Origin of the sequence: Parabacteroides sp. AF18-52 (assembly GCF_003479145.1) — a bacterium.
GTDB lineage: Bacteria > Bacteroidota > Bacteroidia > Bacteroidales > Tannerellaceae > Parabacteroides > Parabacteroides faecis.
The window spans coordinates 1-57671 of record NZ_QUGR01000018.1; the positions used below are offsets into that span (position 1 = coordinate 1).

Here is a 57671-nt window from a genome sequence, read left to right on the forward strand (position 1 = left end):
TCGATTCTGACATAAGTTTACCGTGGTGTTTTGTCAACTTATTTCAGGACAGGACAATGGCGGGAAATCAGTGGTTGATAATTGTCGGCCGATGGGTTCACGGTTATCAACCGTATGGCCGATAAATATCAACCGAACGGCCGACAATTATCAGCCACAAAACAGATGTTGAATAGGGGTCTTTAAAGCATTGATTAACAGGATGTATGCTAAATGCTTACTTGAAAACAAATATAGTATAGCTTTTAGTAAGTTCAACTGTTTTTTATCAATTTATAAGAAAAAAAATTAATGGATGCAGTAAATCCGTTTGTAATCAGTTTATTTGTTAAGTAGTTTACCGCAATTCTTCAGGATTAGTAAAAATTACAAAGTTAATATAGATTAAAAATCAGTACCTTGCGATACAAGGTATTTTATATAAATATACATTTGTTCCGTCAGAGAATAAAAAAGTTCCTTAAATGTGTAACATTTTTAGCAATGTGTACGTCTAATAATGAAAAGAAATGACAAATATGATGATTCAGCTGAAAGGAATTAACAAAACGTATTTCAACGGTGCTCCGCTGCACGTCTTGAAAGGTATAGACCTGGAGATAGAAAAGGGGGAGATGGTTTCGATCATGGGAGCTTCCGGATCGGGAAAATCGACACTGTTGAATATACTGGGAATATTAGATACTTACGATACGGGTACCTATCATTTGAATGGACAATTGATTCAGAATCTGAGCGAAACGCGTGCAGCTGAACTTCGTAACCAGATGATCGGCTTCATTTTCCAGTCGTTTAACCTGATCTCTTTTAAAAATGCGATGGAGAATGTGGCGCTCCCTCTCTATTATCAGGGAATGAACCGTAAGAAAAGAAATGCCATGGCGATGGAGTACCTGGATATGGTCGGCTTAAGAGATTGGGCGGAGCATATGCCGAACGAAATGTCCGGCGGACAGAAACAGCGTGTCGCTATTGCCCGTGCCCTCATTGCTAAACCACAAGTGATTCTGGCAGACGAACCAACCGGTGCACTCGATAGTGTGACAACGGTTGAGGTAATGGAACTTCTTCGCAACGTGAATAAAGAAGGTATGACTATGGTGATCGTCACCCACGAACAATCCGTAGCTGACGCTACAGAAAAGATCATTCGTGTAAAGGATGGTTTGATAGAAAACATAGAAAAAGGAAAAGGGTATGTTCGACTTTGATAATTTCCGGGAGATATGGAGTACGATCAAAAAGAACAAACTCCGTACGTTCCTCACCGGTTTTTCCGTGGCGTGGGGGATCTTTATGCTGATCGTCCTGCTGGGAGCGGGCAACGGGCTGAAGAACGGTATCATGCACAACTTCGACCGTTGGGCGGGCAACCGTGTGGAGACATGGCCACGTTATGCCAGCAAGCCGTATAAGGGCATGCAGACGAACCGGCGTATTCAATATAAGGATGATGACCTGATCGGTCTGAAACAACAGAATCCGGAAGTGAACCTGATATCGGGTGTTCTTTACCAGAGTGATACGCTTTCATACAAAGAAGAGTATAATTCTTATTCTTTGCAGGGAGTACATCCCGATAAGGCGATAATCGACAAGATCAAGATGACAGTCGGCAACGGGCGTTTTATCAATGAAGTGGATATACTTCAGAAAAGAAAGGTGATCGTTATAAGTCCCCGTATAAAAGAAGTGCTTTTCCGCTCGGAGGATCCGTTAGGAAAATATGTGAATGCCGGTGATGTACCTTATCAGGTGATCGGTGTTTATACGGATGAGGACAATAATAATAATGCTCCGGCTTATATCCCTTTCTCTACGGCACAACAATTGTACCGTTCTGGTTACGGGTTGGATAATATTATCTTCTCCCTGGATGGTATCAATACGAAAGAGGAATACGAGGCTTTCGAGAAACGTTTCCGCCAGCAAATGGGAAGACGGCACATGTTTGATCCGGAAGACTTGCGGGCGATCGGTATGTGGAGCACGATTGAAGATTTTGCCATGTTTAACGGGATGCTGAATGGTATCGCCCTGTTTATCTGGATAATCGGTATCGGAACACTGGCTGCTGGTATTGTGGGTGTTAGTAATATTATGCTGATCACAGTCCGTGAACGAACCCGCGAGTTCGGTATTCGTAAAGCGATTGGAGCCACCCCTTTTTCTATCCTGAAACTGATCATCGTAGAATCTATCCTGATAACGGCCGTGTTCGGCTATCTCGGTATGATTGCCGGGGTGGGGCTGACAGAAGGTATTAATGCTATTATGGAAAGTGCAAAGATGGGACAAGCTTCTTCCGACGATGATATGAGTACTTTCCTGAATCCTACGGTCGACTTGACCGTAGCCTTGATGTCGACGTTGCTTATTGTCGGTGCAGGCGTGTTGGCGGGTTATTTCCCCGCCCGGAAAGCAGTGAAAATTACGGCTATCGAAGCCATGAGAAACGAATAAAAACAGATAGATATGTTCGATATAGACCGTTGGGTAGAGATATGGGTGACTATCACCCGCAACAAGACCAGAAGCCTGCTGACCGGATTCGGGGTGTTTTGGGGAATCCTGATGCTTGTTATCCTGTTGGGATCGGGTACCGGTTTCAAGAACGGAGTATGGAAGAATGTGAATGGTTTTGCCACCAATTCAGCCTTTTTCTTTTCCGAACGTACGGGCGAGCCTTACAAAGGCTACAAGAAAGGACGTTACTGGCAGATGCGTAACCGTGATCTGGAAACGATCCGTAATCGGGTGAAAGGTGTTCGTTATTTGTCGCCGATGGCGATGTCGTGGGGTGGACAAAATAATGTGGTGAGAGGACAGAAAGCCGGTACTTATAATGTACGCGGTGTACATTCCGAATATTTCAATATAGAAACACAGCACGTATTGGAAGGACGTTTACTGAATGAGGTAGACGTAAAGGACAAACGCAAGGTCTGTCTGATCGGTAGTATCGTGCGTGAAGTATTGTTCACCCCTGGTGAAGATCCGATTGGAGAGTATATCCGGGTAAACGGTATTTACTATCAGGTGGTGGGAGTTGTTAAACCTAAACCACGTGTGCAGATCGGAGGACGTACGGAGGAAAGTATCATGTTACCGTTCACAACCTTACAGCAGGTTGCAAACCAGGGGGATAAATTCTGGTTCCTTTGTGCAACGGCCGACGATGGTTATCCTTGCGATAAGATGGTGGAAGATATAACAGCCGTACTGAAATCGCAAAATGAAATATCGCCTACCGACCCGCAGGCTGTCAGCAGTTTTACGATTGCTAAGCAGTTCGACAGTTTTGAAACGCTTTTTACCGGAATTAATATTCTGGTATGGCTGGTGGGAATGGGTACTTTGCTGGCGGGGATTATCGGCGTTAGTAATATTATGATGGTGACGGTCAAGGAGCGTACCCGTGAGATTGGGGTACGCCGTGCTATCGGGGCAAAGCCGTTCGATATCATTTCCCAGATCATGAGCGAGAGTTTGCTGCTTACGGCTCTGGCTGGCTTGATAGGGTTGAGTTGCGGGGTTTTCCTGTTGGATATAGCCAATAATTTGCTGGAAAGCAGTGGCAGTGCTTCTGATAACGGCACCTTCTTCAGTAATCCGGAAATACATATCGGAGCTGCAGCTGCAGCAACCGTCGTTTTACTTATCAGTGGATTGATGGCGGGATTGATTCCGGCTTGGCGTGCCATGCAGATCAAGGCTATTGATGCAATCAGAGAAGAATAACAGTATATCATTTGTCAATTAAAATAAACTATATAATCATGAAGAATCGTATCGTAAAGAAAGTCCTGCGAATCATCTTTTTAGTATTGGTGGGAGCCGCGGTGGTCGGCACTTTCTACTTTTTGTGGAAAAAGGCACAGCCAGTCATCACTATGTATGAAGTGGTAACCCCAAAACGTGACTCGGTGGAAACAAAGACTGTGGCGACCGGAAAGGTGGAACCCCGCGATGAAGTACTCATCAAGCCCCAGATGTCGGGTATCATTTCCGAAGTACTGAAGGAAGCCGGACAGATGGTAAAGGAGGGTGAGATCATAGCAAAGATCAAGGTGATTCCGGAAATGGTCCAGTTGAACAGTGCCGAATCGCGTGTCCGTGTAGCAAAGATCAGTCTGGAACAGATAGAAGCGACTTATAAACGTGATAAGGAATTGCATGACCAGGGTGTGATCTCCAAAGAAGATTATGAAACATCTTTGGCTAATTACAAGAAAGCACAGGAAGAAGCAGAGAATGCACAGGATGCATTGGAAATCATTCGTGAAGGAATTTCCCGAAAGTCAGCTTCCTCCAGTACGACACAGGTTCGCTCAACGATTACCGGTATGATTCTGGACGTTCCTATCAAAGTCGGCAACTCTGTGATCCAGTCGAACACATTCAACGACGGTACGACGATTGCTTCCGTAGCCGATATGAACAATATGATCTTCCGGGGAAAAGTGGATGAAACCGAAGTGGGGCGTATCCATGAAGGGATGCCGATCAAATTGACGGTCGGTGCGTTGGATAGCCGTACGTTCGATGCCATGCTGGAATATGTGGCTCCGAAAGGAGTGGAAGAAAATGGTGCCGTCCTGTTCGAGATCAAAGCGGCTGTGCAGATGCCGGAAGATGCCTTTATCCGTGCCGGTTACAGTGCGAATGCCGAGATCGTTCTGAAACGTGCGTCTGATGTCCTGACAATTCCTGAAAGCTGTGTCGAGTTCAGCGGCGATTCTACTTTCGTGCAGATCGTAAAACAGGAAAAGCCGGAACAGTTGTTTGAGAAACGTCCTGTCACTGTCGGTTTATCTGATGGTATCAAGATTGAGGTGAAAGAAGGTTTGACGGAAAATGACAAGATCCGCGGAGGAATTGTCGATGCAAATAAGAAATAGAAATAAAACGAGTAAACTATGAAGCAAATAATACTATCCGTAGTATGGGCATCATCTCTTCTCTGTGCTTCGGCAGGAGCACAGGAAGCACCCAGGCAATGGTCGCTGGAGGAATGTATCCGTTACGCTATTGAAAATAATATCGACCTGAAGCAGAAAGAACTGGAGCGGCAGAATCAGGAAGTAACACTGCACACCAGCAAGTATAGCTGGTTACCCAATCTGAATGCCAGTATCAATGAGAATTTCGGTTTTGGCCGTTCGGAATCGAAAGATGGTCTGATCGTCGATCGTAACTCGGCAAATACTTCTGCTTCTATCCAGTTGAGTATGCCAGTGTTCGACGGTTTCAAAATACCCAACGATATTGCAGCCCGCAAGCTGGATCTGAAAGCGTCTGTCGAAACGTTGAATAAGGCAAAGGAAGATCTTTCCATAAATGTGGCTTCTTATTTTCTGCAGGTACTTTATAATAAGGAAATGTTGAAGATCGCCGAATTGCAGGTGGCACTCAGTTCGGAGCAGGTAACGAAGACCGAGGCTCTTTATAATGCCGGTAAAGTGCCTGTATCCCAATTGTATGATATGAAAGCACAATTGGCTAAAGACGAAGTGACATTGACCGAATCGAAAAATAACGTGAAACTCGCATTGCTTGACCTGACGCAAAGTCTGGAACTGGAACGTGATGGTGAAAACTTCGATGTACAGGAGCCGGAAACCGGTGATGCGGTGGCTCAATATATGAGTAGTATCATTCCTCCTGATCAGGTGTACGACTATGCCGTAGGTGTCAAACCGCAGGTCAAGGAACAGGAATACCTGCTCGAAAGTCAGAAGAAAATGTTGAAGGTGGCTCAGGCCGGTTATTATCCCAAACTGAATTTCAGTGCCGGTTACAGCAACGGTTATTATCATAACTTCGGTGATGGGGAGTACAATAACGCTCCGTTCAGCGATCAGTTGAAGAATAACGGACAGAAATCGATCGGTTTCAGTTTGAGTATTCCGATCTTTAACCGTTTTCAGGTTCGTAACAGTGTCCGTTCTGCCCGCCTCGCTATCCATAATCGTGAGTTGCTGATGGAGAATTCCAAAAAGATACTTTACAAAGAGATCCAGCAGGCTTATTACAATGCCACGGCTGCCCAGGAAAAGTATGTGTCGTCTGACAAGTCGGTCGATGCCAGTAAAATAGCATTCTCTTATGCGGAAGAACGTTATGGTGCAGGAAAAAGTACTGTTTTTGAATACGGCGAAGCAAAAACCAAGTATGCACAGAGTTTGGCCGAACAGACACAGGCGAAATACAACTTTATATTCCGTGCCAAGATTCTGGATTTCTATCACGGAATACCGATTACTTTATAATATTCTTTACACAAGGATATAGATCCTTTTTACAACATAATTGATAGACACACCAAGAGGAAGGGAGGTTTTCGTGAGAAAGCTTCCCTTTGTTATTAATTTAGTGAATTCAGTTCAAAATGAGTGAATAAATATTATATTTGCTGCGTAAGAAAGTGATCGAAATACTTGAAAGGACTTAGTTCTAGAAGAACTAAGTCCTTTTCCATTCTCTTATCTTATATAAATCAATATCCCTCTATTTTTTATACAAAAAGTAACAGAAGTATTCCTGCTTGGAACTTCCTGATATTTATGTGAATAATACAATAACTATTCCTCAGTTCTTCTAGAACTAATATCGTTAATATAATTACTGGATGAATAGTCATGAATACAAACCATATAAATGAAGAGATCATAAAACAGATCAGAAATGGTTCTGAAAAGGCTTTTTCTGAGTTATATTGCTACTATTATAGTTACCTGAATGCAATTGCCCTATATTACTTACTGGACAAAGATCTTTGTTCTGAAATTGTAGATGATGTATTTATAAATGTCTGGTTTAAAAGGGATACCTTAGCGTATCCAATTCATTATTATTTAGTTCGTTCCGTACAGAATGGATGTCTTAATCACATTCGTTCACAGAGAAGCCAGCAGAATATGCTGGATATTCACAAAGATCAGTTACTGGCTCATCAGGAATCTTATATTCAATCGACTCCCGCCCCTTTACAGTACGTGGAAATGCGACAGACCGAAGAGGAGATCCGTTTGGCTGTGAACCAATTACCTTTAAAATGCCGGAAAGTTTTTGAAGAATATTTTTATGCCGGAAAGGCTGCTGATGTAATTGCAGAGGATATGGGACTGACTGTTAGTACAGTACGTGTTCAGCTCAAAAATGCAACCGACCGTTTGAAGCAAGCCCTTAAACATCTTCTTCTCTTTTTTATTTACTAAATATTTATTTCACCAATCTTGAAAAAAAGATGATTTCATCTAAATGTTTTTCGATTGGGATGTGTATTAATTATAAACAGACAGAAAATATACGCAGTATGCAAGATAAAAATATACTATTTGAGGAATTAATGGATAAATATATTTCGGGCTCGATAACAGACGGAGAAAAGATCTCTTTGTTTGCTTTAATAGAAGAGTCGGATTTATATCGGAAACAATACCATGAGATGGTCAAGCTGTATGCTTTGCTCCATATTCCTGCTTTTGAATCCCGGAAAGAGACCGGATATGTCCATCTGAAAGAAAGATTGCATTTGACAACCTTGGGAATATCCCGGCGTAGGTGGTTCGTTTATGCCCGGAATATTGCTGCTGTCCTTTTATTAATGGTAACTGTATCTGTCGGTTCGATTTTTACATATAATGAGTTGGATAAATCGGGTGACCAGTTATATAATGAGACAACGGTCCCTTTGGGTTCACAAACAAAAGTTCTTTTACCGGATGGTTCCACAGTAGTCCTAAACTCCGGTTCCGTGTTAAAGTATCCGTTATCTTATGGAAAAAAAGAACGAAATGTATATCTAGTGGGAGAAGGATATTTTGAGGTGGCAAAAGATAAAGAAAAAGCATTTCAGGTATATGCCGGGGATATGACGGTGAAAGTTACAGGTACGGAATTTAATCTCCGTTACTATCTGGAAGACCAATCGACAGAAGTATCTCTGATCGATGGAGGAGTCGATGTCTTTGCCAATAATAAGTATGTTCGTTTGAAACCGGATGAGAAAGCTATTTACAACCGCAATACCGGAGACTTGTACAGCGAGACCGCCGATTCCTATAAATCAGCATTGTGGACGACGGGCAGATTGAGTTTTGTGAATGCATCTTTCCTGGATATATTGAAGGATATAGAACGGAAATACAATATAAAGATCCATGTGGATAGCCAAAAAGTGACGAATGAATATTTTTCAGGAAGTATCGATCTGAATATGTCGCTTCAGGAGGTGTTTAATTTTATAGATGTGGACAAGAAGTATCGTTTTGAACAGAGTGGAGGTGTCATCACATTAAGAGATAAATAAAACTACGAGTGAAATAGAATGTTTAACTTAAAAAAGAGAACTTATGGAAAGAACCGGATAAAAAAAGAATCGGAGATGGTTGGCACTTCTCTCCGATTCATTAGATGATTTTTTGAATTAATTAGTTGTTAACTAACAAAATCGTTACAAAAGTATGAAAATAAAGTATTTTTCAATCAAACAATTGGGCTTATTTTTGGCGATGAGTGTAATCTCTGCTTCTGTGTATGCTAATGCGGCAATGCAAAGTATAAAAATTACAGTACATCATCAAAATGTACCTATCAGTAAAGTTCTTGATGATATAGAACGACAAACGGGATATTCTATCCTGGTCCGTAACAATGATATAAATATTAAACAAAAAGTTACGGTTAATGCAACAGATAAAACCTTAAATCAGGTACTGGCCTCCGTTTTTGAAGGCATGGAGGTGAAATATGATATTGAAAATAAAACAATATCTATTTATAAACCGAAAGAAACCACTTTTATTACAACGGCGGTCGATCAGGATAAAAAGATCGTTACCGGTACTATTTATGATCCGAATGGCGAACCGGTGATCGGCGCTAATATTTTAGAGAAAGGTACCAGGGATAATGGTACGATTTCGGATATCTACGGTAAATTTTCTTTAAATGTGGATGATAATGCGACGTTATTAATATCGTATGTAGGTTTTAAGAATCTGGAAGTACCGGTAAAGGGGAAAAAAGCATTCAATATTACGTTAGCTAGTGATACGGAGTTGTTGGATGAAGTGATAGTTGTCGGTTACATGACTCAGAAAAAAGGACTGGTGACAGGTGCGGTATCTTCCATGAAGGTGGATGAGAATGTGAAAGCGCTTCCTACTACTTCTGCCGGAAATATTTTGGTCGGTAAATTAGCAGGTGTGAATGTGAGTACGCCGAGTGCTCTTCCTGGTGCTGCACCTAGTATCTCCATTCGTACAGGTGCTTCCTGGAACGCAGAGAATGTTACTTATGTGATCGATGGTGTTGTTCGTGGTGGTGGTGATTTTAATAATTTGAGCCCGAATGAAATCGAGGATGTCTCTGTATTAAAGGATGCTGCCTCTGCTGCTATTTATGGTTCCCGTTCTGCCGGTGGTGTAATAATTGTTACGACTAAAAAAGGTAATCGGGGAAAACCGACGTTTAATTATTCGTATGGATTTAGTACGGATTCCCGTACAAAGAATTCAGAGTTGACAAGTGCTGTTCAGGCTGGTGAAATGTACACCCGCATCAATGGTTCTGCCGATCCTGCTGGCTGGGCCTGGTCGCAGGATGAAATTGATCATTTTAAAACGATAAATGGTGGTTGGGGGTATGACCAGTTGGAAACAGTATGGAGGAATCCGACAACTCAAACACATAACCTGAGTGTAAATGGCGGTAGTGATCGGGTTCGCTATTTCGGGGCTGCTTCTTATGTGAAACAAGAGGGCTTTTTGAAGCCGTTGACGTATGATAAATATAACATTCGTATGAATGTAACAGCCGATATTACAAAAGACTTAGAGGTCTTTGCCGGTTTGGCTATTTACAATAACTTCACAGGAAACGCTGTTTTCGAAGATGCTGGATCCAATTATAGTAAACTGAGAGTCTGGCAACCGGACCAACCTGTTTATACGGATAACGGACAATATATCGATTATGGCTGGATTGCCAATATGGGAGCTGCTGTCGATGGTAGGGGTGGTTATAACAAATCACAGATGTTGAAACCTCAAGCTGTTATCAGTGCTACTTATAAGATGCCATTCTTGAAAGGTTTAAGCGCAAAAGTTTCTTATAGCAGAAGTTGGACGAACGATGTCAACAAGAAATTTTATATCAACTATGATTTGGTGACCATGAAAAAAAGTGGTACGAATAATCGCATTATGTCGACAAATGATAATGATATCATAAGTACAAGAAAGTCGACATGGGTCGGTAAGGATTATATTGAGCGTAAATCCAGTTGGAGTGATGACAAACAGTTTAACTTCCAGTTGAATTATGAAAATGTATTTAAAGGCGTACATCGTGTATCGGCAGCATTCGTAACGGAATGGTACGAAGGTGGTGGTGCTGGTGTTACAGGCGGACGTGAAACTTTTCCGGTATATACAACCGACCAGTTCTGGGCTGCAAGTAGTGCCCGTGCGGATACTTGGGGAAATGGTGATACCGACTGGATCAGTGGTCGTATGTCTTATATCGGCCAGTTCAGTTATTCGTATGCCGATAAGTATTTGGCAACTTTCTCTTTCCGTGAAGACGGTTCTATGAATTTTGCTCCGGAGCAGCGTTGGGGATTCTTCCCGGCAGGGTCTCTCGGTTGGGTTATTTCAGAAGAAGGCTTCTTTAATAGAAGTGCCATTCAGTTCTTGAAATTACGTGGTTCTGTCGGTTTGACTGGTAACGATTCCGTTGGTGGATGGCAGTGGCAAGAGTCTTATAGCTCAGGTAATTCTGCTTATTTTGGTAAAAGCCCTGTGAAATCGGTTGGTATAACTTATGGTAGTGTGGTCAACCCGAATCTGACTTGGGAAAAATCATTGAGTTATAATGTCGGAGTGGATATGAACTTCCTGAACCATTGGAATATGTCTGCTGATTACTGGTACCGTAATTCTTATGATATTTTGGGTAGCCGTACTAATACATTGCCGTCGACATTTAGTTTGTCCATGCCGGCAGAAAATTATGGAGAGGTTCATGCACAAGGTATCGATTTCCAATTGGGTTATCGCGGACAAAGTAGAGATTTCTCTTATTTCGCAAACTTGACGATGTCGTATGGTTGGAACAAAGTAATTAAAAAAGACCATGCGGAAAATGCGCAATGGATCGATATCGCAGAAGGTAAATCAACTTCTTATATAACAGGTTGGGAATTTGATAAGATCATCCGTACTCAGGAAGAACTGGATGCGTTTAAGGCAGCTAATCCGAATTACAAACATAACGGTTTATCTCCGGAATTGGGTATGATGGTATTTAAGGATTTCAGTGGGCCTGACGGAACTCCCGACGGTGTAATAAACGATTGGGACCGGGTAATATTAAAAGACAGTAACTTCCCTGTTATTTATGGTTTGAATCTGGGTGGCGGCTGGAAAGGTTTAAATATCGATATGATGTTCTCCGGAAGATTGGGCGAAAAGAAATGGATGTCTGATTTGGCTGGTGGCGTAGAATGGAACCGTATGTGGAACCAATGGTATTATGATAGCTGGACACCGGAAACTCCAAATGCTACATTGCCGAAACGTATCGGTAACAACAACTCGAAAACATATCAGACAAATTCCAGCTACTGGTTGAAAGATGCTAGTTTTATGCGTCTGAAATATTTGACGGTAAGCTATGATTTGCCTAAGGGACAATTCTATAATAAGATCTTTGATAATGTCCGTTTGTTTGTTACCGGAACAAATTTATTCGTATTAAGTAGCTTTAATAAGAATTATTATGATCCGGAAATTGGAAATGGAAATGCTTTCCCGATTTTGCGGTCATGGAACTTTGGCGTCGATGTGAAATTCTAACTAAAAAGCTTTGTTAAGTATGAAACGAAAAAATATTATATGCAGTTTAGCCCTTGCTATCCTATGCGGTTGTAGTTTGGACTATGAAAATTCCGGAACGATCACTCCGGATAATGTCTGGAAAGATAAAACAATGATCAGTTCATTCCTGACCGATATTTACGGCAGAATGTTGCCGGGATGGCCTGTTAGTGCCAACAATACGGATGAGGGGATGAATGGTCCTACTAGCATGAGTGAATATGTCAGAGGACAGATCACGATTGATAATTGCGGACAAAAGTTGGATTATGGAAATATAGATCGTATTAACTTCTTCTTGGATCAGTTGGAAACAGTGACTGTTTTAACAGATGAAGAAAAGAAACCGTTAAGAGGTCAGGCTCTTTTCTGGAGGGCATGGGATTATTGGGGAAAAATATTTTCAGTAGGTGGTGTTCCATTGATTCTTCATTTTCAAGATGTGACAGATGTTCCCTCTTTGTTTGTCACCCGAAACAGTACCTCCGAATGCGTGGAACAGATCGTGAAAGATTTGGATGAAGCAATCGCCTCTCTCCCTGATACGTGGGAAGGAAAAGATTATGGACGTATCGACAAAGGCTGCGCCATGGCTTTTAAAGGTCGTATGTTGTTACAATATGCCAGTCCGTTGTTTAATCCGAACAGCGATCAGTCCCGTTGGGAGACAGCCTATAGTGCAAATAAAGCGGCTGTAGACTTTTTACAAAGTGTAGGTAAAGGTTTATATGAAGGCGATTTTGCAGATATTTGGTATGATGAACAGAATCGTGAGGTAGTTATGGTGAACCAGTACATTTATCCGGATCATAAGCTGGATCAAAAAAGTATTCGTCCTGAACCATTGACAAAAGACGGTGCAAATAATAACCAGGCTATATTTCCGCTTCTAATGGCATTTCCGAAAGGGGATGGTTCCAAATTGGAATTGGATGTGAATCGTTTGGCTAATGATCCAACTTACAATGAGCAGTTTATGACCGACTTCTATATGAATCGTGATCCTCGTTTTTATGCGACAATATTCTGTCCGGGAACGGAATATCCATGTAGTGATGTATTGACTGACGATATGAAGTATTGGAATGCATGGAAACTAATGGCAGATGAAGGATCGTCGACGGGTTATAAATATGTGACTTTGATACAAGATCAGTTGAATAAAGGTATTGGTGGTAATTCTTCCGGTTACTATCAGAAAAAAGGTTTGGATCCGGATTTGACGCAAGCTACCGTATATGATGCAGATATCGACTGGATCGAAATTCGTTTTGCAGAGGTTTTGATGAACTATGGTGAGTGTGCGAACGAATTGGGTAAGAGTGGTGAAGCATTGCAGGTATTGTATGATATTCGTAAACGTGCAGGTATTGAATCGAGTACGGGTAACTACGGAGTTACTGCAACATCTCAAAGCGACATTCGTGAAGCCTACATTAATGAACGTTTTATAGAATTTGCCTATGAAGGTAAACGTTGGGCTGATTTGCGCCGTTGGAAACGGTATGATATTCTGAACAACCTTAAATATCGCGCCAGCTTATATCCGGTGATAAAAGATCAGAGTAATATAGCCGGTTTCGACTGGACGAAGGAAATGTATGATCCGGAAGTCCGTAAATTGTTCCGTTTCGAATATGTAGAATGTGTTGATATGGATAAACAATACATGTTCAACCTGGATTTGAATCATTGGTTCTATTCTATTCATAAGGAAGTCATCGACCGTAACTCCAAGATTGAGCAAAATGCAGAATGGGGTGGTACTTTTGATCCGTTGAAATAATAAACATAATTGATTGATTAAATCTTTGTAGGATTAAGGGAGTGTCGGAAGACACTCCTTTTTTTATGTATCGATGAAAGCTTACAAACAATAATAATCCACAGAATAGGCAATTTTTTTGCTATTTAGGATGGGGATGATTGCTTGTATATTTGCACTATTTTACCTGTTTTTTGTTTTTTAACTCTATTTGACTAAATGTTTTAGGTACAAGAAGTGTATTTTATATAAATGAACAGTGAAAGTTAATTTAATTCTAATCGGAAAAATATAAATGTCTATGAATTTGAAAAGGATGACAATGGTGGCTGCGTTGATAACTCTATGTCTGTTTGCAGAGGCTAAAGTAAAACCAGTTGTACATTATAATTTCGGAAAGTCCGGCAATGTCACGTATGCTGTGGCACCGGAGAAATTGACACCGGTAACCGGAAAAGGAGAACTGTTTGCGATAGGGCGGCCTGTTTTCTATGCCGATGCTCCCGGTGACAAGAAGATGAAGGGCGAAGGGGGAATTTTATTTAATGGAAACGGCGATGGATATAAACTGGAAGGGGCGTTCGGTTCTCCGGCAGAAAATCAGGTATTGGAAATATGGGTAAAACCCCGGTTGGATACTCAACAGGGCGAGAAGGAAAAAGACCAGGCACAGGTATTGCTTTCCAATGGAACTGCCAAGGAAGGATATGTATTTGTTCATAGGAGAGGACACTGGTATTTGATTTCCGGTGGTTCGGGACGTGTTGAAATCGGAGAGGTTTTACCTAACGCCTGGACACATCTGGCGATGGTGATGGAAGAGGGGAAAGGAACCGTTTGGATGAACGGGAAAAAGACCGGAACATTCAAACCTACAAAGGCAATAGCACCTCATTTTTCTATTGCTGTTTCGGAAGAGGGAAAAGAGGCTTTTTACGGTGAAATATATGAAGTAAGATACAGCACTTTTGCCACCGGGAAGTTCAATCCGGAATCCGATTTCCTATTGGATTATAAAAAGATAAAAGAGATAAGCAAGCAACGCCTGACCGAACGCCGTGTCTTGGTGCAACAACTGGAACAGGCGAGTGCGGGCAAGAAGATTGTTACGGAACTACCCGATGTTCGTCAGGAAAAGGATTGGTTGATCAATCAGGTAGAAGAGCCGGCCTGTTTGTTCGTGCAGAAATCGGAAGATGGATTGACATCCAAATTTCAGTTGAATAACGGTTTAGTCTCCCGTACTTTTTATGTCGGTGAAAATATAGCCTGCGTCGGGTATAAGAATCATTCGAATGAGGCAGAGTTTTTACGGGCGGTAAAACCGGAAGCACGTGTTTGCATTGATAGTGTATGGTATGAGGTCGGCGGATTGAAAGGACAGCCGGAATTATCTTATTTATTGGATAGCTGGTATGCGGAAATGGAAGCTTCCGATCTGGCATTTACGCTTGAAAAGGTGGAAACCGGTCTTCCGCTGAAACGTTATCCGTGGACTCCGAAATATAATGCCGTTCCCACAGATTGGCCGGCTAAGGGGTTACGTATGGAAATGACTTTCATCCCGACCGAAAGTATGGTGGATGTAAAAGACGTGAAGGTGAAAGTCAACTATGAAATTTACCAGGGACTACCTTTGATTGCCAAATGGATCGAGGTGGTCAATGAGGGGGAAGAAGCTGTTTTGTTGAATGACATGGAATGTGAAGTCTTGGCTGTCAATCAGGATCAGGTGAAACGTATTCATGTGGAAAGTGATTTCTCTTTTGCATTGGTCAATGCCGATATAGAAGGAAGTGCCCTGATGCACTATGCCGGTACTCCCAAGGCATATCATGTGGGAAGTTCTACTACAAAATGGACAGTCGATAAAGACTATAACACCTGGGCCAGTCATAATCAAGCAGAGGATAAGTTCCTGGGATTCCCACATCATAATTTATTACTGAGCAAACTTCCTATGGGGCCTTGTACGAAAGTAAGTAAAGAGGTTCCGTTCAAATCGTATATCACTTTCGAATTGTTGCAGGATAGTGATGATCGTGAGCGGCAATCGCTCGGGCATCGGCGGATGTATAAAAAGCTGGCTCCTCAGACAACCGAGTCTTTGATCTCCGGAGGTATTACTTCACATGATGAAACGAAATTGAAAGGGTTTATCGACCAGATGGCCGAATTGGGACTCGAACAGTTGGACATTATGGCTTGGCCTGGCATCAGTCATGATAATCTGGATTCTGCTTATGTGCAATTATGGCGCAGGGTTGCTTCCTATGCAAAAGAACGTGGTATTGTAATGGGAGGATATGAATTACAGGTGGCGTCTCGCGGACGGGGAGCAGAGGTGGATTGTATTCATCCGGAAACAGGAAAACCGGGTAGCCTTTTCGGCCAGAGTGTTTGTATTGCCAGCAAATGGAAAGATACATATTATTCTAAAATGTGGGAGTTCTTTGATAAGACGGGGTTGATGACTTATAATATGGATGGTCCGTATCATGGAGACCCTTGTGCTTCTACTGTACATCCTTACCATGTCTGTTTGGAAGATTCTCAGTGGCAACAATGGAAAACGCAAGTAGAGGTTATCCATGAACTGCAGCGCAGGGGAATGTATATTCCTATACCGGACTGGTATTTCCTGAACGGACAATGTTCTACAGGGATGGGATACCGGGAAGCTAGTGCGAATCTGACGCCACAACAACAATTGTTATTAGGCCGTCAATATATTTATGACGGGACCTGGCATAAGATCCCGACAATGGGGTGGATGACTTTGCAGTTGGTTGGTTTTTATACGAATGACCCAAGGGTTGGGTTGGAACCTCTTTGTGATAATCTGGATCGTTATGAGTCGCAATTAATGCAGTTTTTGGGAAGCGGTTGCCATCTGACTATTCGTGGAAATCGTTTATATGATACGCCGGAAACCAAACAGATGGTATCCCGTTGTATCGACTGGTTTAAGGAATACCGGGATATATTGACTTCCGATATTATCCACGTCAGCCGTCCGACTGGTCGCGATCTGGATTGCATGATGCACGTAAATCCTTTCATTCAGCATAAAGGTATGGTGGTCGTTTTTAATCCGACAGACCGGGATATAACGAAAGAGATGCGTTTACCCCTTTATTACACCGGTTTGAAGGGAAAAGCAACAGTCACAGCTTCGGATGGAAACAAACAGAGTTTCTCGTTGAACCAACAAAGTGAATTACTATTGCCTGTTTCTATAAAGGCGCAGGGTGTATCCTGGTTCCTGATAGAAGAATAAAGGTATAGGTTCGTTGAATAAATAAGTAGATAAGCGTGAAAAAGTTTATATTATTACTGATTAGTGGAAGCGTTTACGCTCTGTTGGCAACAGGATGCAAGGAGGTTGGAGAATCGAATAACCGCTATGTCAATAAATGGATTGGTACAGCTTCAGAGGGCAGGGTTGCTCCTGTTGCCTCTGTGCCATTCGGAATGATGCAGATAGGTGCGGATACTCGCCCGTATGGAGCCGGATACCATTATCAGGACCCGACAGTTTTAGGATTCAGCCATCTGCATAAAAGTGGAGGTGGATGTGCTGACTTTTTGGATATACTTTTTATGCCGTTACCCTTGAATCACCAGGCAGGAGAGAATGAGTTGTATTCCAAGCAATATCAGGCGGCTTTATCCCATCAAGAGGAAAAAGCGGAGCCGGGGTATTATTCGGTCAATTTGTATGCCGGACAACTGACGGTGGAATTGACAGCTTCCCGTCGATGCGGACTGCAACGATATCGGTATGATACCGGTGGTGAAATACCGGTCGTTGTCGATTTGAAGTATGGTTCGGAAAGTGCTTGTACCATACAGACCGAGCATGATGTGGATACGGTGTATGCCTCTGCGTTCGAGTGGGTCGACTCATGTACGATTCGCGGCTACCGTTTTTCGAACGGTTGGACACCCAGACAGCAAGTCTATTTCTATTCAACGTTTTCATCCCCTATCAAAGCTTGTGCTCTGTATGTCGATGATCAACGCATAAAGGAGGTTTCTTCTGCTGAAGGACGAAATGTAAAGGCGTTACTTACTTTTGAGAACGAGCGTGGCGAGTTGGAAGTCCGGACAGCACTTTCTTCGGTGAGTATGGAAGGGGCTGCAGCCAATCTGCAGTCGGAAATCGAAGGTAAGACATTTGAAGAGGTGAGGCTGTCGGCTTCTGAATCCTGGAGCCGTACGTTGGGGCAGATAAAAATAGAAACCGATGATCCGAAAAAGAAGGAACTCTTTTATACTTCTTTGCACAATGTCATGTTATACCCATTCTTATTATCGGATGTAGATAATCGTTTTAGGGGACCGGATTGGCAGGTACATCAAACCGATGGATTCGATTATTATGGTGGTGTGATCGGCTTTTGGGATACGTTTCGGGCGGCTTGCCCTTTGTTGGCTATGCTTAACCCGGATGTGGCGAAAGATTATGTAAAGACGTTGCTGGAGCATTACAAATATGCCGGTCAATTGCCGATATGGACGTTGTGGGGTATTGAGAATTATCAAATGACAGGGATTCATTCGTTGCCGGTGATAGCTAACGCTTATCTGAATGGTATTCGTGGTTTTGATACCCAGTTGGCGCTGGAGGCAATGGTCGCATCGGCTATGAAAGATACGTGCGGCTATTCCATGGGGTATTTTGTCGGCTTGGAAAATTATAAAAAATATGGTTATGTCCCCTGTGATATGGAGATGGAGTCGGTGGCACGTACTTTGGAGTATGCGTTCGATGATTATGCTTTGGCTCGTTTTGCCGAAGCGATCGGTGCACATAAAGAGGTCGGTTACTTTGCAAATCGCTCGCTTAACTATCGGAATGTAATTGATCCCGGTACATTACTGGCCCGGGGACGGCTGGCGGATGGTGGTTGGCGTACGCCTTTCGATCCGCTGGCTTCTTCTCATCGCAGAGATGATTATTGTGAGGGCAATGGCTGGCAGTGGACTTTTTTTGTGCCTCATGATGTGGAGGGTTTAGCTACTTTGCTGGGAGGTAAAAAGGCATTGGAGGCCCGGCTGGATTCTCTTTTCACCATGTCTTCCGAATTGCGCGGGGAAAATATCTCCGGAGATATTTCCGGATTGATCGGGCAATATGCACATGGCAATGAACCGGGACACCATACCATTTATATGTATAACCGGGTGGGACGTCCCGATAAAACGCAGAAGTATGTCAACCGGGTGTTGACTACCCTGTATGATAATACTCCGGAAGGTATTTGCGGAAATGAAGATACCGGACAAATGAGTGCTTGGTATGTCTTTAGTTCGTTAGGTTTCTATCCGATGGATCCGGCTTCCGGACAATATGAATTGGGAGCTCCTTTATTTGAAAAGGCGACAATCAAGCTGTCTTCGGGAAAAGAGTTTGTTATCAAAGCAACTCGTTTGTCGGAAAAGAATATGTATGTGGACAAGGTCTTTCTGAATGGACAGCGTTTGAACCGAACGTATATCACCTTTGAAGAGGTGTTGCAAGGCGGCGAGCTCCTCTTTGAAATGAAGGAAGAGGGAGAAAAGATCTGATGAAGTATGTGAATAAACACAATAGAAGTATGTATATGAGATTATGTAAATTACCGATGGCACTTCTTTGCCTGTTTTCTTTATCTGTTGGTCAGCTTTGTGCACAAGCAGATAATTATAAGAAACATAAGAATGATGAGGTGGAACAAACCTCGAATCAGGAAATGACCTTTTATCTGGTATTCAAAAGCCATTTCGATATAGGCTATTCTGCCTTGGCACGCGATGTTGTGCATGAATACCGTACTTCCATGATCGATAAAGCAATGGATGTAATGGATAAGAATGCAGATAAGTTGAAAGATACTCAGTTTGCCTGGACCGTTCCCGGTTGGCCTTTGGAACAAATGTTGTGGGACAGACAGTCGCCCGAACGCCGGTTGCGCATTGAACGGGCGTTGAAAAATGGTAACCTGGTGACGCATGCTCTCCCTTTCACTACACATACGGGAACACTTGAAGTGGAAGACCTGGTACGTGGACTGGGATATTCTTCCTCTTTGGCACGCCGATATAACCTGCCGCTTCCTACCGACGGGAAGATGACGGATGTACCCGGACATACCTGGGTACTGCCGACGATCCTGCATCATGCCGGGATTAAGTTCTTCCATTTCGGTTCAAATCCGACTAACCGGGTGGTACAGGTGCCCGAGCTGTTCTGGTGGGAAGGACCGGACGGTTCAAGAGTACTGACGATGTTTTCCGAAGGATACGGCGGCGGTGTATTCCCGCCTGATGGATGGAAGCACAAGGCGTGGCTGACATTCGTACATGCAGGTGACAATGCCGGACCTCCTGCAGCTGAAGAGGTGGAGAAAGTGATTGCGCATATCAGGGAAAAGTATCCGAAGGCTAAAATACATATCGGTAAGATGTCTGATTTCGCGGATGCTATTTTGGCAGAGAATCCGGAACTACCGGTGGTACGCGGAGACATGTCCGATAGTTGGGTACATGGTGTGATGTCAAACCCGCAGGCCACGCAAAAGGCTCGCCGGATACGCCCGTTGATACCGGCTTTGGAAACCTTGCATACACAAGGAAAGGAGTGGGGCATTATTCCGTATGAGATCGATGAGGATCTGGCATTTGTTTACGAGAAGAGTTTGATGTACGGTGAACATACCTGGGGATTGGCGGATCAACATTTCATCCCCGGATTGGTGGGCAAGGAATGGCATAAGAACTATGTTTCAGGGTTGACTCCCAATTATGCCCGCATGGTAGAGTCGTGGGAAGAGCATATCGGTTATATCGAGGATGCGGAAAAGGTGTTGCGTCCGGAACTGGAAAACGAGCTTTATACCCTGGCAGAGAACGTGGCGCAGGATGGCTTTCGTTTCGTGGTATACAATCCGCTGCCTTGGATGCGTGGCGGTATAGTGAATTTTGCTTTGCCGACGCAAGGATCTATCCAGGACGCGTATGTGAAAGAAGTGGATTCCGACCGCATTCATAAGTTGAAAGTATATGGTGCTGATTCGAAACGGTTGGGTACATTCTATGTAGAGGATATTCCGGCCAACGGATATAAAACATTTGTTTTGACTAAAGAAGGACCGGCTGAAGAGAAAACAACATTGAAGGGAAATGAACGTGAGGGTTTTATCGAAAACCAGTGGTATAAAGTAGCATTCGACAAGTCGCGCGGTTGTATAAAGAGTATCTGGGATAAGGTGAATAACCGTGAACTGGTCGATTCGCGTGCCAAAGACGGCTTCGGTTCATACGTTTACGAACGCTATGACAAGAAACAATCGCTGCAATATCTGAAAGAGTATATTTACGACGGTTATAAGAATTCACATTACCGGATCACCGGCAAGAGTTCTTATCTCGACGATCGGACAAAAGGAGTACATGAATCAGTGCGTCGGATGGAGTTGTATGTGGAAGATCATAAATCATCTATTCAGGCGATTCTTGTTCCACCGGCTTCGGTAGGGGAGGAAAAGCATACGGCTGGTCTGAAGGTGACACTTTACGAAGATATGCCTTATATCGATATCAAACTGTCGGTTGTCAACAAACCGGCCACCGAAGAGCCGGAAGCCGGATGGATTGCATTGCCTTTCCGGACAGTGGAACCGGAATACCGTATCGGTCGCCTGGGTTCGGTGATAGATCCGGCCAAAGATCTGATAGAAGGTAGCCAATTCAATTACATTTGGTCGAACTCGGGATTGATGATAAAGGATAAGGAGTATTCGATCGGTATTTGTGCACTGGATGCTCCGGCTTCTCAACTGGGTGATCTAAACTTTATGCACTTTGCGGATAAATATGAAAACCCTCGGTCACATGTCTATTTTAACCTGTTTAACAATCGCTGGAATACCAACTTTACCTCTTTCTGGCATGGCAACCTGACTACGGAAGTTCGTTTATGGGTGAACCAGGCAAGTGCAGACGATGCATCCGGTCTGGTTATTCCCGCTTGGGAAACTCGGCTACCCTTACAAGTAGGTATTGCTACCTGTCCCGGCGGTAAATTACCTGTGGTGAACGAAGGGGTGAAAGTCTCACGCAAAGGGGTACTTGTCACTGCTTACGGTAACAATCCGGATGGCGAAGGCAAACTGTTACGTCTTTGGGAAGAAACCGGAGAAAGTGGTTTCTGTGAAGTCTCTTTGCCAATCCGGAAAGACGGAGTGGCACAACCTGTGAATTTGAGAGGTGTTCCCTGCGGGCAGCCTGTCAAGATACAGGACGGTACGTTTAATATTCAGTTGGATGGATTTACCCCCGCTAGTTATTTAATATATTAATTAAAATAATAATGAAGAAGAATTTTATCTCACTGGCTGCAATAGTCTTGTTGCTGTCAGCTTGCGGAACGGAAGGATCTCGTTCGTTCAAAACAGATCGTTTCGGTATCGATGTAGATAACCGGGGGTATATTACCGGAATGTGGAACTTGACGCGCGAAAGCCGTAATTTCAGTCCGGCAGACCAACCGTCGCCCCTGTTGTCTCTTTATGATGAAGACTTGAAGCGTTATTATTATCCGCAAAAGGCCGTTTATAGGGATGGTAAATATAGGTTAGAGTATGAAAATGGATCGGTAGCTACGGTTTGTTTAGATGAGAAGGACCGGTATTTCAAACTTAAATTAGAGAGCCTGGAGCCTCGTAATGGCATTGACGATGTGCAGTGGGGAAGCTATTACACCAATATCGATAATCTGTTGGGGGAAATCATAGGTGTGGCCCGCGATACCTCGGCGGCTGTGGGGTATGCTATTGGTGCATTGGCCTTGGATGATAATACGATCGGTGGAGAAGCACGTTATACATCCGAGACGGGGCCGTCGGGATATATCGCTCATTCTCCCGACCATGCGAACCATCCGTTGCCATTGACTTTGGTTGAGGGACAGCAGTTCACTATGGGCGGCGATGGTATCAATGATGTGGCATTTTACAACCGCAAGGAGTCATATTATCGGATCCTTTATGGAAATACGGCTTATGTGGATTGTAATGGTCGAATTCATATTCGTTACCATTCCCGTGACCGTCGGAAGGGAAAGATGATTTATTCGCCGGAAGGTAATCCTGTTTTCCAAAATAATGAACCGAACCACATGATGCGTCAGGATGTTCCTGAAGTAGATTTCATCGGTTCATCCATTGCTTTGTGGGGTAGTCCGGATAGTACGGCTTTAATGGAAGTTATAGAGAACATTGTTTTGAATGAAGGGCTGCCTCATCCTATGTTTAATGGCAAGTGGGTAAAGGATCCTAGCAATTTCATGCCGGATGTGCGTACCTATGGTGGTTTACAAGATAGTTTTCCTTCTTATGTGAAGCAGATGGGGCTCAAAGTGATCCATACCTACGATCAGCCTTTCTTGCATGCAGATCGGGGGAATGGAGGATATATAGATGGTCCTAATCATGAGAAGAAACGCTATCATTTTACATCAGGTGATTTGTCAACTCGCGAGTATGCCGACCTCTTGGCGAAGGATGGATTGATTTTAGGGAGAACATCTATCTCCAATTCGATGGCACCAGGGACAAAGGATTGCAGCCCGGTTCCTTCAGATAGTATCTGTATCCTACACCGCCGTTATTTGACGGAAAATTTAAATGAAAAGGATACCTTGATCTATATTGACGATCCTACGCATTTAGAGGAGATTGCTTGTTGGGAAGGGCATAGCAAGGAGTTGAATATGGTGAAGATCGGTAAAGAATTGATCCATTATTTGGGGGTAACCAAAGAAAAACCATACCGTTTGATGAATGTTACACGTGGTTATTGGGATACTGAGGCCGTGACACATGCGAAGGGGGATGCTGTAGATAAACTTCAACCTGCTGTAGGAGGTGGATATACCGGTTTGATTCCCAATTTGGAACTTCAGGACGAGATTGCTCACCATTATGCAGATATTTGCAAAAACTCAGGCTTGGGTATGTTCGACTATGATGGACAAGAATTTTTCTTCCATACCGGTTTCGGTGGATATGGAGTGAAACGTTTCTTTCGGGAGATGTTTGCACAAGCCAAAGCGTATGGCTTACCGGATATTCGTTTTACAGGGGCTACTTTATCAGAAGGTGCTTGGCATTACCAGAGTATTTGGAATGTGGGAGGTGGACTGAATATCTATGATGTGAAGAAGCGGGTTTGGGGATCAACCACAAGCCAAGGAAAGGATCTTCGGGATGTTACATATGCCAATTTCTTCCCATCTTCATTCGGTGCTAATTTCCCGATAACGCAGAACACCACCGTGGAAGATTTCGAGCATATTGAAGCCACTGCTATAGGGTATGGGGTTACTTACAACATGACTTTAGGCCAGAAAGATGTCGAGAGTTGTCCGCAGAAATATGCTATCTTCCATGTGATCCGTACCTGGGAGGAAGCTCGCCGGGCAAATGCTTTCCCAACATATATCCGAAAGATGTTACAGAATCCGGCACTAAGCTGGCGTTTGGAGACAAAGGCTGACAATAGCGGTTGGACTCTTTACCAAATGGAGAATGGGCAGAAAGTCTGTTCTTTTGATTTATGTACCGATAATAAGCAATAATAATCCACAGAATAGGCAGCTATTTGCTATTTTATATGGGAATAGCTGCCTTTATATTTGCGTCATCAAATAGATGTGATACTTATTAATATTTAAACCATGAAAAAGATACTATGCTTCATCTCGATGTTCTGTCTGTGCGTAAATATGTTATCAGCCAAAGAATATCATGTGTCGGTAAAAGGAAGTGATGCCAATAACGGTGATGTTTCATCCCCTTTCAAAACAATTAATTGGGCAGCCCAAAAGGCTTTGCCGGGAGATACGGTTACGGTACATAACGGTACTTATCGTGAATGGGTGAATCCGCTGAGTGGCGGGGAACGAGAGGGAAAACGTATCCTGTATCGGGTGGCTGATGGTGAAAAAGCAGAAATCAAAGGGTCGGAATTGGTAACGGGCTGGAAAAAAGAGAAGAAAGGTAAAGGGGTATGGAAGGTCGTACTACCGAATACATTCTTTGGAAATTATAACCCGTTCAACGACCGTTTGTTCGGTGACTGGCTATGGTCCGAACGGGTTCATCATACGGGAGATGTTTATCTGAACGATGTTTCGCTGTATGAAGAATTCAGCCTGGAGAAGGTGTTTACGCCGGATACACTTCGTACGATCCGTGATCCACAGGGATATACGAATGTATGGTTTGCCGAGGTGGATGCTGATAATACAACCATTTACGCAAACTTTGGCAATGTCGATCCGAATAAGGAAACAGTAGAGGTTTCGGTTCGCCCTACCTGCTTCTATCCGACTCGTGAGGGGTTGGACTACATCACGATTCGTGGTTTCTATGTGAGCCAGGCTGCTACTCAGTGGGCTGCTCCGACGGCTGAACAGGTCGGTATGATCGCTACACATTGGTGTAAGGGCTGGATTATAGAAAATAATGTTATTAAGAATTCCCGTGCCAACGGTATTACTCTGGGTAAAGAACGTGCCAGCGGACATAATCTGGAATGTAACGACAAGCGTTTGGATGGTACGTTACATTATGTGGAAGTTATATTTAACACGCTGCGTCGCGGATGGAGTAAAGAGAACGTCGGTTCCCATATCGTTCGGAATAACATCATTTCCGATTGCGAACAGACCGGTATTTGTGGAAGTATGGGGGCTGCGTTCAGTGAGATCTATGGGAATCATATTTATAATATCTTAGTAAAGCAGCAATTTGGTGGCGCTGAAATGGCCGGTATCAAATTGCATGGTGCGATAGATACTTATATTCACCATAATCGGATTCATAAATCCGGTAATTATGGGATTTGGTTAGACTGGATGGCACAGGGTGCCCGGGTATCATCCAATTTGCTATATGATAATCTGGCGCAGGATTTATTTTTTGAAGTTTCTCACGGTCCTTATATCGTAGATAATAATATCTCACTTTCACCACGCACAATACAGGAGAATACCGATGGAGGCGCATACCTGCATAATATCTTTTCAGGAGATATCAACCGTCTGGACGATCAACGCTACACTCCGTATCACTTGAACCATTCAACAGAAGTGAAAGGTATCCGGACTATTACTGAAGGTGACCATCGTTTCTATAATAATATCTTCATTGGTGGCGATAACAGTAAGTTGAAATATGGAATGGTAGTGTTCGATGTATCTCAACGGCCGATCTATGCAGAGAACAACCTGTTCCTGAACGGATCCCTGCCTATGACGAACAAGACGCAGGATTGGGTGGAAAAGACAGTCGATCCGAAACTTAAGGTGGAAGAAACGGTCGATGGCGAAGTATATCTTGTAAGCGACATTAATCTACAGGAACTAACCTCTTTCAAAGGAAAAGGTATTGATGCCGACCGTCTGGGCATTACCCAACTGACGGGATTCCCGTTTGAGAACTTTGACGGTACTCCTTTCAAACTGGAGAAAGACTTTTTCGGTAAAGAACGTTCTGCATTTCCGGTTGTGGGACCGGTAGAAAGTTTACCTTCTTCCAAACGTATAAAAGTGTGGCCTAATGCCGAATGTGCTCGTTGATCGGGGAGAAGCTTTTCCGGTGAAACAAAATAGAATAACAATTAATATGAAGGCTTATCAGCCGTTGTCATTAATATAGGAAAAATAAAGAAATGAAAAACTCGATTATCTTATGTGCTCTCGGTCTTCTGGCGGGAGGGTATGCAGAAGTGACTGCACAGGCTTCCTGGTTACCTGGCGTGATGAACACGAATAAAAACATTCGTTTGCTGGAGTGTTCCTACAGTGATGCAGAGTTGAAGCATTGTGAAGAAATAGGTTCCGGCTCTGACTGGGAAGTCCGCACGGAACAAGTAGCTGCCAATGGTGGTAAAACATATACTTTTTCTTTTACAGCCAAGCGGGATATAAGCGATGCCGGTGTGGCGGTCGCATTCGACCGGTATGGCTGGACCAGCGACAACTATGTGATGATCCCTTCTTCTGTCTACAATGGTAACAGACAGCGTATTGTAAACCGTTCGTATGCGACAGGCCTCGATAAAACGGATTATAACAGGAAAGATCTGGCTTTGACCTCTAATCCGATTCCTCAGCTTTCTCCGGAGTTCGGGGCTATTTCACGCCTGGAAGTCAATATAAGTAACACGGCAACTCCTGCCATGGCGATGCTGGAACGGGGGAAGAAGTCCGGAACGATTTTATTGACCGATCAGGGTATCGAATGGAACAGGCAGCTATTGGACCATGCCCTGATCGTTGAAGAAACGCCTGATCGCAGTGTTGCCTCTTTTGTCGTCAGTGCTCCGGGGGTAAGGGAGCGTAAACCGGAGTTTATCGGTTTCAGCAAAAGTCCTGACCGGGGTATACAGGTAAAGAAAGGCGACCGGATCGTTATTCGGGTTACCGAGATCACTTTCCCTTGTAAAGATGTTCCCGGATTGCTGACCCGCTTTATGAAAGATCGTAAGCTGCATACAGGAGGAGAAGCCCCCCGTAATCTGATGCCGATGAGCGAGGTCTTGACCCGGATGGTGCGAAATATCGATGACCGTTATTATATAGGTGACCAATGGGAGTATTATTGTCCGGAAAATGCAGACTGGATCTCTTATGGCTGGATCGGCGGTTTAATGAATACCTATCCGATGCTGGCCTTAGGAGATGCGGAACATTTGCGGAAGGTGAAAAACACGTTCGACTTCGGACTGCCCCGTGCCAAAGGGAAAAGTGGTTATTACTATGATGTTCTCGGTTCGGACGGGAAGGTGTTGAACCGTGATGCAGCAAGTCAGAATCCGGGAATCGGCCTGACACGTAAAAACGGGGATGTGCTTTATTGGATGGTCAAGCAATTTATGCTGTTGAAGGAACAGGGAAAAGCCAATGTTATCGACGCCGGATGGGAAACGAATGTGCGTCTGCTGGCGGATGCTTTTGTCAATACCTGGAAAAAACAGGGTACATGGGGTAATTATCTGGATGTGGAAACCGGTAATGTGGCTGTCTATAACACGACGAGCGGCGCTATGGCTGTTGCCGGATTGGCTTTGGCTTCCGGGTATTATAATAATCCGGCTTATCTGGAAGTGGCTTGCGAGGCAGCGGCAGACTATTACGATAATTTTGCTTTAGTCGGCTTTACTTCCGGTGGCTGTGGGGATATCCTGCAAAATGCAGATTCGGAAACGGCAGTTGCTCTCCTCACTTCTTTAATGACTCTTTATGAAATAACCGGAAAAGAACAATATCTGAAACAAGCCGGGGATCTGGCAAACCTGTGCGCCACCTGGACCGTTTCTTTCCCTTACCGTCTGCCGGAAGATACTCCATTAGCGAAACTCGGTGCGAATCTGACCGGTGCCGTTTGGGCAAGCACGCAGAATAAACACGGGGCCCCGGGTTTTTGTACACAGTCAGGAGACGCCTTGTTCAAGTTATACCGTTCTACCGGGGATATGTCTTATGCCGAGTTACTTCGGGACGTGATTCATGCCCATGCGGAAGGCGTACAACCGAATGGTAAGATCACGGAGCGTCTGACTTATTGTGATGCCGACAGCCGTGGTTCGCGCGGAGATGGCGGCAAGACCGGATGGAATGAAACAAACGGAGCGATGATGGCGTTGGAAATCCCCGGTATCTACGTGCGGACGGATATCGGTTCACTCTACGTCTTTGATCATGTGGAAGCTAAAATTGTAAAGCAGAGCAATAAGCAATTGGTTCTGCAAATCACGAATCCGACCGCTTATGATGCTACCGTAACGATCTTTGCAGAGAATGCAGAGGAGTCTGCCCGTCCGTTGGGTGATAACGCTTTCATGCAATGGAAAGATAAAGTGACGGTAAAGGCGGGTAAGTCCGTAAACTATAAACTAAAAACAAATTAATAATAAACTCTTATGACAGAATATAAGAAGATCCTTTCATTGTGTGCCGCCTCTCTGCTTCTTTTCAGTTGCACGACCGGAAAGACCTGGGATTTCAATACCGACTATTTTAGTATCGGTGTGAATGATAAAGGGTATATAACGAGTATGAAGAATACGACCGTATCTCCTAACCGCGAGTTCAGTCCTGCCGATAAACCTTCTCCCTTGATGTCATTGTACGACAGTGAGAAGAAAGTATATTACACGCCCCGGAGTGCTTTTTTCAATGAAACGACCAATTGTTTCACGTTGGAATACCCGAATGGCTCTGTTGCGGAAGTGGCTTTGCAACCCTGCGGTAAATATTTCAAACTGACATTGAATAGCCTGGAGCCGAGAAATGGTATCGATGCAATCCAGTGGGGAACTTACTATACGAATATAACCAATCTGTTAGGTGAAATTATCGGTGTGGCCCGCGATACCAGCGATGTAGTGAATTACAGTATCGGTGTGCTGGCACTCGACGACAATACATTAGGCGGTACACCTGATATCGAAGGCGATGCCGCCCCTTTCCAGTATATCATTCATACGCCCGATAAAGAACGCTACCCGTTACCGGACAGCCTGCATGAAGGACAGGTGTTTACCCTGGGAGGGAATGGTATCAGCGATGTCGCTTTCTATGCCAATAAGGAACCTTATTACCGGATCATGTACGGAAATGCAGCTTTGGTGGATAGCCTCGGACGCATTTATCTCAATTATCAGTCGCGTGATCGGTCGAAACCGCGCCAGGTCTTTTATTCCCTGATCCCGAACATGCCGGCAAACATTCCGAATCATATCGATGTGGAGCCTATACCGGGTGTCGATTTTATCGGCTCTTCCGTAGCTTTGTGGGGGAGTCCGGACAGTACGGCGCTGTTGGATGTGATTCAAAATATTGTCCTCTCGGAGGGATTACCTTATCCGACCGTAAAAGGCAAATGGGTCAAGGATCCGGCAGCCTTTAGTCCGGATGTAATGACCAGCGGTAACCGCTATGATAGCATTATTTCGTATACCGCCCGGTTAGGTTTCCCTGCCATCCATGCCTACGACCAGGGATTTTTACGTCCCGACCGTGCGAACGCGGGATATCTGGACGGAAAGGACCAGGCAAAGAAACCTTTCCGTTTTAGTTCCGGTAATAAATCACATCGTGAATTTGCCGATCTGGCAGCGGAACAAGGGCTGATGTTGGGACGGGTTTGTATAACCAACTCGCTGGCACCCGGCACAATGGATGTCAGTCCTGTACCGAGCGACAGTTTATGTTACCAGCAGAAACGTACCCTGATGAAGAGTATCACGGCGAAAGATACCGTGATAGTGGTGGATGATCCGAAATACCTGGAGGAGATCGCCAGTTGGGAAGGCCATTGCAAGGATTTGAATATAATAAAAATAGGAAAGGAACTGATCCATTATCTGGGGGTATCCGAAACGGCCCCTTATACTTTGCAGAATGTAACCCGGGGATATTGGGGCACGAAGCCTGCTTCCCATGAGGCAAATGAAACGGTTTATAAGTTGCAGGTAACTATCAACTACGGTTATGACGGTTTGATCCCGGACCTGGCCCTTCAGGATAAGATCGCCGAGTATTATGCAGAGGTGGCAGCCTATAGCGGCCTGACACTTTATGACTTCGACGGACAGGAATTTCTTTTCAACAATGGACACGGTTATTATTCTGCCAAACGCTTCTTCCGTAAAATGTTTGAAAGGGCGAAAGAACTGGATGTACCTTATATCCGTTTCTCCGGCGCCACATTGTCGGAAGGCTCCTGGCATTACCAGAGCGTCTGGAATGTAGGTGGCGGACGTAACCTGTATGATATCGATACCCGCGAATGGGGAAGTGCGACCAGTCAGGGAAAAGACTTGCGTGACGTGACCTATTCGAATTATTATCCGGTTTCGTTCGGAGGTAATTTTGCTATAAAAGATACTTCTACTGTGGAGCAATATGAACATGTGCAGGCCATCTCAGTCGGATACGGTGCAACCTATTTCCTGGCGATCAACCAGGAAGATGTGGAAAGCTGTCCGCAGAAGGAGAAGATATTCAAAGCCATCCGAACTTGGGAAGATGCTCGTAGGGCGAATGCTTTCCCCCGGCAGATAAAGAAACTTCTCAGGGATCCGTCCTACGACTGGAGACTGGAGGCCGGTGAAGACGGAAATAGTTGGACGTTGTACCGTCTTGCCAATGGCGATAAGGTAGAATCGTTTGTTTTACGAAGAGCGGAAGGGTATTGAAAATAACACAATAGTATTGAGTGGTATAGCACTATAGTGTGAAGGACGTTGGCATAGTAGTGCTATATACCTTGGCACTATAGTGCTACTTTTAATGATATAGGTTTCCTGATGCCTTAAGGATATCTGTCTATCAGGTGTTTTCCGAGATACAGAAAGTGTATAGGCTTATTGTATGAAGGATGATTATGTATAGATATTGTTTGTTAGACAATAAATGTCGTTGTTTTTGTTGCATATCTACTTGCTAATCTGTATATTTGTCTCCGTAAATACCTGAAAAACTCAATCTTTATATGTGATAAATACAAGAAGTATGAAAAAGTTATTGCTAACCTTACTGGCTGTACCCTTTTTGGTAAGTTGCCAGGATTCCCATCAGATCGAAGCAAAGATAGCCCAGTCTCCGAAAACGTTTTGTAATCCGGTCAATCTGAATTACCGGTTTATGAAAATAGATGGAGGTCAGGGGATTCGGGAAGCTGCCGATCCGGTCGTAGTCTCTTTCAAAGACAACTATTATTTATTTGCTTCCAAGTCGTCAGGCTACTGGTATTCCAATGACTTTACCGATTGGAAGCATGTTTTTATAACCGATTCAGTGCTGCCGATCGAGGACTATGCACCGGGACTTTTTATACATAATGACTACCTGTATTATGTCGGTTCCACTCACGGGAAAGGCATGTTGTACCGTTCATCCGCTCCGGAAAAAGGGGAATGGGAACCGGTGAAAGAGATCTGGTCTTTCTGGGATCCTGCTTTCTATGTGGAAGGGGATAATTTGTATATGTATTATGGCTGCTCACCTGTCGATCCGATTTATATGCAGGTGTTGGATCTGAATACCTTGGAAGCAAAGACAGAAGTAGTCGCTTGCTTTAACAGCAATAAAGAAAATTACGGCTGGGAACGGACGGGCGAACTGAACGAACTTCCCCGTCGTCCTTATATCGAAGGTGCCTGGATGACGGCTCATCAGGGAAAGTATTATTTACAATATGCCGGCCCCGGAACCGAGTGGAAATCGTATGCGGATGGTGTGTATGTCAGTACATCGCCTACCGGTCCGTTTACTTATATGGAAAACAGCCCGGTCTCTTATAAACCGACTGGGTTTATCGGTGGTGCCGGACATGGCTGTATGTTTACGGCTGGTAACGAAAACTATTGGAAGGCTGCGACCAATTCGATCTCTGTCCGCCATATGTTTGAGCGGAGAGTCTCTTTTTATCCTGCCGGATTCGATAAAGACGGCTATCTGCATACAAATACTTATTTGGGCGATTATCCGATGTATCTGCCCGGAGGGAAAGAACAAACAGCCGGAAACTATCAACCCGGTTGGATGCTGCTGTCTTATAAGAAGCCGGTGACTGTTTCTTCTTCGCTGGATGGGTATCCGGCAGGAAACACAGTCGATGAGGATGCCCGTACGGCTTGGGTTGCCGCCTCGAATAAAGAGAACGAATGGCTACAGGTCGACTTGCAACAGCTGGCATCTATCCAGGCGATCCAGGTGAATTTCGACGAATACGGAGCCAACCAGCGGGGCTTTGTCCCCGGCGTTTACCAGAGTTATCTGATCTATGCTTCGGCGAATGGCGAGGATTGGTATCCGGTAGTGGATTACAGTACTAAAAAAACAGATACGCCTCACGACTATATCGAATTTGAGGCTCCGTTCAAAGCCCGGTATATCAAATTGCAAAATAAAGAATATACAGTATCCCAGAACCTGTCCGTCCGCGATTTGAGGATATTCGGTAACGGTCTGGGCAGTAAGCCGCGTGCGATCAATGATTTTACGGTGCAACGCGATCTTGCCGACCCGTGTAAAGTTCGTTTAAGTTGGAATGAAGTGCCGCATACCCAGGGATATATTGTCCGTTATGGCGTGGCGGAAGACAAACTTTATAACAATTTCCAGGTAATGGGAGAGACAACCCTGGAGATCGGAAGTCTTAATAAAGGTGTTACTTATTATTTTACCATAGATACTTATAATGAGAATGGCGTTACTCAAACGTCGCAGATAGAAGTTTGCCAATAATATATAGAATAGAAAACAAAAGATCGAAGAATGAAAAGATTGATTTTTACGGTGATGTTATTGCTCCCTGCCCTTTGGATGGGAGCTCAGTCACAACGGGAGAAAGTGTTGTTGAATCAGGATTGGCTCTTCGCCAAAGGGCATGCGGCTAATCCGGAAAAGGATTTTAATTATGGACAGGCACTGTCGTTTTCAAAGGTGGCATTTTTACAGGAGTCGACCTTATTGAATGCGGACCAGGAGTCGCGTTTGTCTATTCCTCATACGCAGAAGTTCGATGACAGCAAATGGGAGAAGATATCTCTGCCGCATGATTGGGGAATGGCTTTGGATTACAGCAAAGAGCAGTTCAAGGTAAAAGGATACCGTAAACTGGGCGGGCGTTCACCTGAAAATAGTGTGGGCTGGTACCGGAAACGGTTCACTCCTGAATTGGTAAAGGGAGACCGTTATACATTGGAGTTTGAAGGTATATTCCGTGATGCCCAGGTGTGGATGAACGGTATTTATCTGGGACGTGGCGAAAGCGGTTATGTTCCTTTGGTATTCGATGTGACTGAATGTCTGAATTATGAACCGGATGCAGAAAATGTGATATCCGTACGTGTAGATGCTACTCATTCTGAATTATGGTCGTACGAAGGTGCCGGTATTTACCGGAATGTATGGCTCCATCGCACCGCTCCGATCCATATCCCCCAGTGGGGAACTTTTGTGTCGAGCGATGTCAATCTCCAGACGAAGGAGGCACGCGTAAAGGCGCAGGTAGAAGTTTCCAATCAGAGTAGCAATGTGGCCAATGTAATTGTGCAAAACTCCATAATCGACCATCAAGGTCGGGAAATAAACAAGTCGGGCGGCACACTCTCTATCAAACCATTGGAAACCGAACTGTTTGAGATAGAGATGAACGTATCGGAGGCCAGTCTTTGGTCGCTGAAGACGCCGACTCTTTATACGATGCATACGGATATCCTGGTGGATGGAGCAGTCGTAGATAGTTATGATACTTCTTTCGGAATCCGTGATATCCGTTTTGATGCCAACGAAGGTTTCTTCCTCAATGGCGAACGTGTTCAGATCCAGGGCGTATGTTGCCATCAGGACCATGCCGGCGTAGGTATTGCTGTTCCGGACCAGCTGAATGCGTGGCGAATCGCCCGTCTGAAAGAATATGGAGTGAATGCATATCGTGCATCCCATAATCCTCCGACAACGGCTGTATTGAATGCCTGTGATACACTGGGTATGCTGGTTATGGATGAAATGCGTGTATTGAGTTCCAGCGATGAGGGATTGAATCAGATGAAGACCGTGATCCGTCGCGATCGTAACCATCCGTCCGTCATCATTTGGTGTTTAGGAAATGAAGAACCGGCGATACAAGGCTCGGAAAAAGGTCGTATGATCGTTGAGCGCATGAAAGCCGTTCAGCGTAAACTGGATCCTTCCCGTCCGTGCACGGCGGCGATGAACGGTAGTTGGGGGGAAGGCTTCACTTATGCCGTCGACGTACAGGGTTCGAACTATTATAAGATAGGTAATATCGACGCTGTACACGAGAAATTCCCGAACCTGCCCTGTATTTTCACAGAAGAAGCAAGTACGGTTATGACACGTGGCATCTATGAAACGAATGCCGCTAAAGGTTTCCATCAGGCTTACGACCGCGACCATCCGGGATGGGGTGCCCGTGCGCAGGAGTGGATGCGCTATGTGGATGCACGTAAATTTGTTGCCGGAGCCTTCGTCTGGACCGGTTTCGATTATGGTGGCGAGTCGGTAGAACATTACTGGCCGGGCGTAGTGTCTCATTTCGGTATCTTAGACTATTGTGGCTTCCCGAAAGATGCTTTCTGGTATTATAAGGCTTGGTGGACGGAAGAACCGGTGTTGCATATTCTTCCTCATTGGAATGGAATCGGTACCGATTCGGTAAACGTACACCTGTATACCAATATGGATGAAGTCGAACTCTTCATGAATGGTAAGAGTTTGGGTAAAAAGCAGGTTGGCAAATTTGATGTTCCCGAATGGCGTGTTAAATATGCTCCGGGTAAGTTGTTGGCAAAAGGAAAGAAGAACGGAAAGAAATATATAGAGTTGGTAGAAACTACCGGAAAGCCGGCTTCCTTGCAACTGGTCAGTGAAAATGGCTCTGCTATTCAGGGTGACGGCAATGACGTTGCTATCATCACCGTAAAAGTCTTGGATGCCAAAGGGCGTGTGGTACCGACTGCCGAAAACGGAATTCATTTCGATGTCCGTAACGGTAAGATCCTGGGAGTGGGGAACGGTCATCCTTCCAGTCACGAACCGGATGTCTTCCCCGCAGGCAGCGATGTGCACAGGAATGCTTTCGGTGGTTATGCCCAGGTGCTTGTTACCAGTGACCGTTCAGGACAACCTATTGAACTGACAGCCGTATCGGAAGGACTGAAAGAGAGTAAAATCATTGTCGAAGTAACAAAATAAAATAGATAATCTCATGAAAAACAAACTGAAAAGTATCGTTTTACTGGCTGCTCTCTCTCTGAACGGCCTGGTTGCACAAACGTATGATTATCCGTTCCGGAATCCTGACCTTCCGTTGGACGTACGTGTACAGGATATTATTTCCCGCCTTACGCTGGAAGAAAAAGTCCAGTTGATGAAACATGCCGCCCCGGCGGTTCCCCGTTTAGGTATACCTGCTTACAACTGGTGGAACGAAGCGCTGCACGGTGTGGCACGTACGAAGGAAAAGGTGACTGTTTTTCCGCAGGCGATCGGTATGGCTGCTACCTTTGACACGGAGGCTTTGCAACTTATGGGCGATATGACCTCTTCGGAAGGCCGTGCCCTCTTTAACGAAGATTTACGGGAAGGAAAGACCGGTAGTATTTACCGTGGGCTGACCTATTGGACTCCGAATATCAATATCTTCCGTGATCCCCGCTGGGGACGTGGACAGGAGTGTTATGGCGAAGACCCTTATCTGACAGGTAAGATGGGAACGGCCATTGTCCGTGGCTTGGAAGGTAGTGATTCTCATTATCTGAAAGCGGTAGCTTGTGCCAAGCACTATGCCGTACATAGCGGACCGGAAGGTAATCGGCACTATTTTGATGCACGTACCTCTTTGTATGATTTGTGGGATACGTATCTGCCGGCTTTCCGCGAGCTGGTGACGAAAGCGAAAGTACATGGTGTGATGTGCGCTTACAATCGGCTGGAAGGACAACCTTGCTGTGGTCACAATGAATTGTTACAGGATATTCTTCGTAACCAGTGGAAATTTGATGGCTATGTGACCTCCGACTGTTGGGCTGTAAAGGACTTTGCTCATCATCACAAAACGCATAGCAATGATGTAGATGCTGTAGCAGATGCAGTACTGAAAGGTACCGACCTGGAATGTGGTGATTTGTATCAGAAACTTCAGCAAGGCGTCCAGCAGGGTATTATTTCGGAAAAAGATATAAATGTATCTTTGGCTCGTCTCTTCAAAATACAGTTCAAATTAGGTATGTATGACCCGGCTGACCGTGTTCCGTATGCTACGATCGGGCGTGAAGTGATCGAGTGCGATGCGCATAAGGCACATGCTTATAAGATGGCGCAGGAGTCGATGGTCTTATTGAAGAATAATAAGAATATACTTCCCCTGAATGCTTCTAAGATTAAAAGGATTGCTTTAATCGGTCCGAATATGGATAATGGTAGTACATTGTTGGCTAATTATTTTGGTGTGCCCAGCGAAATTATGACCCCGTACAAGAGTTTGAAGAAACGTTTTGGCAATACGATTCAGATCGATACGCTGACAGGTGTCGGTATTGTTCAGAAACTGGAAGGTGCCCCTTCTTTTGCCCAGGTAGCCGCACAGGCTAAGAAAGCAGACATCATTATCTTTGTCGGTGGTATCAGTGCCGATTATGAAGGCGAGGCCGGTGATGCCGGAGCCGCAGGTTACGGCGGTTTTGCCAGCGGTGACCGTACAACGATGAAATTACCACCTGTGCAGACAGAGTTGATGAAAGAACTGAAAAAGACAGGCCGCCCGTTGATCCTGGTCAATATGTCCGGTTCTGTTATGAGCTTCGATTGGGAAAGCCGTAATGCCGACGCCATCCTGCAAGCCTGGTATGGCGGACAAGCTGCGGGCGATGCCATTACCGATGTCCTTTTCGGTGATTATAACCCGGCAGGCCGTATGCCGCTGACTACTTATATGAATGACGAAGATCTTCCTGATTTCGAAGATTATTCGATGGCGAACCGTACCTACCGTTATTTCAAAGGCGATGTCCGTTATCCGTTCGGTTACGGTTTGAGTTATACGACATTTGCTTATCAACCGTTGTCGAATGCTTCTGTTGTGAAGACCGGTGAAAGTATCCAGGTAACAACGACAGTCACAAATACCGGTAAACGGGATGGCGATGAGGTTGTTCAGTTGTATGTCTCTCATCCTCAAAACGAAAATACCCGTGTCCCGTTGCGTGCCTTGAAAGGTTTCAAACGTATTCATCTGAATAAGGGCGAAAGCCAGACTGTCACTTTCACCCTTTCTCCGGAAGAGTTGGCTCTGGTCGACGATAAAGGAAATCTGGTTCAGAAAGAAGGTCCTGTGGAATTATATATCGGCGGAGGTCAACCTTATAAATCGGAAGGAAGTTTCGGCGAGTTGAAGATTGAAGGAGAACCTTATGTCGTATACTAAATATTTTTTATTATTGTGTTTTATTCTATTTGCCTGTTATGTAAAGGCAAATAGAATAGACACCGTTTATGTTTCGGATTTTGGTGTATTACCTAATACTTATGAGAATGTTGTAACGGGTTTACAGGAAGCGATAAGAGCTTGTAAACAGACAGGTGCAAAAGTCTTGTGTTTTCCGAAAGGGCGCTATGATATCTGGCCGGAAGGTGCTGTTCGTGCTGAATATTTTATATCTAATACATCCACAGAAGAAGAGTGTCCTTCAAAAATAAAGACAGTAGGATTATTGTTTAAAGAGATGGAGGATCTTATTGTCGAAGGGAATGGCTCTTTGTTAATGTATCACGGGAAAATGATCACAATGGTACTGGACCATTGTAAAAATATACAGATCCGGAATATAAGTACAAACTTCCAGCGTCCGACTGCATCAGAGATTCGATATACCCGGGTTGCGACCGGAGAAACTGTCGTTACTTTACATCCGGATTCGTGGTATGAAATAGTGGACGGATATATAAATCTGTTTGGTGAAGGATGGAAGTCGAATCGTATTCATTGCAATGAATATGATGCGGAAAAGAAAACTTCCGTTTATACGAATGGTTGGAATGTCTTATCCAAATCAAAAGCAAAAGAACTGTCTCATGGAGTTGTAAGTTTTTCGACTCCTTCTGATTTTCATCCGAAAGAAGGGAATATATTAACTGCTCGCGATGTTATTCGTGACCAGGTCGGAATGTTTATACTGGAGAGTCGCGATATTGTTTTGCAGCATGTGAATATGCATTATATGCATGGTTTAGGTATTGTCAGTCAGTTTGTGAATAATATTACTATGGACCATGTCAATTGTGTTCCGCCGGAAGGTAGTGGCAGGATACTTGCGGCATCTGCCGATATGATGCATTTTTCCGGGTGTAGTGGAATGATAAACATTTCGGATTGCCGTTATGAAGGTGCTCATGATGATCCGATAAATATACATGGTACCAATCTGAGGATCATGGAAAAAATGGATGCTAATACGTTAAGACTTCGTTTTATGCATGGACAGAGTTATGGTTTCGTTGCTTTTCATGAAGGAGATGAAGTCGCTTTTATCAGAGCCAAACGTATGGAACGTTATCAAAGGGCGAAGGTGCAGGAGGTTCGACGGGTATCAGACAGAGAGGTTATAGTGCGTCTGGATAATCCTGTTCCGGCAGATATTGAGTTCGGATTGGATTGTGTTGAGAATATGACTTGTACGCCGGAGGTTGAGATACGTAACAGTTACTTTACCCGTACTTGTACGCGTGGGCTGTTAATTACAACCCCTCGTAAAGCCATTATTGAAAATAACACTTTCGAGAAAACTGGTATGAGTGCGATCCTGATAGAGGGAGATGCTGAAGGCTGGTTCGAATCGGGTCCGGTCTGTGATATTTTGATTCGGAATAATACTTTTATAGATTGTGCTTATCAGGGTGGTCCGGGTAATGCTGTTATTGCATTGAATCCTTCGAATACACAAATAGATCCTGATCGGCCCGTTCATAAAAACGTACGTATAGAAGATAATGAATTTCAGGTGTTTGATTATCCGATTCTTTATGCCAAAAGTACGAAGGAACTGGCGTTTAAGAATAATACGGTTATCCGGACTAAAGATTTGCATCCGCGATCTTCTAATAAACAGGCCTTCTTCCTGAACGGTTGCAGTCAGGTCGTTATCGAAGGAACGAACTGGGAGGGAGATATTCTGTCTTCGGGTTTACATCTGGAAAATATGAAAAAGAAACATGTGAGGTTTTCTAAAGATATAACACTGGACAAATGAGAAAAAATAATAATTTGTTGATGGCATTAGGCTTGTCTGCATTGAGTGTTTTCTTATTCTCGTGCAATGATCTTAGTGATAGTGAACAACAATCGGAGGCAATCATACGGAAACATACCATACGTTTTACCGAGCCTCCGAAACGGATCCCCAACCGTAATTCGGTAGATGCTCCTTTATTGGGGAATGGTTTTACCGGCGTTGCTTTAGCCGGTCCGCCCGAAGCACAAACCTTTTATGTGGCAAGAAATGATTTCTGGCGGTTGAAGTCGGCGTTAGATGAATCATATCCGTTGGTGTTAGGCAAAATTGAGTTGTCGATGCCGGCATTGAAAGGTGCCTCTTATCTGGTGGAGCAACAGTTGTACGATGCAACTACGACTGCCCGGTTTACAAAAGGTGACCTGTCTGTATCTTATAAAACTTATATTTCAGCAGAAGAGGACTTATTGGTTCTTGAACTGGAAATGAATGGTGAAGATAGCGTGGAAGGGTACGTGAATCTATCCTTACCGGGCGAGAAAGAAACAATAAATAATCCACCGTTAGAACGTGTTTTTCCTGATGAACGGGAGGTCGGCGTTACAAAGGAAGGAGTCTTTTATTTGTGGAGAACTTTCGAAGATTCTGTTGACATTCCGACGAAAGCGGCTATGGCTTTACGTATGGGGCAGTCTTCCGATGGTAGTTTTGTGTTGAAGCCAGGTAAACCGGTTCGTCTGGTCTGTGCTTTCTCTAGTAACTTTAAAAGTAATGACTGTGTTGCTGATGTCATTAAACGAGTTGAAGATTGTTCTTTTACCCATTTAAATGAGATTGAAAAGCATCATCAGGAATGGTGGAAAGATTATTGGCAGAAATCCTTTGTCAGTATACCGGATTCGGTAATAGAAAAGCAGTACTATCTGTCTCTCTACGGAATGGCCTCTTGTAGCCGTGATAAGGATTTTCCCCCTTCTATCTTCGGCACCTGGATTACCCGGGAACGTCCTAACTGGAACGGTGACTACCATTTGAATTATAATCATATGGCTCCCTATTACGGTTTGTATTCATCCAACCGTATCGAACAGGCCGATCCGTATTATATGCCGATGCTTGCCCAGATAGCCCGTGGTAATTATTATTCAGAAAAAGTAACAGGTATTTCCGACGGCATCTTATTACCGGTGGGAGCAGGGCCGTTAGGTATCGAAACGACCCGTCGTTCTCCCTTTATGGATACATATTTTAAAGGTTGGATCGATGGAAAGCTGGTGGAGGATGAAGGTTTCTTCATGGGACAGAAGAGCAACTCTTCTTATGCGGTTGTCAATATGTCGATGCAGTTTTACCGGACCTGGGATAAAGAATATACCCGGAAAGTATATCCGTTCGTGAAGGGTGTTGCCGCTTTCTGGGAAAAATATTTGACTCTTGAAGGAGATCGCTATGTCATTTATAATGATGCCATCCACGAAGGCACAGTAGGAACAATGAACCCGATCCTGTCTTTGGGATTGGTTCGGATGGTCATGCAGACAGTATCGGATATGAGTTCTTTTTTAGGTGTCGATGAAGATAAAAGAGAGCAATGGGCATTTATCAAAGATCATATGTCCGATTATCCGCTACAGGAGCGGAACGGAAAAACAGTCTTTCGCTATACGGAGAAAGGTACGGATTGGTGGGGCGATAATACCTTGGGGATACAGCATATTTATCCGGCAGGGCAGATCGGCTTGAATTCAGACCCGCAATTGTTGCAGATTGCATATAATACAGTCGATGAAATGCGACGTTGGTCCGATTTCAACGGAACGAACAGCTTTTTCCCGGCAGCCGTACGGATAGGATATGATCCGGATAGCATCCTGATTCATCTGAATGCCTATTCCCGCCATACGTATCCGAACGGATTCCAGCTGGATAATCCGCACGGCATTGAAAATTGGAGCACTGTCCCCAATACGATCAATGAGATGCTTTGTATGGGACATCAGGATATTGTCCGTGTTTTTCCGGTCTGGCCGCGTGAGAAAGATGCTTCTTTCCATCAGATACGGGTAGAGGGTGCTTTTTTGGTATCCGCAGAATTGAAAAATAAAGAGGTTACTTCCCTTACCATAGTGAGCGAACAAGGACGACCGTTGACTTTATTGAATCCCTGGAAACAAAAGAAAGTCCGGATGGAAGTCCGGAAGTCCGGGCAGCTGCTGGATGAAAAAGAACTGGAAGACGATGTTTTTCATTTGGAAACTTTACCGGGTACAAGTTATTTGTTTGTAGTAAATGATTGATTAATATGCTTTTCATGCTTGCAGGTGTACTGATTTGTTTTAATATCTGTTTTTAGCCAGTCCCTGCAAGCTTTATCTTTTTCGTTATTTCTTATTTATATGTTATTTATTTGCCTATTTTTGCGCGAAAAGGGATACGAGATGATTTAATGAAAAAGCTATACCACCATGATCATCAATGAAAGAACATTCAAAGATGTATATAATGACTATTTTGAAACTATATGCCGCTTCTTGAATTACTATACCCGTGATTATCAGGTAATAGAGGAAGTGGTGCAGGATGTTTTTGTCTGTTTATGGGAGGACTATGAAGGACAAGAAATACAATATATCAAGACTTTTTTATATAACAGTGCCCGTAACCGGATGCTGAACTATTTACGTGATGAAGATAATCATACTGTTTTATTAGAGAAGTGGGCCCGTATTGAATTAGAGAAAAACGAATCGGTCGATTGTGTGGACCGTGAGTTATTTTATCAACTATTACAAGCTGCTGTCGGATCTTTACCTGAAAAGTGCCGGGAGATATTTATCCTGAGCCGTGAAGAACAATTAAGCTATAAAGAAATAGCTGTTGTAAAGGAAATCTCCGTAAAGACTGTCGAGAATCAGATGGGTATTGCATTAAAAAAGATCCGTGAATACATAGCAGCTCATTCTGATGAATCGGTGATGATCATATTACTTTCCCTTTTATCAAAGAATTACTGACATAAGTTTACTTGGTTTTTTGTGAAGCAACGCTTCTTTTGGGTGGTTGGATGGCATATATTTCAATTTATTCATAAAATAATTTATAGGGCTTTGGGGGTTTTAGGGGGATTTATGTGTCAACTAACAAAGAACAAGAAAATGAACGAGCAACAAATACCATATGAACTACTGGCTAAATACTTATCCCGACAGTGTACATTGTCTGAGAGGGAGAAAGTAAATCATTGGCTGAATGAAGATTCCGAACATCGTCTTCTACTGAATAAATTGCAGCAGCAATGGGAAGGTGTACGGGTGAATGCCTCTTCGTATGTGATACCCGACAAAGTCGAAGTTTGGGAGAAGATACAGGATCGTATCCGTCATAAAGTAAAACAGGTCCCGTTGTATTCCCGCTCACTATTGATCCGCATCTCCGGTATTGCAGCTACTATAGCTTTGATTCTTGGATTTTCTTTGTCTTTTTTATTTAATAGTCAAAAAGATTCCTGGCAGGCATCTCAGTTTGAAAATGTAATTATGGCTCCTTCTGGGCAGAAAACCCAACTTGTTCTTCCTGATGGTACACTTGTCTGGTTAAATTCCGGGTCGCGTTTGTCCTATAATTATCAATATAGTACGCATGACCGTATTGTCAATCTGGAAGGAGAAGCCTTCTTTGACGTTAAAAAAGATACTCAATATCCTTTTATAGTCAAGACGGGTACTGTGGATGTAAAAGTGCATGGTACGGCATTCAACGTCAGTGCTTATACAGATGAAGAGGCCATAAAGGTCGCTTTGCTTCGAGGGAAGGTTAGCTTACTGTCGGCCGAAAATCAAAATTTGCTGACCTATTTGTCTCCTGATCAGGAAGCTATAGTTTCTAAAAAGAGTTTGTCCTGCCGGGTTGAATCTTGTGATGCGGAGATCGAAGCGAGCTGGCATCACAATCTTTTAAAGTTTGATGGTGATCCTGTAGAAGAAGTTTGGAAGAAACTGGGACGTTGGTATGGAGTAGATATTACGTTATCGAATGTAGACGTCTCAAAATCTTATTGGTTTACAATTAAGACGGAATCATTAACAGAATTATTAGAGATGATCAATAAAATTTCTCCAATAGAGTATAAACTAGACGGAAAGGAGGTGACGATCAGATATAAATAGGAAAGTCTTTTTAGACGTATTCTGCCTTATGCGTAAAAGGCACAGAGACCCCTAATCTCCATGCCTTTTGAAATATATATGCTTGTGCTTTTATTCTGCCTAAAATTAGACAGAATAACTAATTGATATATAAAGGCAAAGATATAATATATTTTATAATCTTAAAGCTATTACATAATGTTTAAATTAAGAAGGAAGTTAATTCCGCTTTTACTTACGTTATTTATATTTAATTCTACTTATGCCCAAAGTGAAAAAATTGATTTATCAGTAAAAAATGAATCGCTTCGGCAGTTAATTAAACAAATAGAAACAAAAACAGATTACACCTTTATGTTGGATCAGACAGTAGATCAGTCACAAAAGGTTTCTGTGGATGCTCGTCAGGAAAGTCTGGATGCTATTTTGAAAAAAGCTTTTGCGGGAAAACAAATCAGTTATGAAGTGGTTGGAAAACAGATTATTCTGAAAATATCACGTAACAGTCAAAGTAATCAATCGCGAAAAATTAGTGGAACAGTTAAAGATCAGAATGGAGAACCTGTTATCGGGGCGAATGTCTCCGTAAAAGGGACAACTGTTGGAACTATCACTGATATCGATGGTAATTTTATGTTAGAGGCTCCTACTGATGTTGTGATCCAGATTTCTTATATAGGATATGTTACTCAGGAAATTAGTTTAGGAAATAAAGATCGTTTGGATGTTCTGTTGAAAGAAGATTTACAAGCATTGGATGAAATCGTTATTATCGGTTACGGAACTGCTAAAAGAAAAGATTTTACAGGTTCTGTATCTTCTGTCAAGTTGGAAAATTCACCGATATCATTGGCGACAAATACAAATGCTTTGGAGTCTTTGAAAGGAAATGTGACCGGACTTGATATTGGTGCGACAAATTCAGCAGGAGGAACTCCTACTATGCAGATTCGCGGACAAAATTCCATATCCGGCTCAAACGATCCGCTGGTGGTAGTGGATGGTGTTATATTTATGGGAAGTATTAATGATATTAACCCCAATGATATAGCATCTTATGACGTATTGAAAGATGCTACTTCCGCTGCTGCATACGGTTCTCGTTCTGCTAATGGAGTAATTATTATTACAACTAAAAAAGGTAAGCAAGGTAAGCCGGTCATCCATTTTAATGCAAGAGGAAGCATGCAGTCATGGCATCTTAAACCAGAATTGATGAATGGTGAACAATGGCTTGATGCTACGGCCGCTGCGAACGGATATTCTGATTATAGTTTTTTGGTACCTCAGGAAGAAATAAACATGAATTCCGGAAAAGAAATAGATTGGTTGGATGAAATTTCACGAACTGGATGGACCCAGGATTATCAGGCGGCAGTATCCGGAGCCGGTGATAGGATGAACTACTATTTATCAGCTTCCTATACAGAGAGTGGAGGCGTAATAAAAGGTGATGATTATGAACGTGTCTCAATATTGGGAAAAATAGATACTGATATTACAAGTTGGTTGCAGATAGGTCTTGATGCAGCATATACCAGAACTGATTATTCCGGTATTGGAGCTAATATTTGGTCAGCTACGATCTTGTCTCCGTATGCTATGATGTACAGGCCGAATGGTATGCTTGAGGCTATTCCTGACGGTACGCGCGGTAGAGGCAATCCTTTGTGGGGGATCGATGACGAATCCAAGAAAGAAAATGTGGATCTTCGTGATAATCTTCGTGCGAATGCGTATGCAGTGGTCAAATGTCCGTGGATTTCCGGTTTAAGCTACCGTTTCAATTATGCAGGAAATCTTAATTACAGAAAGAACGGTGATTTTACTCATGAGTCATACAATGTTCCGGCCGGGTCGTATGATGATGACTCCCGCTATTCTGTTGCTACTCAAAATAGTTATTTAAGTAGTGCCGGAGGTAGCATTGCAAATGAAAGAACAACCAGTTATGTGATTGACAATATTTTAAATTATAACCAGACATTTGGAAAACATAATATTGATCTGACTGCAGTTGCAACTCGTGACTACCAGAAGTTTGAATCCCAGACTTTATCAGGTAGTGATTTTGCAGCGAACGGGAATACAGCTTTAGGTTTAAATGGTCTCCATTATGCGTCTACTCAAAAAATATCATTAAATAACTGGAAAAGAACGAATATAGGGTATTTTGGACGAGCTTCTTATTCGTTTGGTGACACTTACTACATGACAGCTTCTTATAGAAGAGACGGTTCGTCTGTTTTTGGTGCAAATAATAAATGGGGTAATTTCTGGGCCATAGGTACAGCCTGGCGTATGACCAATGAACCATTTGTAAAAAGTGTAGAATTTCTTGATGACATGAAGCTAAAACTGTCGTGGGGAAAAAACGGGAATCAGGGATTGACACAATATTCAACATTGTCGCAGGTAGTAACGGGTCATTCCGGAGGTATATATTATCCATTTGGTAATTCGGGAAAACCTTCATACGGTATTAACCAGAATACTATAGGTAATTCAAACTTAGGATGGGAAACGACTGAGGCATGGAATATGGGATTTGAATCAACCTGGCTGAATAGTCGTTTATTCGTCGATGTAGATGTGTATTTATCTAAAACATATGATCAGATTTTTTCTCGCTCGATTCCAGTAATGACTGGATTTGGTAGTATGTACTCTTCCATGGGTGAAGTAAAAAACAGGGGAGTAGAAGCTACTGTACGGACTGTCAATATTCAGAATAAGGAATTTAACTGGACTACAGGATTGACATTTTGGCTGAATCGTAATAAGCTGGTTCACTTGTATGGAGAAGACCTTGATGGCGACGGAAAGGAAGATGATGATATCGGAAATAGTCTGTTTATAGGTGAATCGATACATTCTATTTTTGGATATGAACAGGATGGAATTGTCCAGACAAATGATACTGAGTATATGGAAGCCAATGGTGTTTCTGCAGGAACTCCTAAGTATGTGGATAAAAATAATGATGGTGTGATCAATGAAAAAGACCGTTCTGTAATAGGAAATAAGGCACCGAATTTCAAACTGAATTTAAGTAATACGTTACAGTATAAAAACTGGGAGTTGTATGTGATGATTGCCGGAGTGTTCGGAGGTAACGGTTATTATCAGGCAGGAAATACAAATGCTTATATAACCGGAGGTGATAGGCAGTGGTTTGCTTCGAATGGTTTGTATATACCTTATTGGACAGAGGCAAATCCGAGTAATAAATATCCGGCTGCAACTTTCACAGGAGATAGTTATTTTCTTGGTTTGCAAAACCGGGCTTATGTACGTTTACAGGATGTAACGCTTTCGTATACATTCAACCAGCCATGGGTGAAGAATATGGGTATTAATAATTTTAAGTTGTTTATTACCGGGAAAAACCTGGCTACAATTACCGGCTGGGATGGCGGTGATCCGGAAACCGGTAGTACAGCATTAAGTCAGACATATCCGATAATGACGAACGTTTCTTTTGGTTTGAATTTGAGTTTCTAAATTTTACTTTATAAAACAATGGAAAGAACATATATATATAAAACATTATTGTTGTTGATGACGATATTTGCAGTCGTTGGTTGTGATGATAGTAAATTTTTGGAAGAAGATCCCGAAACATTTTACACAATTGACAATGTATTTACAACTTCTGAGCAGGTAGATCAAGTGCTTGCCACTTGTTATATCAAAGTTCACAATATCTATTGTCCTTACAATAACTACGGAGAATTGAATTTGTGGTCATATGGAATGGGAAACGGTACTGATGTTCTTGATGTACCGACTATACGTTATTCTTATCGGTTTAACGATTACAGCATGATTAATTCGGAATATGGAGTATTTAAGGATACATATGCCGCGTTTTATTATCTGATTAATACGGCAAATACAGCCATTTATGCCGCAGATTTAGAGCATATAATGTGGAATTCGGAATCCGACAAAGCTTATATAATTGCTCAGGCCCGATTCTTCCGGGCTTTTGCTTACAGAAATTTGGGAGAACTATTTGGAGGAGTTCCGTTGGTTACAGAAATAACTTCTACTCCTAAATATGATTATAAACGTTCGACACGTATGGAGACCTATCAATATGCTATCGATGAAATGGAAGATATCATAAACGATTTGCCTGTTACAACAGCAGAGGCCGGACGTTTGGTAAGGGCGGCTGTTCAGCATAATCTTTGTCAGTTGTACATTGATAAGGGAGTTTTGCTGGAAGAGGAAGGTGGTGACGCTGCCAGTGCATATAATAAGGCTATTTCGTATGCCAATGATGTTATAGATTCAGGAACCTATAGTCTTATGACGGAACGTTTCGGTGCACGTAAAAACGAAGGACCGGAGTTTTATTATGCCACTTCAGTTACAGAACAAACAGCAGATCGGACTTATTCTTCAGCAGGCTATCCTATAGAAGGAAATGTGTATTGGGACCTTTTCCAGATTGGAAATCAAGATTATCAAAATGGAAATACGGAAGCTATCTGGTGTGCTCAATCTGACTATGAAGTATATAAATCGGACGGTAATCTGGCTTGTTTAGATTACCCGGCTATTTATGGACCGGTTTTCAGAGATCAGGGGGGAGCTCACATTGGTGGTCAGATGGAAGATGTCGGAGGTTTTGGTTGTAGCCAGGTTACTCCAACTCCTTATTCGCGTGATGGAGTTTATGAAGATAAATGGGCTGAAGATATGCGTAATTCAGAGGCTGTTTTACGTCGTGTTTTTTTAGGAAATATAAAAACATCTGAATATTATGGAAAGCAAATACCTTGGGATGTTCTTTACAAAAAAGATGCGAACGGTAAATATGACGATGGCGCTTATACCTTGATATATCCGATATCATGCAAAATAGGCCCTGACTTTTATACATTAGCAGCTGACGGTAGAGTATTGCGTAGTATTTTCCGCGATGATTATTTGATACGTTTACCTGAAACAATATTGTTACGTGCCGAGGCAAAATTGAGAGTAGGAGATAATTCGGGTGCAGCGTCTGATATAAATATGTTGCGTTCGCGGGCAAAATGCAGTTACCTGGTGACAGCCAGTGATGTCAGCATTGATTTAATTCTTGACGAAAGAACCCGCGAATTGATGTATGAAGAGAGTCGTTGGAATACCCTTCTTCGTATGGGAGGGACAGTCGCTGTCGATCGCATAAAAAAATATTCATATTGGAATTATCCCAGATTAACATTGACAAAATCATTTAATCTTTGGCCTATTCCTCAAACTGTTATTGATACGAATAAAGATGTGGTACTGGAACAAAATCCCGGTTGGTAATGATCTTGTCATAAATTAATGATAAAAATAAATTTATTGAGAGGCTTCCTGTGCAAAGACAGGGAAGCCTCTTTATATGATAATGTGTTTATGATTTTAAATAAAATACAAAATAATAATTTGTTTATGAGGAAGATAATCGTTCTTCAAGTAATTGTTCTTTATTCTCTTTCCGGTCTGGTTACTTTTGCTCAGTCACAAAAATATAAAGGATATCCGAAAAAAGATGCAGATGTTTTTTCAGAATTTGCTACTCCTCCGAAAGGATATGGTAATGTGCCTTTCTATTGGTGGAACGGTGACAGTTTAAACCGGGAACGAATGAAAGAACAGCTTGACATTTTATCGGCATCTGCAACAGACGGTTTCGCTGTGAGTTACATACATATGGATCCGGAAGTGGATGTAGAGGAGATGAAAAACGGATATGGACTTTCCGGAAAAACAGAAGCGGGAAGACCGAATGTTTTCTCCGGAGATTGGTGGAATTTTTGGAGTTGGTTTGCTAAAGAGTGCACATTAAGAAATGTCGGATTAGGTATGGATGACTATACTATCGGATGGATTGGTAATGGGTATTATACGGATGAGTTGTTGAAAGAGGAGAAATTTCAGAATTATCAGGGAGAATTGGATATTGTGTCTGATACTGTTCTGGGGGGAACAACTTTTATTTATGATATCCCAGAACAGTTTGTAGGTGCTGTTGCCTGGCCGGAGAAAATAGATTTGGCTAAACATATATCTGATGGAAAACTTTTGTGGAAAGTTCCGGAAGGGAAAAATTATAAAGTATATATTCTTTCAACTAAAAAAAGCCATTTATTGCATCCGGACATCGGGAAAGAATATATAAATGTATATTTTGATCGTTTTGAAAAAAATATGGGAGATGCAGCATCAGGCAGCATGAATTATTTTTTTCAGGACGAGTTATCTTATCCTATTAAAATGGGTTCCTGGTCAGAGGACTTTAAAGAAGAATTTGAAAAGAGAAAAGGATATGATATTACACTTTATCTTCCGGCCTTAAAAGAAGATATCGGGGATATAACTCCTAAAATACGTCTGGATTATTGCGATGTATTAATGGATTTGGCGGAAGAACGTTATTTTCAACCCATTTATAATTGGCATGCTTCACGTGGTTTAATTTATGGAAGCGATAATTTTGGACGTGGAACGGAACCATTGGCATACATCGATTATTTCAGAGCCAATTCCTGGTATACTGCACCGGGAAATGATGCACCGTCGACCGGCTCCAGTTTTTTACAAACGAAAGTATCCAGTTCGATAGCTCATTTATATGAACGTCCGAGGACGTGGCTTGAAGCTTTTCATAGTATGGGATGGGGGAGTACAGGCTCGTGGCTGACAAAACAAATGGATCATCATTTTATGGCAGGCGGAAATTTAGTCTGTATGCATGGACTATATTATTCTACGCATGGTGGTTGGTGGGAATGGGCTCCGCCTTGTTTTCATTTTAGAATGCCTTATTGGCCGCATATGAAACAATGGCTTCAGTATACGGAAAGATTGAGCTATTTGATGAGCCAGGGCACTCATGTTTGTGATATCGCGTTAATGTATCCGACAGAATCGATGCAGGCTTATCCGGAGGCTAATACAAAGATAGCTTTTGAACAAGCCATGAAACTTAGTAATTCCGGTTTGGATTATGACTTTATGGATTACAGATCATTGCAAAAATCAAAAGTTGAAAACGCTTGTTTGAACATCTCTGGAGAAAAATACCGTATATTGATTTTGGCAGATATGAAAGCGATGCATTATTCTTCTTTACTAAAAGTATTGGACTTTTATCGTTCGGGAGGGATAATAATTGCAACTGGCGAATTACCGAAAGCCAGTACCTGTCTTGGAGAAAATGATCCCAAGGTGGATGCGATTATCCGGGAAATATTTGGTGCGACTTCCCAGGAAATATCTCAGGGAAAGAAAGTAAAGAAACAGGTTAATAATTCGAATGGTGTAGGGTTATATCTTTCGGAAGATGAGGTTGTGAAACAAATAAAGGCCCTGATTATTCCCGATTTCATATCGGGAACCGGAGAAGGTAAAGTTTTGCATAGGTGTGTGGGAGAACGTGATGTCTATATGATTATGGACGTGCCTAAAGATACGGAGTGTTTTTTCAGAGCTACGGGTAAAGTTGAACTTTGGAATGCTTCTGACGGGACAATATCCGATTATCCTGTCATCCGTCAAACAAAAGAAGGAACATGGCTCAAATTGGAAAAAGAACCTGATAATTCGTATTTGTTTGTTTTTTCAAAGGGAAAACCTACTATGGCACCGGAGTTCACAAAAGAACCGAAGGTAATATACGAATCATTGATTACTGGTTCGTGGGAGACTGAGTTGTTGCCGACTTTAGACAATAAATGGGGTGATTTTCGTTTCCCTGCTTCGGAAGTTATTGGGGCTGAAGCCCGTTCTTTTAAGCATCAACCGGCAGTTTCTTCTCCTGAAAACTGGATATTACCTGATTTTGATGATTCGGAATGGCCTGAAAGCGTGTATGGTTTTGGTCCTCAGTTTGTAAGTGAGTTTAAGTCTGCGGATATTCCATTAAAAAATGTTTCACAGGAGAATGGTTCATCGCAGGAAATATTGGAATTTTCGTGGCAATATGGTGTTTTTGATAATCCGGGATCACAAGGCTGGCATGGTTTGAAAGGTAAAGTCAGCAATGGTTTCTTCATATTGGATCAGGGAGGACATCAGATATACAGAAGTCAGGTGTATGTCCCGGTTACTGGTTATTATAGAATTGAAATAGAGGGTGTTGATCCCGATTATCTTTTAGTCGATCAGAAACCAGCAGATCGGAATATTTTGCTGGAAGAAGGATGGCATCAATGCACTGTTGCGTATGCTAATACGGAGAAAGGGAAATTCAGATTTCAAAAAGGAACATATAGGGATTTTAGAAAGAGAAGTTCTGTGGTATTTTTCCCGGCATCATCTGTTACCCCGGAAAAACCATCTTCATATGATAAAATAATTTCGACACGATGGGCTTTGGGGGATCATTTGTTATATGATCTTTATGGCGGCAACAATCTTGTTTGGAATTATCGTTTCAAGTCTGTTCCCGGAATGGAGGAAATGGATATGACGATAGCCGGAAGTGATTTGAAAGTATGGTTCAATGGAAAAGCTATAGAGAAAAGGAATATTCAGCTTTTGTCCGAGGATTCTTCGGGAGTAAGTAAATATCGGGTTATTTTTCCGGATACTCGGAAAAAGGTTGGCTTGGTTGCTTTCTCTGTCAAAAGAAAACCAGGTTATCAAGGAGCTGGTGTGATTTGTGAACCTGTTAAAATAAAGACAGGAAAGGGACTTTTAGAAACCGGTAATTGGTCAGAAACCGGAGCTTTGAAATATTATTCAGGTGGAATGTATTACAGAAAGCAGATAACTATACCAAAAATCGGGGCACGGAGTAAAGTCGTTTTAGATCTGGGAGATGTAAATGCTTCCTGTGAGATAAAAGTTAATGGAAAAGAGGTCGGTATAATGATGAGGCCACCATATAAAATGGATATTGGCAAGTATGTTAAACAGGGCGACAATCAACTGGAAGTGTTGGTTTATAGTACATTGTCAAATCATTATCAGACGATTCCGACTCCATATAGAGGAGATGGTGTTGCCGGACTTTTAGGGCCTGTGTCGTTGAGTATATGTGAATAATCAGGGTACTTATTGCTTTAAAAGCAATAATAATCCACTTAATAAGCAGCTATTTGCTATTTTATATAGCGATAGCTGCTTTTATATTTGTATTCGATAAATAGTGACGTAGCAAATATAGTGTTATAGTGTGTCACCTTCTTTTATTTTGTATTTTGTGTGCAAAATAATGTTAAAGAATCACTTTTGAATCACGGAAACCTCCCCCCTGTTATCTCCTTAATATAGGATTCGGTAATAATGCAATGTATCATTTATAGAAAAAACACCACGAATGCACAAAATAGAGCAGTTATCAGATCAACAGTTAATGAAGGAGATTATGTCTGATAACTTTAAAGCTTTCACAGAGCTTTACAATCGGTATAAACACGTTCTCTTTCAGTTTGTCATCCGACTTTCACACGGCGATTATTCGATGGCGGAGGAAGTTGTGCAGGAGACATTTATCATTATCTGGGAGAATCGGAAGAAGATTGTGGTTGAATTTTCATTCCAGGGTTATCTGAAAAAGATATCTCGTAACCTGTTTCTGAAGGAAACGGCAAAACGCATTCAGGAACAGTTGATGATTTCACAGATAGAGAACGTTAGGGAAGCCGAGAATTGTGTAGAGAATGAAGTTGAATTGAATCTGTTGTTGGAGGAAGTAGAACGTATTATTTCTATGCTGCCGCCAGCCAGACAAAGAGTCTATCGTTTGAAACATATTGAACACCTTTCCCAAAAAGAGATAGCCAGCCAGCTGGGTATTTCTGAAAATACGGTGGAAAGTCATCTGAGGCAGTCAACAAAGTTCCTTTCCCAAATGCTGAGGGCTAACAGGGGAGACTTGCTGAATGGTATCATATTATTGATTTATCCGGTTTTATCATTTTTATTTTAAAGGAGATTATGAGCAAACATTTGGAATTACTTGACAAATTCTATGATAATAGGGCTACTGAGCATGAAAAACGTCAGTTAGCCGCAATGTTGAACGACTCAGACAGGTGGGTGGAGGACTTTGATGGAATCTGGGAACATTCTTTCGGTCATATGCCGGAGTCGGTAGATGAACGTATTTTTAAGGTTATCAGTAAGACTGTTAACCCCAAAAAGATAAATATCAGGAGGAGCTTTATGCGGATTACTGCCTGTGTAGCCGTAGTCGGTGCCATTGCTGTATCATTATTCTATTGGAACGAAAACAGGTTGTTAACCAAATATAATGATATGACTGTAGAAGTAGGCCAGGGACAGAAATCGGATATTTCTCTGCCGGACGGCACAATAGTCCATCTGAATGCTGACTCGAAACTACGTTATGGTAGTAATTTCAACGGGAAACAACGTCAGGTCGAACTGGTTGGAGAAGCTTATTTTGATGTTGCAAAAGATGCTCGATCTCCTTTTATCGTAAAAGCTGGAGATATTCAGATACGTGCTTTGGGTACTTCATTTAATGTCCATGCCTACCCCGATGATGAGAATATCATGACTTATCTGGCAGAAGGTTCGGTCATTATTTCGTCTTCTACCCAATCTATCAACCTAAGCCCAGGAGAAGTAGCCGTTTATTCGTTGAAGAAAAACCGGATGATAAAGAAAAAGGAAGACGACCGGTTATTTATCGCCTGGATGAATAATGAAATGGTATTCAACGATGAGCCGATCCTGAATATTATCAAACTACTGGAGCGCAATTATAATGTGAAGTTTGAGATTAAAAGCGATAGGCTGAATTGCATCACTTTCACCGGAACCCTGAAAAATGCCAGCTTACAGTCTACTCTTTATGCCTTACAATTTACATCTTCCATCTCTTATAAGAAAAAAGATGACGTGATAGAACTCTATAGTGATTAACCCTTTAAATAGTATGGATATGACGTAGAAAAAACACATACACAAAAAAGGGAAAGTGCTTGCAACACCTTCCCCTATTATCAGTCAATTAAGAGAGTTGAATATTCGTAAGTAGTCACTCTCTGGTAATTAACCATTTAATACTACACAAAAGTATGAATAAAAAATCAGAAATTATTTTTTCCTTTCTGAAAAAAGGAAATATTATGAAAAAGATAGGGGCTATATGTATAGTAGCCTTTCTATCCACTTCCGTTTTTGCACAGGTGACTGTCAATGTAAAGCGACAAACCATCAGGCAGGCCTTACGTACCATTGAAAAAGCTACAGATTATCGTTTCTTTTACAGTAATCAACTCCCGGATTTGGATAAAACAGTCTCTTTTGAAGTCAATAATCAGTCGATAGATGCGGCCATGAGCCGATTGTTGAATGGAACGGTGTTGATCTATGAGAAGAAAGAAGATAATCAGATTTATCTTGCCGTAAAAAAAGCGGGTACCAATCCCATGAAAATATCCGGAACAATAGTAGACGACAATAACGAACCGATCATCGGAGCCAATGTTTCCATGAAGGGAACTACTATAGGAACAATAACGGATGTGGACGGAAAATTCAATATCGAAGCCTCTCCGGGCATGACTTTGCTGATTTCGTATATCGGATACGCAACCAAGGAAGTTACTGTAAGTAATCAAACTGTCTATAAGATAAAAATGCAGGAAGATACTCAGGCTTTGGATGAAGTGGTCGTAATTGGATACGGTACGCTGAACAGACAGGCTATAACCGGCTCTGTGACTAAAGCGGATATCAATACCTACCGGGATGTACCGACAAATAATATTATGGAAACAATCAAGGGATCGGTTCCCGGTCTGAATATCGGTGGCGTAAATAAAGCAGGTAGTGTGGCAGGATTCAGCATCCGTGGTCAGAACTCAACCCGGGATGGAGGTAATAATCCTTTGATCGTATTGGATGGAGCTATCTATGATGGTTCATTAGCTGATATCCCTTCTGATGATATCGATTCTTTCACTGTGCTGAAGGATGCCAGTGCGGCGGCTGTGTATGGTAGCCGTTCTTCCAATGGTGTCATCCTGATTCAGACGAAACGAGGTAGAAGTAAAACGTCCAAGCCAGAGTTTTCCGTGAATTTGTCGTATGGTATAAGTAATGAGTTGAAACGTTTGAAAGTCTATGATGCAGCAGGGTATTTAAGAAAACTGTTGGATGTACGCGAAGCAAACGGATTGGATGCCGATCCGGAGAAGTTAAATATATATCTTCAGCCGGAAGAAGCTAAAAATTATAATGCAACTCAGGATCATCGTCCGACCTTTACCGATCCTTATGAATTGTTCCGACAGAATGCATATAATTTGAAGGCGAATGTCAGCATATCCAACAGTTCAGATTTTGCTAATTATTATATTTCTGCGGCATTGACCGACCAGAAAGGTGTTGTCATGAATGATCGTTATAAAAACTTTTCAGGGCGTGTCAATATCGACAGCAATTTGACAAGCTGGCTGAAAGTAGGAGTAAAAACCAATTATAGTATTCGTGATTACTCCGGCGATTCTCCCGCAATGAATAAGGCAGCACAGTTCAGTCCTTATGCTTCTTTGTATGATGATGAAGGCCGTTATTTGCAATATCCGCAAACAACGACCTCTTTTGAAAGTCCTTTCTGGAGCATGAAAACCGATGATACTGAAAAGTACAATATTCTGGGGGCTATATTGAATGCTAAAATAACTATTCCTTGGGTAAAAGGATTATCTTATGAGATGGTTTACTCGAATACGTTACGCTGGTCGCAGAAATATTATTTTTATGATGAATATACGACGACCGGCCAGGGGAAAAACGGTAAAGGTGAACGGAAGCATGAGAACAACTATAATATGTTGCTGGATAACATGATAAAGTATAATAATACCTTTAATCAAAAGCATAATATCGATGCAACTTTCTTGTATTCGCGTGAACGTCGTACATGGGAAAATGCAACTGCTTATGCAGAGAATTTTGACAATACGATTTTAGGAGATAACAAACTGGAAGACGGAAAGAAACAAACAGTAGACACAGGTGCCGGCGAAAGTGGCGCAATTGCCTGGATGGCGCGTGGAACTTACACTTTTGACAGTCGCTATTCTATTACGGGAACAGTTCGCCGTGACGGCTGTTCTGCTTTCAGTGTCAACCGGAAATGGGCGACATTCGCCTCGGGCGGTTTGAACTGGAACATCTCTAATGAGTCTTTTATGAAAGATATTGAACCGATCAATAATCTGGCTTTACGTGTTTCATATGGTTCTAACGGAAATCAGTCGATTGACTCTTATAGTACCTTGGCTAAGGTTGGTACTAATAAGTATATTTTTGCAGGTGATCCTTCCTATTCCATTACACAGGGTATCAGTTCGTTTGCTCTGAATGATCTGGGATGGGAAAAAACAACCGGTTTTAATACAGGAATTGATTTCTCTCTTTTGAATAACCGCCTTTCCGGTAATATTGATGCCTATTTCACCAATACGACGGATTTGTTGTTTAGTTTGTCGTTGCCTTCTGTTTCCGGAAAAACATCTATGCTCTCTAATTTAGGAAAGATCAGAAACAAAGGTGTTGAAATCGGATTACATTCTGTTAATATAGAATCTAAAGATTTCAAATGGACTTCCGATTTTGCCTTCTCCCTGAACCGTAATAAAGTGGTTACTATTTATGGAGAAGATAATGATGGTGACGGGAAAGAGGATGATTTGATTAGTTCGGGCTATTTTATCGGAAAGACTTTGGGAACCATTTATGGCTATAAGGTAATCGGTATGTGGCAGCAGGAGGATGTGGATAATGGTACGATCATGGACGGTATGCGTCCGGGGGATTATAAGCTTGAAGATGTTGACGGCGATGGCAAGATCACTTCCGATAAAGACCGTCAGTTCCTGGGTACTTCCAAGGAAAATTTCCGTTGGAGTTTAACAAATACACTGGAGTATAAGGATTTCTCTTTGATGATATATATCAATTCAATCTGGGGAGGAAACGGTTATTTCCAGTCGGGTAGCAATACTCCTTATTATGACGAATATATAAATAGTGCGGCCCATAACAGGACTGTTTTTGACTATTGGACACCTCGGAATACAGATGCAA

29 protein-coding genes (1 of these 29 running past the window's edge) are annotated in these 57671 nt (G+C 42.7%); all 29 read left to right on the plus strand.

Annotated elements, in window-relative coordinates; genetic code table 11:
- Window positions 1-521 precede the first annotated feature (521 nt).
- Window positions 522-1211, plus strand: a complete 690-nt coding sequence (locus DWX23_RS20680) for an ABC transporter ATP-binding protein (RefSeq protein ID WP_187576530.1) — start codon at window positions 522-524, stop codon at window positions 1209-1211.
- Complete coding sequence (locus DWX23_RS20685) at window positions 1198-2463, plus strand: ABC transporter permease (RefSeq protein ID WP_122375853.1); 1266 nt, start codon at window positions 1198-1200, stop codon at window positions 2461-2463. The genes DWX23_RS20680 and DWX23_RS20685 overlap by 14 nt, the downstream gene beginning before the upstream one ends.
- A gap of 12 nt (window positions 2464-2475) precedes the next feature.
- A complete protein-coding gene (locus DWX23_RS20690; protein ID WP_122375854.1) occupies window positions 2476-3741 on the plus strand; it encodes an ABC transporter permease in 1266 nt (421 codons plus the stop codon).
- A gap of 38 nt (window positions 3742-3779) precedes the next feature.
- On the plus strand, window positions 3780-4901 hold the full coding sequence (locus tag DWX23_RS20695) for an efflux RND transporter periplasmic adaptor subunit (protein WP_122353287.1): 1122 nt from the start codon (window positions 3780-3782) through the stop codon (window positions 4899-4901).
- An 18-nt stretch (window positions 4902-4919) separates the two neighbouring features.
- Window positions 4920-6272 carry a TolC family protein gene (locus DWX23_RS20700; protein ID WP_122353288.1) on the plus strand — a complete coding sequence of 451 codons (1353 nt, stop codon included), beginning with the start codon at window positions 4920-4922 and terminating at the stop codon, window positions 6270-6272.
- Window positions 6273-6641: 369 nt separating this feature from the next.
- Window positions 6642-7220 carry an RNA polymerase sigma-70 factor gene (locus DWX23_RS20705; RefSeq protein WP_122375855.1) on the plus strand — a complete coding sequence of 193 codons (579 nt, stop codon included), beginning with the start codon at window positions 6642-6644 and terminating at the stop codon, window positions 7218-7220.
- Between the two features lie 98 nt (window positions 7221-7318).
- A complete protein-coding gene (locus tag DWX23_RS20710; RefSeq protein WP_122375897.1) occupies window positions 7319-8314 on the plus strand; it encodes a FecR family protein in 996 nt (331 codons plus the stop codon).
- A gap of 154 nt (window positions 8315-8468) precedes the next feature.
- Window positions 8469-11864: a TonB-dependent receptor gene (locus DWX23_RS20715; RefSeq protein ID WP_122375856.1), complete on the plus strand. Its 3396-nt coding sequence runs from the start codon at window positions 8469-8471 to the stop codon at window positions 11862-11864.
- A 19-nt stretch (window positions 11865-11883) separates the two neighbouring features.
- Window positions 11884-13671, plus strand: a complete 1788-nt coding sequence (locus DWX23_RS20720) for a RagB/SusD family nutrient uptake outer membrane protein (RefSeq protein ID WP_122375857.1) — start codon at window positions 11884-11886, stop codon at window positions 13669-13671.
- A gap of 280 nt (window positions 13672-13951) precedes the next feature.
- Window positions 13952-16930 (plus strand): LamG-like jellyroll fold domain-containing protein, encoded by a 2979-nt coding sequence (locus tag DWX23_RS20725; protein WP_122375858.1) that lies wholly within the window; start codon window positions 13952-13954, stop codon window positions 16928-16930.
- Between the two features lie 35 nt (window positions 16931-16965).
- Window positions 16966-19224: a GH92 family glycosyl hydrolase gene (locus DWX23_RS20730; protein ID WP_233587714.1), complete on the plus strand. Its 2259-nt coding sequence runs from the start codon at window positions 16966-16968 to the stop codon at window positions 19222-19224.
- 35 nt (window positions 19225-19259) lie between these two features.
- On the plus strand, window positions 19260-21995 hold the full coding sequence (locus DWX23_RS20735; RefSeq protein WP_158607107.1) for a glycoside hydrolase family 38 C-terminal domain-containing protein: 2736 nt from the start codon (window positions 19260-19262) through the stop codon (window positions 21993-21995).
- Between the two features lie 11 nt (window positions 21996-22006).
- A complete protein-coding gene (locus DWX23_RS20740) occupies window positions 22007-24274 on the plus strand; it encodes a hypothetical protein (RefSeq protein WP_122375861.1) in 2268 nt (755 codons plus the stop codon).
- A 99-nt stretch (window positions 24275-24373) separates the two neighbouring features.
- Window positions 24374-26278, plus strand: coding sequence for a right-handed parallel beta-helix repeat-containing protein (locus DWX23_RS20745; protein ID WP_122375862.1), 1905 nt, complete (start codon window positions 24374-24376; stop codon window positions 26276-26278).
- A 92-nt stretch (window positions 26279-26370) separates the two neighbouring features.
- Window positions 26371-28611 carry a hypothetical protein gene (locus tag DWX23_RS20750; RefSeq protein ID WP_122375863.1) on the plus strand — a complete coding sequence of 747 codons (2241 nt, stop codon included), beginning with the start codon at window positions 26371-26373 and terminating at the stop codon, window positions 28609-28611.
- 12 nt (window positions 28612-28623) lie between these two features.
- A complete protein-coding gene (locus tag DWX23_RS20755) occupies window positions 28624-30903 on the plus strand; it encodes a hypothetical protein (RefSeq protein ID WP_122375864.1) in 2280 nt (759 codons plus the stop codon).
- A 316-nt stretch (window positions 30904-31219) separates the two neighbouring features.
- Complete coding sequence (locus tag DWX23_RS20760) at window positions 31220-32956, plus strand: discoidin domain-containing protein (RefSeq protein WP_122375865.1); 1737 nt, start codon at window positions 31220-31222, stop codon at window positions 32954-32956.
- A gap of 30 nt (window positions 32957-32986) precedes the next feature.
- Complete coding sequence (gene galA, locus DWX23_RS20765; RefSeq protein WP_122375866.1) at window positions 32987-35431, plus strand: beta-galactosidase GalA; 2445 nt, start codon at window positions 32987-32989, stop codon at window positions 35429-35431.
- Between the two features lie 13 nt (window positions 35432-35444).
- Window positions 35445-37661 (plus strand): glycoside hydrolase family 3 C-terminal domain-containing protein, encoded by a 2217-nt coding sequence (locus DWX23_RS20770; protein ID WP_122375867.1) that lies wholly within the window; start codon window positions 35445-35447, stop codon window positions 37659-37661.
- Window positions 37648-39483 carry a right-handed parallel beta-helix repeat-containing protein gene (locus tag DWX23_RS20775; protein ID WP_122375868.1) on the plus strand — a complete coding sequence of 612 codons (1836 nt, stop codon included), beginning with the start codon at window positions 37648-37650 and terminating at the stop codon, window positions 39481-39483. Before DWX23_RS20770 ends, DWX23_RS20775 begins: the two co-directional genes overlap by 14 nt.
- The gene (locus DWX23_RS20780; RefSeq protein WP_233587715.1) at window positions 39480-41762 is read left to right on the plus strand and encodes a hypothetical protein; all 2283 of its coding nucleotides are present in this window, start codon (window positions 39480-39482) and stop codon (window positions 41760-41762) included. The genes DWX23_RS20775 and DWX23_RS20780 overlap by 4 nt, the downstream gene beginning before the upstream one ends.
- Window positions 41763-41930: 168 nt before the next feature.
- The gene (locus DWX23_RS20785) at window positions 41931-42479 is read left to right on the plus strand and encodes an RNA polymerase sigma-70 factor (RefSeq protein ID WP_122375869.1); all 549 of its coding nucleotides are present in this window, start codon (window positions 41931-41933) and stop codon (window positions 42477-42479) included.
- Between the two features lie 141 nt (window positions 42480-42620).
- Window positions 42621-43631: a FecR family protein gene (locus DWX23_RS20790; protein WP_122375870.1), complete on the plus strand. Its 1011-nt coding sequence runs from the start codon at window positions 42621-42623 to the stop codon at window positions 43629-43631.
- A gap of 333 nt (window positions 43632-43964) precedes the next feature.
- Window positions 43965-47114 carry a TonB-dependent receptor gene (locus DWX23_RS20795; RefSeq protein WP_233587716.1) on the plus strand — a complete coding sequence of 1050 codons (3150 nt, stop codon included), beginning with the start codon at window positions 43965-43967 and terminating at the stop codon, window positions 47112-47114.
- A gap of 18 nt (window positions 47115-47132) precedes the next feature.
- Window positions 47133-48920 (plus strand): RagB/SusD family nutrient uptake outer membrane protein, encoded by a 1788-nt coding sequence (locus DWX23_RS20800; protein WP_233564312.1) that lies wholly within the window; start codon window positions 47133-47135, stop codon window positions 48918-48920.
- Between the two features lie 126 nt (window positions 48921-49046).
- The gene (locus DWX23_RS20805) at window positions 49047-52646 is read left to right on the plus strand and encodes a glycosyl hydrolase (RefSeq protein WP_122375898.1); all 3600 of its coding nucleotides are present in this window, start codon (window positions 49047-49049) and stop codon (window positions 52644-52646) included.
- A 274-nt stretch (window positions 52647-52920) separates the two neighbouring features.
- Window positions 52921-53532, plus strand: a complete 612-nt coding sequence (locus DWX23_RS20810) for an RNA polymerase sigma factor (RefSeq protein WP_122375872.1) — start codon at window positions 52921-52923, stop codon at window positions 53530-53532.
- Between the two features lie 8 nt (window positions 53533-53540).
- Complete coding sequence (locus DWX23_RS20815; protein WP_122375873.1) at window positions 53541-54494, plus strand: FecR family protein; 954 nt, start codon at window positions 53541-53543, stop codon at window positions 54492-54494.
- 206 nt (window positions 54495-54700) lie between these two features.
- A protein-coding gene (locus DWX23_RS20820) for a SusC/RagA family TonB-linked outer membrane protein (protein WP_233587717.1) crosses the window boundary here: on the plus strand, window positions 54701-57671 show its 5' portion. The gene runs 281 nt beyond the window's last position; the window shows 2971 of its 3252 coding nt (coding positions 1-2971); its start codon is at window positions 54701-54703; its stop codon lies beyond the right edge, outside the window.

Excerpts from the sequence above, each read along its gene's own strand:
- DWX23_RS20790 (WP_122375870.1), top strand. The coding sequence starts at position 42,621 with ATGAACGAGCAACAAATACCATATGAACTACTGGCTAAATACTTATCC.
- DWX23_RS20760 (WP_122375865.1), top strand. The coding sequence starts at position 31,220 with ATGAAAAAGTTATTGCTAACCTTACTGGCTGTACCCTTTTTGGTAAGT.
- galA (WP_122375866.1), top strand. The coding sequence starts at position 32,987 with ATGAAAAGATTGATTTTTACGGTGATGTTATTGCTCCCTGCCCTTTGG.
- DWX23_RS20740 (WP_122375861.1), top strand. The coding sequence starts at position 22,007 with ATGAAGAAGAATTTTATCTCACTGGCTGCAATAGTCTTGTTGCTGTCA.
- DWX23_RS20745 (WP_122375862.1), top strand. The coding sequence starts at position 24,374 with ATGAAAAAGATACTATGCTTCATCTCGATGTTCTGTCTGTGCGTAAAT.
- DWX23_RS20720 (WP_122375857.1), top strand. The coding sequence starts at position 11,884 with ATGAAACGAAAAAATATTATATGCAGTTTAGCCCTTGCTATCCTATGC.
- DWX23_RS20815 (WP_122375873.1), top strand. The coding sequence starts at position 53,541 with ATGAGCAAACATTTGGAATTACTTGACAAATTCTATGATAATAGGGCT.
- DWX23_RS20725 (WP_122375858.1), top strand. The coding sequence starts at position 13,952 with ATGAATTTGAAAAGGATGACAATGGTGGCTGCGTTGATAACTCTATGT.
- DWX23_RS20700 (WP_122353288.1), top strand. The coding sequence starts at position 4,920 with ATGAAGCAAATAATACTATCCGTAGTATGGGCATCATCTCTTCTCTGT.
- DWX23_RS20800 (WP_233564312.1), top strand. The coding sequence starts at position 47,133 with ATGGAAAGAACATATATATATAAAACATTATTGTTGTTGATGACGATA.
- DWX23_RS20735 (WP_158607107.1), top strand. The coding sequence starts at position 19,260 with ATGAGATTATGTAAATTACCGATGGCACTTCTTTGCCTGTTTTCTTTA.
- DWX23_RS20775 (WP_122375868.1), top strand. The coding sequence starts at position 37,648 with ATGTCGTATACTAAATATTTTTTATTATTGTGTTTTATTCTATTTGCC.
- DWX23_RS20685 (WP_122375853.1), top strand. The coding sequence starts at position 1,198 with ATGTTCGACTTTGATAATTTCCGGGAGATATGGAGTACGATCAAAAAG.
- DWX23_RS20715 (WP_122375856.1), top strand. The coding sequence starts at position 8,469 with ATGAAAATAAAGTATTTTTCAATCAAACAATTGGGCTTATTTTTGGCG.
- DWX23_RS20805 (WP_122375898.1), top strand. The coding sequence starts at position 49,047 with ATGAGGAAGATAATCGTTCTTCAAGTAATTGTTCTTTATTCTCTTTCC.
- DWX23_RS20690 (WP_122375854.1), top strand. The coding sequence starts at position 2,476 with ATGTTCGATATAGACCGTTGGGTAGAGATATGGGTGACTATCACCCGC.
- DWX23_RS20770 (WP_122375867.1), top strand. The coding sequence starts at position 35,445 with ATGAAAAACAAACTGAAAAGTATCGTTTTACTGGCTGCTCTCTCTCTG.
- DWX23_RS20695 (WP_122353287.1), top strand. The coding sequence starts at position 3,780 with ATGAAGAATCGTATCGTAAAGAAAGTCCTGCGAATCATCTTTTTAGTA.
- DWX23_RS20780 (WP_233587715.1), top strand. The coding sequence starts at position 39,480 with ATGAGAAAAAATAATAATTTGTTGATGGCATTAGGCTTGTCTGCATTG.
- DWX23_RS20795 (WP_233587716.1), top strand. The coding sequence starts at position 43,965 with ATGTTGGATCAGACAGTAGATCAGTCACAAAAGGTTTCTGTGGATGCT.
- DWX23_RS20710 (WP_122375897.1), top strand. The coding sequence starts at position 7,319 with ATGCAAGATAAAAATATACTATTTGAGGAATTAATGGATAAATATATT.
- DWX23_RS20755 (WP_122375864.1), top strand. The coding sequence starts at position 28,624 with ATGACAGAATATAAGAAGATCCTTTCATTGTGTGCCGCCTCTCTGCTT.
- DWX23_RS20810 (WP_122375872.1), top strand. The coding sequence starts at position 52,921 with ATGCACAAAATAGAGCAGTTATCAGATCAACAGTTAATGAAGGAGATT.
- DWX23_RS20785 (WP_122375869.1), top strand. The coding sequence starts at position 41,931 with ATGATCATCAATGAAAGAACATTCAAAGATGTATATAATGACTATTTT.
- DWX23_RS20680 (WP_187576530.1), top strand. The coding sequence starts at position 522 with ATGATTCAGCTGAAAGGAATTAACAAAACGTATTTCAACGGTGCTCCG.
- DWX23_RS20705 (WP_122375855.1), top strand. The coding sequence starts at position 6,642 with ATGAATACAAACCATATAAATGAAGAGATCATAAAACAGATCAGAAAT.
- DWX23_RS20750 (WP_122375863.1), top strand. The coding sequence starts at position 26,371 with ATGAAAAACTCGATTATCTTATGTGCTCTCGGTCTTCTGGCGGGAGGG.